This is a genomic window from Streptomyces sp. NPDC127098 (genome assembly GCF_042722465.1).
In the GTDB taxonomy this organism is placed as follows: Bacteria; Actinomycetota; Actinomycetes; order Streptomycetales; family Streptomycetaceae; genus Streptomyces; species Streptomyces millisiae.
The window spans coordinates 1-56,695 of record NZ_JBHXFJ010000030.1 but is presented as its reverse complement, the minus strand read 5'-3'; the positions used below and the strand labels follow the sequence as shown (position 1 = coordinate 56,695).

Below are 56,695 nucleotides of genomic sequence, written 5' to 3'. Positions count from 1 at the left end.
GCGCGGGCCGTCCCAGCCGTGGTCGCCCATCGTGTTGGCGTGTGCGCGGCCGCCCGCCGGCAGCTCGCCCTCGGCGATGCCGCGGGCGCCCGGGTCGATGTCCGTGACCAGCCAGTGCACGTACGTCCCCGCCGGCGCGTCCGGGTCCTCGCACAGCAGCGCCAGTTCCTGGGTGCCGGGCGGGGGTCTGGTCCAGCTCAGCGGGGGTGACACGTTGCCGCCGTCGGCCGAGAACCGGGGCGGGATGGGCGCCCGGTCGTCGAACGCGGGGCTCCGCAGGTGGAAGCCGTCCTGGGCGGGGTTCTCGTAGGTGTCCTCCATACCAGTCATGGGGCCGAGGTACCCGGGATCAGCGGAGGCATTCAGCCCGAAACTGCCGAAAAGGGGCGGATCACTTCGTCTCGACGAGACCGTCGATGGCCTGGTGGATGTGCTGCTTCAACGTCTCCGGCTCCGGCACGTGCTTGAAGACCATCAGACCCTGCTCCGAGGCGGACTGCACCCGCACCGTGCCGTAGCGCCAGATCCGCTCCCACAGGGAGGCCGAGAACGACACGTCGTTGACCCGGCTCAGCGGGATGCTGGTGCCGGCCTTGGAGAGGAAGCCCGAGCGCTTGTGCAGCCGCCGGCTGGTGAGGAAGTACAGCGTGGCGCGCCACTGCAGCAGCGGCACCAGCCACCGCCACAGGGCCAGGACCGCCGCGAGCCCGACGACCACCCAGGCGGCGATCCGCCCCCAGTCCTCGTCGGTGGGGAGCACGAACACCAGGGCGGCGGCCGCCGCGACGATGACGACCAGCTGCACGAACTCGCTGATCAGCGTGGTCCAGTGCTGCCGCGTCTCGTAGATCAGCACTTCGTCTTCGGCGAGGTAACGGTCCGCGATAGCCATGCCGCGATCCTGACACGCGGCACGGGGCCGCGGGCCGGCGGCCGCCCAGTTGATATGGCCTTGTCATCTTGACAGCGCGCCGAGGGTACCGCTCGCGGGACGGTCCGCGGCGTCCGTCGTAAGCTCCTGACATGTCTGGTGCCGTCCGACGCAAGCCCCGCGCCTACCATCCCGACCGGGTCCGCGACGCGCTGCTCGCCCAGGTCGAGTTGCTGCGGTCGGCCGTGCGGGAGCTGACCCCCGAGCGGCAGACCGAGCTCGCCATGCTGCTCGGGCACCTGGCTCGGCAGATCGACGCGCTGCCCAAGCTGCTCGCCGAGCCGGCGCCCGCCGCCACCCGCCCCGAGGTCGACGTCACCGACTGGGTCGCCGCCACCGTGCACGAGGAGCGGGACACCGCGGACGCCGACGTGATCAGCGCGGCCGCCGAGGAGATGGAGGCCGTGGTGGACACGGGCGTCCGCGAGGACGTGCTGATCCCGCACCACCTGGGCGCCATGCGCGCCGTGGACTTCACCGTCACCCGGATCGTCGAGCTGACCCTGCACAGCGACGACCTGACCCGGGCCACCGCCCGCCCCGTGCGGCTCGACCGGGGGGCGCTCGCCATCACCACCCGGGTGCTGGCCGACGCGCTCGCCGCCAAGGCGCCGGGCGCCTCCACCGAGGTCAGGATCCCGCCGTTCGCCGCCGTCCAGTGCCTGGCAGGACCCCGGCACACCCGCGGCACCCCGCCGAACGTGGTGGAGACCGACCCGGTGACCTGGCTGCGGCTCGCCACCGGGCGGGTCGGCTGGGAGGCGGCCGTCGCGAGCGGCCGGCTGCGGGCCGGCGGGGAGCGGGCCGGGGCGCTCGCCGGCGAACTGCCCGTGCTCGGCTGATCGCAGCCCGTCCGCCATCCCGTCCCACACCCGTTCCGTATGGGGCATGTCTCACAATCGCGGGGTTCTCGCGCCCCCCGGATCCTGGCCTAGACTCGACGTGTGCGTGGTGATGGACGACTCAGCCACGACCTTGACCCCGGAGAACGAGGCCCGAGGGACGCCTGTGGCGTCTTCGGCGTCTGGGCCCCGGGCGAGGAGGTCGCCAAGCTCACCTACTTCGGCCTTTACGCATTGCAGCACCGCGGGCAGGAGTCCGCGGGCATCGCGGTGAGCGACGGCTCCAAGATCCTGGTCTTCAAGGACATGGGGCTGGTCTCCCAGGTCTTCGACGAGACCTCCCTCAGTTCCCTCTCGGGCCATATCGCCGTGGGCCACACCCGGTACTCGACCACCGGGGCCCCGACCTGGGAGAACGCCCAGCCGACCTTCCGTGCCACCGGGCACGGCTCGATCGCGCTCGGTCACAACGGCAACCTGGTCAACACCGCCGAGCTCGCCGAGCTCGTGGCGGAGCTCCCCGACGACCGCGGGCCACGGAACCGCGTCGCGGTCACCAACGACACCGACCTGGTCACCGTGCTGCTCGCGGGCCAGCGTGCCGAGGACGGCACGCCGCTGACCGTCGAGCAGGCGGCCCCGCTGGTGCTGCCCAAGGTCAAGGGCGCCTACAGCTTCGTCTTCATGGACGAGGGCACCCTCTACGCGGCCCGCGACCCGCAGGGCTTCCGCCCGCTGGTCCTCGGCCGCCTGGAGCGCGGCTGGGTGGTCGCCTCGGAGACCGCGGCGCTGGACATCGTGGGCGCCTCGGTGGTCCGCGAGATCGAGCCCGGCGAGCTGGTCGCCATCGACGAGAACGGGCTCCGCGCTTCGCGATTCGCGGAAGCGAAGCCGCGGGGCTGCGTCTTCGAGTACGTGTACTTGGCGCGGCCCGACACCGACATCGCCGGGCGGAACGTGTACCTCTCCCGGGTGGAGATGGGCCGCCGGCTCGCCGCCGAGGCCCCGGCCGACGCCGACCTGGTGATATCGACGCCGGAGTCCGGCACCCCCGCGGCCATCGGGTACGCCGAGGCCAGCGGCATCCCCTACGGCTCGGGCCTGGTCAAGAACTCCTACGTCGGCCGGACCTTCATCCAGCCGAGCCAGACCATCAGACAGCTGGGCATCAGGCTGAAACTGAACCCGCTGAAGGAGGTCATCCGCGGCAAGCGCCTGGTCGTCGTCGACGACTCGATCGTCCGCGGCAACACCCAGCGGGCCCTGGTCAGAATGCTCCGCGAGGCCGGCGCCGCCGAGGTCCACGTGCGAATCAGCTCGCCGCCCATCAAGTGGCCGTGCTTCTTCGGCATCGACTTCGCGACCCGCGCCGAGCTCATCGCCAACGGTCTGTCGGTCGAGGAGATCGGCACCTCGCTCGGCGCCGACTCGCTGGCCTACATCTCGCTCGACGCGATGGTCGAGGCCACCACGATCGCCAAGCCGAACCTGTGCCGGGCCTGCTTCGACGGCACCTACCCCGTGGAGCTGCCCGACCCGGCGCTCCTCGGCAAGGACGTGCTCGAGCAGTCCGCCGACGCCGACCGGGAGCGGGCGGAGCGCGCGCGGCTCACGCTTCCGCTGCTGGCCACAGGCCCCGGCGCGGGCGACGCCCTGCGCCGTCCCTAAGCGGGGCGCGACGCCCCACCACACAGCAGTCAGAGAGATCCGATGACAGAGAACGCGTCCGGTGTCAGTGGTGTCAGCTACGCGGCGGCGGGAGTCGACATCGAGGCCGGGGAGACGGCCGTCGAGCTGATGCGCACCTGGGTCGCCAAGGCCCAGCGGCCGGAGAGCGTGGGCGCCATCGGCGGCTTCGCCGGGCTCTTCGACGCCTCGGCGCTCAAGGGCTACCGGCGCCCGCTGCTCGCCTCGGCGACCGACGGCGTCGGCACCAAGGTGGCCGTCGCCCAGCGGATGGACGTGCACGACACGATCGGCCGCGACCTGGTCGCCATGGTCGTGGACGACCTGGTGGTGTGCGGCGCCGAGCCGCTGTTCATGACCGACTACGTCTGCGTCGGCAAGGTCTACCCGGAGCGGGTCGCCGCCATCGTGAAGGGCGTCGCCGAGGGCTGCACGCTGGCCGGCTGCGCGCTGGTCGGCGGCGAGACCGCCGAGCACCCGGGGCTCCTCGGGGCCGAGGAGTACGACCTGGCGGGTGCCGGCACCGGCGTCGTCGAGGCGGACGCGCTGCTGGGCGCGGAGCGGGTCAGGGCGGGTGACGTCGTCGTCGCGCTCGCCTCGTCCGGCCTTCACTCCAACGGGTACTCACTGGTGCGGCACGTCTTCTTCGACCTGGCGGGCTGGTCCATCGAGCGCCATGTCCCCGAGTTCGGCCGGACGCTGGGGGAGGAGCTGCTCGAGCCGACCAGGATCTACTCGCTCGACTGCCTGGCGCTGGCCCGCGCCACCGAGGTGCACGCGTTCGCCCACATCACGGGCGGCGGCCTGGCGGCCAACGTGGCCCGGGTCATCCCCGAGGGGCTCGCGGCCGTGATCGACCGGGCCAGCTGGGCGCCGGCGCCCGTGTTCGACGTGGTCGGCGCGGCCGGCCGGGTGGCGCGCGGCGAGCTGGAGCGCACGCTCAACATGGGCGTCGGGATGGTGGCGGTGGTGCCCGAGGCGTCCGTCGACACGGCGCTGGCCATCCTCGCCGCGCGGGGCGTGCCGGCCTGGGTGGCCGGCCGGGTCGAGGCGCGGGGGAGCGGCGCGGACGCCGCCACGCTCACCGGGGACTACGCGCGGTAACCATGTCCGGGGCCGCAGGCGGCACGACACAACTGAGCCCGGTCCGGCGATACCGGACCGGGGCGGGGAGCGCGTTCTCCCGGGTGGCTCAGTTGGCTCGATCGCGGGTCGGCGACCGGCCGGGTGACCGGCGGTCGGAGGCGCTGGTCAGGCGCCGCGCCGTTTGGAGGAGTGACCGTTGGAGTACGGCTCTTCGCCGTCCTCCTCGTCATCCTCGTCGTTGTACATCTCCGCGTACCGTGCGTACAGGTCGTCTTCCAGCTCTTCGTCGTCCTCGACCCGCTCGCCGTTCGTCGGCGCCTGGTCAGGCTTTGATGCACCCGCACCCAGCTCTTCGGCCAGACGGGAAAGGTCCGTCCGGCCGCTGTTGTACTTCAGCTGGCGGGCGACCTTCGTCTGCTTGGCCTTGGCCCGGCCGCGCCCCATTGGCTCGACCCCCTCAACGACGGGACCCTGCGGCCCCGGAGTGTTGACATCCGTTCATGATTGAGAGCGGGCCCTCGGACGAGCGCCCGATCCATCGGCCTTCAACCGTACCTGCTTCCGCGGGCCTACGGTACGTCGTCCGCAGGACCCGGGTCGCCCGATCGTCGCCCGGTGACCTTCTCTTTGCTGGTCAGCGGCGATTTTACCTTCTTTCTCGACACACCCCGCATGAGGGGGGTGACATGTCTTACGCAAATGGCCGATCAGCGGCCGGCGGCCTGGGCCATTCGGTGTTCGGCCAGCCGGTCGGCCGCCACAGCAGGGGGGACGCCCTCGGCGCGGGCCCGTTCGAAGATCTCCAGCGTCGTCCCGTGGATCAGCGCGGCCTTTGCCTTCGCACGTGCGAAGTCGAAGCCGTGGAGCTCGTCGGCGACCTGGATCACGCCGCCGGAGTTCACCACATAGTCCGGCGCGTAGAGGACGCCGCGGTCGGCGAGGTCCTTCTCGACGCCGGGGTGGTCGAGCTGGTTGTTGGCCGCGCCGCAGACGATGCCGGCCGTCAGCAGCGGCACGGTCCGGTCGTTGAGCGCGCCGCCGAGGGCGCACGGGGCGTAGATGTCAAGCCCGGGGGTCCGGATCAGGGCATCGGCGTCGGCCACGGCGGTGACCCGCTCGGGGTGGGCGTCCAGGACGCGGCGCACGGCGGCCTGGTCGACATCGGTGATCACCACCCGGGCGCCGGCCTCGACCAGGTGGTCGACCAGCAGGTGGCCGACCTTGCCGACGCCGGCCACGCCGACGGTGCGGTCGGCCAGCTCGGGTGAGCCCCAGCGGTGCTCGGCCGAGGCACGCATGCCCTGGAAGACGCCGAAGGCGGTGAGCACCGACGAGTCCCCGGCGCCGCCCTGTTCTGGGGAGCGGCCCGTGGTCCAGCGGCACTCCCGGGCGATCACGTCCATGTCCTGGACGTAGGTGCCGACGTCGCAGGCGGTGACGTAGCGGCCGTTGAGGGAGGCGACGAAGCGGCCGTAGGCGAGCAGCAGTTCCTCGGTCTTCAGGTGCGCCGGATCGCCGATGATCACGGCCTTTCCGCCGCCGTGCGCGAGGCCGGCGAGCGCGTTCTTGTAGCTCATGCCCCGCGAGAGGTTGAGGGCGTCGCGGACTGCGGCCTCCTCGGGGCTCGGAGAGCCGGCGTAGGCGTGGAAGCGGGTGCCGCCCAGGGCCGGGCCGAGCGCGGTGGAGTGGATGGCGATCACGGCCCGGAGCCCGGTGGCCCGGTCCTGGCAGAGCATGACCTGCTCGTGGCCGCCCCGCTCGGAGGCGAAGAGGATGTCCAGGGCGCTCATGGCCCCCGGTGCTGCGGTGCTGCTGTCGACGCTGACAGCGGGACGTACGTCGGTCACGGTGGTGACTCCTGCGTATCGCGGTCTGGACGCCCTCCTGGCGGATCCGTCACGGAGGGCGGTGTCGTGTTCCCGATGGGATGAGACTACGGCCGTCGCCGAACGCCGGGTACCGGGGTCTCACGGGGGCTGACACGATCGGGGGCGACGATGGGTGGGGCGACCACGAGACGCGGGAGGCAGAGTGCCCAAGGTTCCCTACGCGGCGTATCTCCGGGTCTACGAGCCGCTGGCCGCCTTTCCCGAACCGGAGCGCTCGCACTGGGCCGGGTACGCGCGGCGGGAGCGGCTGCCCACCGCCCAGGACGAGGTGCGGGGGGCGCTGGCCGGCCTGGTGGCGCGGCCGGTGCGGGTGGCGCCGGCGGCGGAGAGCGCGGAGGCCTTCGTGGCCACGGTGGACGGGGTCGTCTGCGTCTGCCCGTGGCGGACCAGGCTGCGCGCGTGGCAGGCGCTGGGCGACGTGGGGCACTGGCTGATGCCGCAGTCGGTGGTGGACCTGGCGCTGCCGCCCGGGGCGCGGCGGAGCGCGGCCGAGGAGTACGACCGCTGGCGGGAGCGCAATCCGGACGCGCGGCCGTGGATCAGGTCGGCGCTGTGGCACGTCCCGGTCCGCTGGTTCGTGCTCTTCGCGGACGAGGAGCGGATCTTCCGGAAGGCCGGGGACGGCTCCGGGCCCGACGCGGGCGAGCCGGCCCTCGGCTACCGGACGCCGATGGTCCAGGCGCGGCGGCGGGTGGCGCGCGGGCTGCGCACCGTGCGGGAGGCGATGCCCGAGGGACCGATGGTGGAGGCGCTGACCGATGTGGGACGGTGGCTCGAGGAGTTCCACCCCCGGTCACTTGTCGAACTGGACTACGGCGGATTGATCTATACGATTCCCGAAGACCAGTTGGCGGCTGACCGCTCGGTGGCGGAGGTCACCGAGGGGCTGGCCGCGCTCGCCGCGGGCGACGTGGAGCGGGCGACCCGGCTTTACGAGGAGCTCACCGACCGTTGGCTGACGATCCGCGAGCGCCAGTTCGCCAACTGATCCGCTCCTTAGGTGGGACTAAAGCCCCAAGCGTGATGGATGGCACTGTAAGGAACTCTTGCCTTCAAGTAGTCTCCTCGTGTCAAAATAGGACAACGAGCTCGGCGGGGCTCCTTCCTGGGTGGTGCGATGACCGGCCAACACGGGGTGACTGATCGTAGAGATTGGGTAACTGTCCGTTATGGCATGTTCCAGTCGGCTTCCACCAAGGTTGAACACCTGAGAGGGCAATTCCATCGGTTTGGCCGACCCGGCTGGACGGATGGTGTAGTTGTAGTGCCGAGGACAAGCCGTTCGTCCTATAACCGACTCGACCCGCGCCTGTCATTTCGGGCAACGCGGGTCAAGGTGCAGAATTTAGAGGAAAGAACCGTGATGGTTCGGTTCTCCCGAGGAGGCCGCTCATGACCGCTCGCACCCCTGATGCCGAGCCGCTGCTGACCCCGGCTGAGGTTGCCTCGATGTTCCGCGTGGACCCGAAAACGGTCACACGCTGGGCAAAGGCGGGCAAGCTCACGTCTATCCGCACGCTCGGTGGGCACCGCCGCTACCGCGAAGCGGAGGTGCGCGCACTGCTCGCGGGCATCCCGCAGCAGCGCGGCGAGGCCTGAGCAAAGCAGCACGACCCAGGCTTCGGGGCCCCCACCCCGCCTGCTTGGCTCCAGATCGCGCCGGACTCCGCCGAGTCCGGCGCGATTTGCATGCCCGCCCCCGGGGGGTCCAAGTGCCGCTCGGGGCCCTGTGCAAGGGCGTGCAATTGCACATATTAAATTGGCGGGTTTCTCTACGGGGTCAGCCGAGCTCAGTGAGCGATCAAGTTCCGTGACTCCCGTCACACTTCGCATCCCTTGCCGGGCCCGCTGATCTTGCGGTAGTAGGGCCCCGCCGGGCGGCAGCGTCGCCGCACCACGCGTAGCTGTCTCCTACCCACCCTCCCTGCCCGGCTCACACCTCTCGGACATGCCACTCGCCGAGTCATGCAAAAAGCCCGGATCCCTGTGGGGATCCGGGCTTCCGGTTTTCAACGTGTGCGGTCCTGACGGGATTTGAACCCGCGGCCTCCACCTTGACAGGGTGGCGAGCACTCCAAACTGCTCCACAGGACCAGGTCGCGAGCGCGACTCTACCCCAGATGGCGGGCGCGGAGCCAATCGCGCCCGGCCGGCGCCCCGGTCACGGGACCAGGGCGTCGATCGCCTTCAGGATGCGCTTGTCCGAGATCGGATACGCCGTGCCGAGCGCGTGCGCGAAGTAGCTGACCCGCAGCTCCTCGATCATCCAGCGGATCTCGGCGGCCCGCTCCGGCACCGGCCGGCCCGGCGGGAACTGCTCCAGCAGCCAGGCGTGTTCGTCCCGCATCTCACGGACCTTCGCCATCCGCGCCCGGTCCCGCTCGGCGTGCTGCGGCAACTGCTGCAACCGCCGGTCCACGGCCGTCAGATAGCGCAGCAGGTCCGGCAGCCGGCGCGCGCCGTGCTCGGTCACGAAGCCGGGCGGCACCAGGCCCGCCAGCTGCTCCCGCACGTCCGCCAACGAGTCGGCGAGCACCGGGCTGGTGATCGAGCGCAGCCGCCGCTCGCAGGTGCCCCAGGCCAGCAGCACCTCGCGCACCCGCCCCAGGATCCGCAGCGTGAGGTCGGTGATGTCGGCCCGCACCGCGTCGAAGAGCTTGCGGAAGCCCTCCTCGTCCCAGGCGGGGCCGCCGTGCGCCGCGATCAACTGGTCCGCCGCCGCGCTCACGCAGTCGGCGAGCAGCGCCGGCACGCCCCCGTGCGGGGAACTGGCCAGCGCCAGCTTCGCCGCGTTGTCCAACTGCCGCTGCGCGAACTTGGCCGGATCCGACGGGAGGTTGAGCAGCACGAGCCGCCTGGTGCCGCGCGCCATCGCCCGGCGCTGCTCCTCCTCGCTGTCGAAGAGCCGCACGGCGACCGAGGAGCCCTCGTCCACCAGGGCCGGGTACGCCTTCACCGGCTGGCCGCCGCGCCGGGTCTCGAAGACCCGGTCGAGCGTGCCGATCGACCATGCGGTCAGCCCGACGCGGCTGGCGCCGCGCGGCTCGGCCGCCCCGCCGCCCGGCTGGCCGGCGAGGCCGGCCGTGGCCTGGGCCGGTCCGCTCGGCCCGGCGGCCCGAGCCTCGGTGGCGAACGCGCGGTCCAACGCCCGCTGCGCCAGCGGTCGCAGCCGCTGGGTGAGCGCCGCGAGGTCCTTGTCCTCCGCGTCGGCGGAGGCCCGGCGGCGCCGTTCGTCCACGCCACGGAAGGTGATCCGCAGATGGTCCGGGATCCGGCTCTCGTCGAAGTCCTCCGGGGTGACCCGGACGCCGGTCATCCTGGTCAGCTCGCGGGCCATCGCCACCCGCAGCGGCTCGTTGGTCGGCTCGGGGCCCACCTCGGTGAGGAAGCGCCGCGCCACGTCCGGTGCGGGCACACAGTGCCGCCTGATCGGCTTGGGCAGCGACCTGATCATCTCGGTCACCAACTGCTCGCGCAGGCCCGGGATCTGCCAGTCGAAGCCCTCGGGGGTGATCTGGTTGAGGACCTGGAGCGGCACGTGGACGGTCACGCCGTCCGCGTCGGCGCCCGGTTCGAACTGGTAGGTGACGCGCAGCGAGAGCCGGCCCTGCCGCCAGATGTCCGGGTAGTCGTCCTTGGTGACCCGCCCGGCCGACTCGTTGATGAGCATGGACTTCTCGAAGTTGAGCAGGTCCGGTTCCTCGCGGCGCTTCTTCTTCCACCAGGAGTCGAAGTGCGCCCCGGAGACCACGAACTCCGGCACCCGCTGGTCGTAGAAGTCGTACAGCGTCTCGTCGTCGACGAGGATGTCCCGCCGCCTGGCCCGGTGTTCGAGCTCCTCGACCTCCGCGAGCAGCTTGCGGTTCTCGTGGAAGAACTCGTGCGAGGTCCGCCAGTCGCCCTCCACCAGCGCGTTGCGGATGAACAGGTCACGGGAGGTCTCGGCGTCGATCCGGCCGTAGTTGACCTTGCGCTGGGCCACGATCGGCACGCCGTACAGCGTCACCCGCTCGTAGGCCATCACCGCCGCCTGCTTCTGCTCCCAGTGCGGCTCGCTGTAGGTGCGCTTCACCAGGTGGCCGGCGAGCGGCTCGATCCACTCCGGCTCGATGCGCGCGTTGACCCGCGCCCAGAGACGCGAGGTCTCCACCAGCTCGGCCGACATCACCCAGCGCGGCGGCTTCCTGAACAGCGCCGAGCCGGGGAAGATCGCGAACTTGGCGCCGCGCGCGCCCAGGTACTCGTGCTTCTCGGTGTCCTTCAGGCCCAGCTGCGACAACAGGCCGGCCAGCAGCGACTGGTGGACGCGCGCCGGGTCCGGCGCCTGGCCGCCCGCCGCCGGCTCGACGGCCTCGACGCCGAGCGAACGGCCGACCTGGCGCAGCTGCGCGTAGATGTCCTGCCACTCCCGTATCCGCAGGTAGTTGAGGAACTCGGTGCGGCACATGCGGCGGAACGCCGAGGAGGAGAGCGCGCGTTGTCGTTCGCGCACGTACTCCCAGAGGTTGAGCAGCGCCAGGAAGTCCGACTCCTCGGCCGGCCCCTCGCGGAACCGCTGGTGCTTGGCGTCCGCCTGCTGCTGCTTGTCGCTCGGCCGCTCCCGCGGGTCCTGGATGGAGAGCGCGGCGGCGATCACCATCACCTCGCGGGCGCAGCCGTTCCGCCCGGCCTCCAGAACCATCCTCGCCAGCCGGGGGTCGACCGGCAGCTGCGCCAGCTTGCGGCCCAGCTCGGTGAGCTTCGCGCCGGACAGCGCGCCCAGCTCCTCCAGCAGCTGCACGCCCGCCTTGATCGAGCGGTGGTCCGGCGGGTCGATGAAGGGGAAGCGCTCGATCTCGCCGAGGCCCGCCGCGTTCATCTGGAGGATCACGGAGGCGAGGTTGGTGCGCAGGATCTCGGCGTCGGTGAACTCCGGGCGGGAGAGGAAGTCCTCCTCGGCGTAGAGCCGGACGCAGATGCCGTCGCTGGTGCGGCCGCAGCGGCCCTTGCGCTGGTTGGCGCTGGCCTGCGAGACGGGCTCGATCGGCAGCCGCTGCACCTTGGTGCGGTGGCTGTAGCGGGAGATGCGGGCGGTGCCGGGGTCGATGACGTACTTGATGCCGGGCACCGTGAGCGAGGTCTCGGCGACGTTGGTGGCCAGCACGACCCGGCGGCCCGGGTGCGGCTGGAAGACGCGCTGCTGCTCGCCGTGCGAGAGGCGGGCGTAGAGCGGCAGCACCTCCGTGTGCGGCAGCCGCCGCTTCTCCAGCGCGTCCGCCGTGTCCCTGATCTCGCGCTCGCCGGAGAGGAAGACCAGGATGTCGCCGGGGCCCTCGGCCTGGAGCTCGTCGACGGCGTCGCAGATGGCGGTGATCTGGTCCCGGTCGGGCGCCTCGCTGTCCTCCTCCAGCAGGGGGCGGTAGCGGACCTCGACCGGATAGGTGCGGCCCGAGACCTCGACGATCGGGGCCGGCTCGCCGTTCGCCTGCCGGAAGTGGCGGGCGAAGCGCTCCGGGTCGATGGTGGCGGAGGTGATGACGACCTTGAGGTCGGGTCTCCTGGGCAGCAACTGCGCGAGGTAGCCGAGCAGGAAGTCGATGTTGAGGCTGCGCTCGTGCGCCTCGTCGATGATGATCGTGTCGTACTGGCGCAGCTCGCGGTCGTGCTGGATCTCGGCCAGCAGGATGCCGTCCGTCATCAGCTTGACCAGGGTGTCGTCCCTGGCCTGGTCGGTGAAGCGGACCTTGAAGCCGACGGACTCGCCGAGCGGGGTGCGCAGCTCGTCGGCGACCCGCTGGGCGACGGTGCGGGCGGCCAGCCGGCGCGGCTGGGTGTGGCCGATGAGGCCCCGGATGCCGCGGCCGAGCTCCAGGCAGATCTTGGGCAGCTGGGTGGTCTTGCCCGAGCCCGTCTCGCCGGCCACGATCACCACCTGGTGGTCGCGTATCGCGGCCAGGATCTCGTCCTTCTTCTGGCTCACCGGCAGCTGCTGCGGGTAGCCGATCGCGGGCACGGCGGCGCGCCGCGCGGCGACGTGCGCCTCGGCGGCGTCGACGGCCTCGGCGATCTCGGCCAGCACGGCCTGTTGGGCGGCCGGCTTGCGGATCCGGCGCGCGCCGTCGAGGCGGCGGCCGAGCCGGCGCTCGTCGCGCAGGGTCAGCTCGGGCAGCCGCGCGGCGAGGGCGGAGAGGGAGGAGGAGTGCGTAGACATACGCACCCCAGGGTCTCACCCCGGGCCGGCCGGCGGCGAGCCGTTATCGCCCGCCGGGCGCGGCGTCGCCGGCACCCCGGCACCGGCGCCTCCGAATATGCGGCATATGTGATGTTTCGGCATATCGTGGCCGGGTGACAGGGGCGACTCCGTGGACCCGGCTGACCCGGGTGCTCAGCGAGCGTTGGCGGGCCTTCCGCCGCACGCCCTACCTCCCCGCCGCGGTGGTGTCGCTGCTGGCCGCCGCCTCCGCCGCCGCGTTCGCCGGCTCCTACACCTACGCGCTGGCCAACCCGACCCCGCGCCATGTACCGGTCGCGGTCGTCGGCCCGCCGTCCTCCGGCACCGAGGCCCGCGCCTTCGTCGAGGAACTGGAGCACCGGCTCGGCGCCTCGTTGGAGCTCCACCGCTACGCCGACTATCCACAGGCTGTGGACGCCGTGGAGGCGCAGCGCGAGTTCGCGATCCTGCGCGGCCACCGGGACCAGGTCGAGATGGACGTGGCGAGCGCGGCCGGGGCCAGCGTCGCCGAGCTGCTGACCAAGGAGGGCCCGCCGGCGGCCAAGGCGGTCGGCGCGCGGATCACCATGCGGGACATCAAGCCCCTGCAGTCCGGCGACCCCCGGGGCCTGGCCGTCTTCTACATCACCATCGCCGCGGTGATCATCGGCTTCCTCGGCACCGTCCAGCTGGTCGTCAACGCCCCGACGCTGCGGCCGGCGGCGCGGCTGGCGTTCACCGCGGGCTACGCCGGGCTCGGCGGCTTCGCGATCGTGGTGGTCGTCGACTGGTGGCTCGGCGCGCTGGAGCTCCCGGTGTTCGGCTCGTGGGGGATCCTGACGCTGACCATGTTCACCGCCGGCATGGTCTACGCGATGTTCAACGCCCTCTTCGGCCGCTGGGCGCTGCTGCCGACCTGGGCGCTGATGGTGATGCTCGGCAACCCCTCGTCGGGCGGCGCCGTCTCCTGGCCGCTGCTGCCGACCGCCCTCGGCGTCATCGGCCGCTGGCTGCCACCCGGTGCCTCGGTCAACGCGCAGCACACCGCGATCTACTTCGCCGGCCACCAGCACCTCCAGCCCTACCTGGTGCTCGGCGGCTGGGCGCTGCTCTCCCTCGCCGTCTTCTGGGCCCTGCGCGACCGCCCGCCGGGCCGCCGGCGCACATGAAAAGACCCCCTCGGTGACACCGAAGGGGGTCCTGATCCTGCTCGACGAACGGTGGCTGGGGCCGGGGTCGAACCGGCGACCTTCCGCTTTTCAGGCGGACGCTCGTACCAACTGAGCTACCCAGCCGGAGCGGTCCTGACGGGATTTGAACCCGCGGCCTCCACCTTGACAGGGTGGCGAGCACTCCAAACTGCTCCACAGGACCCGGCTTGTCGCGATTCCCCCGAACGCCGGGGCGATGTCGCTGAAGCAGCGTATCACGCGGAAGACGGGCCCCTCATCGCGTTAGCCGCCGGTCAGGCCCGCCGGCGGTGGGGCGCCGCGGTCGGGCTCAGCAGCCGCCGCAGTTGTAGTAGGTGACGTCCCAGTGGTTGCCCTCGCGGGCGTAGATGTTGCCCGAGCCCGACTGGTACTGGGCGGCGCCGTCGCTCCGGTAGCCGATGAAGGCGAAGTTGTTGGTGATGTAGCCGTTGATACAGGTGTTCAGGCCGTAGTCGAGCTTGTAGCCGTTCCAGTGGCTGTAGGTGCCGCCGGCGTGGCCGGTCTCGGTGCCGCCGGTGATGTTGAGGGCGCAGCCGCTGGCCCGCCTGAGGGTCTGGGCGCCCTGGGCGGTGGCGAGGTTGAGCTGCTCGAACGAGGTGCAGGTGGGGTTGTTCCGATCGGAGCAGCCGCCGGACGAGGACCAGGTGATGCCGACCTCGCGGAACATCGAGGTGGCGGTGGAGTGGCTGATCTTGGTGACGAGGACGGAGACGTCGGACGCCTGGGCCTGGACGTGGGTCTGGGCCTGGGCCTGGGGCTGCGCCGCGGCCGCGGTGGCGGGGGCGGCGGTGAGCGCGGCGCCGGCGAGCGCGAGCGCGGCGAGAAGAGGGCGGATTCTCATGGCGGAAGGTCCTCCAGCTGGCCTGCCGTACGGAGAGCGGCGCGCGTGGTCTACGCGCGTCGTGGCGAGCATGTCATGCACGCGGCAATAGCGGAAGGGGGCCGTGAAGCGGCTACTCCGGGTCCGTCTCCTTGAGCTTGGCCCGCAGCTCCTCGACGGCCGGGTGCCCGATCTGGCCGCCGATCTCCACCGCCGTCCGCCGCGTGCGCCGGGCCGCGTCGACGTCGCCGGCGGCCAGCTGGGTGTCGCCGAGGTGGTTGAGGATCTCCGTCTCGCCGTAGCGGTCGCCGAAGCCCCGCACCAGGTCGAGGGCGCGGGCGAAGCAGCGGGCGGCCTCGGTGTACTGGGCGAGGTGGTGGTGGGCGTAGCCGAGGCTGTCCAAGGCGCCGGCCTCCGCGTGCCGTTCGCCGAGCTCCCGGTTGAGCTCCACGGCCTGGGCGCAGTGGTCGAGCGCCCGCCGGTGGTCGCCGAGCACGACGTACAGCCAGCCGACGTTGTTCAGCGCCATCGCCTGCCCGGGGCGGTGACCGGCCCGCCGGTAGAGCTCGAGCGCCCGGTCGTTGTGGTCGAGCGCGTCCCGCGGCCGGCCGAGCTGGTCGCAGACCCAGCCCAGGCCGCGCCTGGTGTCCGCTTCGCTGACGTCGTCGCCAAGCTCCCGGTACCGCGACAGAGCCTCGGTGAAGTGCCGGTGCCCGTCCTCGAGGCGCCCCATCTGGGTGTGGGCGCGGCCCAGGGAGCGGTGCGCGTCGGCCGCGCGGCCCTGATCGCCGAGCCGGCCGGCCGCGTCCAGCGCGATCCGCTGGGTGGCGGCCCAGTCGTGCCAGTGACCGCGGTAGTCGAAGAACGTCTCCAGCGCCCCGGCGAGCCGCCACGCCTCGGCCGGTGCGTCGGCGGCCACCGCCAGGTCGAGGGCGCCGAGCAGCACCGGGTGCTCCGCGGTGAACCAGTCGAGCGCCGCCTCGCGGTCCGCCGGCTCCACCACGGTGACCCCGGACGGCGCAGGACCGAGCCCGAGCGGCTCGGGGTGCGGGGCCAGTCGGCGGTCGGCGCCCTCGGCCGAGCGCAGGTAGTGCTCCACCAGGCGGCGGCGGGCGGCCCGCCGGTCGGCCTCCGGGTCGACGGCGTCCGCCAGCTCGCGGGCGTACGCGCGCAGCAGGTCGTGCGGGGCGTGGCGGTCGGGCGTCGGCCGGTCGACGAGGTGGACCCGGGTCAGCTCGGCCAGCAGCGGCCGCACCCGGTGCTCCGGCGCGCCGGCCAGGCTGGCGGCGGCCGGCAGCGACAGGTCGGGCCCCGGGTGGAGGCCGAGCAGCCGGAAGAGCCGGGCGGCGTCCTCGCTCAACGCCCGGTAGGACCAGGAGAAGACGGCGCGGACGTCGGTGGCGGTGTCGCCGCCGTCGAAGGCGTCGAGGCCGAGCCTGGCGTCGCGCAGCTCGGCGGCGAGCGCCCGCAGCGGCAGCCCGGGGTGGGTCGCGGCCCGGGCCGCGACGACGGCGAGCGCCAGCGGCAGCCCGCCGCAGACCGACACGATCTCGTCGACGGCCGACGGCTCGGCGGCCGTCCGCTCCGGGCCGAGGTGCCGGTCCAGCAGGCGCCGCGCCTCGTCCTCGGCGAGCAGCCCGAGCGGCAGCGCCCGCGCCCCGTCGGCGGCGATCAGTCCGGTGAGCCGGTCCCGGCTGGTCACGATGACGGTGCTGGCGCCGGAGCCCGGCAGGAGTGGCCGCACCTGGTCGGCGCCGGCCGCGTTGTCGAGGACGATCAGCATCCGGCGCCCGGCGATGAGCGACCGGTACCGCGCGGCCTGCGCCTCGGGCTCGGGCGGCAGCGCCAGCGGGTCGTCTCCCAGCGCGTCGAGGAAGCCGCGCACGGCGGCCGCCGGTGGGACGGGCTCCGCCGAGGGGTCGAAGCCGCGCAGGTTCACGTAGAGCTGCCCGTCGGGGTGGCGGTCGCGGTACCGGTGGCCCCAGCGCAGCGCCAGCCAGGTCTTGCCGACGCCGCCCACGCCGCTGATCGTCAGCAGGCGCGGGGAGCCGCCGGCGTCCCTGGCGTCCTCGGCCAACAGGCGGTCGAGCGCCGTGAGCTCCCGGTCCCGGCCGACGAACGTCGCGGGCGCGTGGGGGAGTTGACGCGGCACCCGGTCGGGCGCGGCGGTGGGCGACGAGGCCGCCTCCGGCTCGGGCCGTTCGGGCTCGTCGGGTTGCTCCGGCCGGTCGGCTTGGTCGGCGAGCCTGGCGCGGGCCGCGTGCCAGCGCTCCAGGTTGGCGTCGTCGCCGCAGGCCCGCACGAAGGCGGTCAGCAGGCGCGGCGTCGGCGGCGTCCCCCGGCGCAGCATCTCGGCGGCGGTGCTGCGCGGCAGCACCTCGCCCCGGCGTTCCGCCGCCCGCTCCAACTCCCGGAACGTCAGCCCGGAGCGCTGCCGGAGCGCGCGTAACGCGGCCGAGAACTCCGCGACGTCCCGCGGCTCGCGCCAACGGCCTTCCCCACCCTGCCCCATGGTGACCATGGTCGGGGACGCACGCCCCCGGTGGCAACGCGCCGGACGTCCGGACCCGGGCCGCTCACCCCGGCCACCCCGCTGACCTGCACGGACATCGAGCCGCTGTCCGGGACTGTCCGGGACGGCCGCCAACCGTTGCCCCGTGTCGACCGGCCCGGGCAGCGTGGTCGAGGCGACCGCGGCACCCACCGCCGCGCCGCCACCCACGGGACACGTAACGAGACGGGGGAGTCACACCATGAGTGACGAGGTCAAGCTCGCACCGGAAGAGGTCGACCGGGTGATGGGCATCATCGCCCAGGCCTACAGCGAGATGGAGGCCGTGGCGACCGGGATCGGCGGGCACAGCGCCAACGTCGGCTCCGCCTACCAGGGTTCGGGCACCCGCACCGCGGTGGCCACCTACGAGGACCTCGGGCGCGCCGGCCAGGCGCTGGCCACCGTCCTCGACGGGCTCTCGCAGGACCTCGGCCTGACCGCCAACACCGGACGCGAGACCGACGCCGACGCCGAGGGGGTTCTGAACCGGGTGCAGGTCACCAGCGTCGGGGACGCCGGCACCGGCGTGGACATGTCCGTCGCACGCGGCATGTGACCGCGCCACAGGACCAGCGGAAGGGGCACGAGGAAACGTGAACGGCTACGGGGACCTGATCCGCTTCAGCAACGAGAACCTGGAGGGCATCCAGTCCCAGACGCGGGGCCAGCAGCAGCAGTACACGGTCATCTGGGACAGCGTCCACCAGCAGCTGCTCGGGCTCGTCGAGCAGGGCCAGGTGGACGCCGCCATCGGCCAGGTGCTCGAGGAGCGCGACCAGCAGTTCCGGCGCGAGTCCACGGGCTTCGACGACAGCGTCGTCGCCCAGAACCAGGCCATCCACAACGTCCAGACCATCGGCAACGAGGGCGGCGCCGCCATGGTGCGGGCCGCGATGGGCGGCGGCCGCTGACCCGGGGCACCACGGCGGTGGCGCCCCAGCGGCGCGGCGGGGGCCGATGACCCGACTCCGCCACCGACCTGCTGCTCCTCGACGGGAACGACAGGGGGGCGGCCGCCCGCGCCCCGGCCGGTCAGTCCGCCCCGGCGAGGACCTCGCGCAGCCTGGCCGCGAACGCCTCCGGCTGGCCGGCGTAGCCGGACTCGGGGCCGAGGAAGCCGCCGTGGTGGCTCGGGAACACCGCCGCTCGGTGGCCGAGGAGTTCGGCCGTGGCCACCGCGGCGCGGCCGGTGAGGGTGGAGCGGGACTCCTCGCCGACCGCGATCACGATCCGCGTCGGCGCCGCGGTGAGCGCGGCGACGTCGGGTCGGTGGGCGCTGACCGCCGCGGAACGGTCGGAGAGCAGCGGGTCGTCGCGCGAGCCGTCGTCCTCGGTCGGCAACCCGAACGCGGCGGGATCCGGCGCCGGCTGCGCGAAGTAGTCGGCGGTGAACTCGCCCTGCCAGGAGGTCATCGCGACGAAGGCCGCCATGCCGGCGCCCCAGCCCCGCTCCTGGTACGCCTTCCCGACGGCGGCGCTGGCGCGCTGGACGGCCGGGGCGTCGGGAAGTACCGAGAACAGCGGCGGCTCGTGCGCCACCAGGGTCGTCACGTCGTCCGGGTACGCCGCGACGAGGGCGAGCGCGGTCACCGCGCCGCCGCTGCTCGCGAACATCTCGACCGGGCCCGCGCCGAGCGCCTCGACGAGCGCGTGCACGTCGGCGGCCTGGGTCGCCGGCACGTGGTCGAGCCGGCCGTCCCTGCGGACGCTCTCACCGAGGCCGCGTGGGTCGTAGGTGACGACGGTGCGCTCGGGGAAGAGCGAGGCCAGGGTGCGGAAGCCGCTGGAGTCCATGGGCTGGCCGATCATGACCAGCGGCGGACGCCCGTCGGCGGTCGGCAGTGGTCCGTGGACGTGGTGGGCGAGGTCGGCGTCGGGGGTCCGCAGTATCCGTGCGTTCATGACCGTGTCGACCCGCGCCGCGACGAGAACTCATCGCGGAGTCCGTGAGTACCCCCAACGGGATTCGAACCCGCGCTACCGCCTTGAAAGGGCGGCGTCCTAGGCCGCTAGACGATGGGGGCCGGATAGAACGAGGTGATCCTACTACGGGACCCCCACGGCCGCCCACGTTTCCCGGGGAGGGTGGGGGCGACGGACAATGGGCATGTGCTGGAGATGACGCGCGAGGAGTTCGAGGAACTGGTGAGCGAGGCGCTCGACCGGATACCGCCCGAGCTGACCAGGCTCATGGACAACGTCGCCGTCTTCGTGGAGGAGGAGCCGCCGGTCGGCAGCCCCGAGCTGCTCGGGCTCTACGAGGGCATCCCGCTCACCGAGCGCGGCGAGTGGTACGCGGGGGCGCTGCCGGACCGGATCTCCGTCTACATGGGTCCCACGCTGCGGCTGGCCGAGCGCGAGGGCGGCGACCGGGAGCTGGTGGTCGAGGAGGTCGAGATCACCGTGGTGCACGAGATCGCGCACCACTTCGGCATCGACGACGAGCGGCTGCACGCCCTCGGCTACGGCTGAGCCCGCTCGGTTTCCCCGCCGCCCGTCGCGTAGCGGGCGGTGAGCGTGGCGGCGCGGTCGCGGAGGGCGTCGCGCAGCCACCGCGGGGCCAGGGCTTCCGCGTCCGCGGCGAGCTGCCACAGCGCCCATTCGGCGTGTCTCGGGTCCTGGAAGGTCACCTCCAGCCGTAGCCAGCCGTCCGCGTCGGCCTCCTCGGTGCGGACGGCCAGCGCGGTGCCCGCGAGTTCCCGCCGCCGGGCCGGGTTCAGCCGGAGCAGCACGGTGACGAGGTCGCCGCCGGTCCTGAACCGCGTGCCGCGTTCCTGCCAGGCCCGATCCAGATCGACCCGCTCCGGGCGCTGTGCCGGTTCGTCGAGCTTCTCGGCGGCGAGGATCCGGGACAGCCGGTAGGTGCGGTCCGCGCCGGACCTGGTGGCCAGCAGGTAACCCTGGTCGCGCACCGTGACCAGGCCGACGGGGTCCACCGTGCGCCACGTCGGGCTCCGGTCCACGGCCGCGTAGTGGATGCGCAGCCTGTGTCCGGCGAACACCGCGCGCCGGACCTCGGCCACGACGGTGTCGGGCAGCTCCTCGGCGACCTGCCGACGCGACAGGAGGTCGGTCTCCGGGTCGATGAGCAGTCGCCTGGCCGCGCCGGCCGCGGTGGCCCGTTGGCTCTCCGGCAGCGCGTCGACCACCTTGCGCATGGCCGAGGCGAGCGCCGAGCCGAGGCCGAACGCCTGCGCGCCGCGCCGCGAGCCGGCGACCAGCAGGGCGAGCGCCTCGTCGTGGTTCAGTCCGGTGAGCTCGGTCTGGAAGCCGGGCAGCAACGCGAAGCCGCCGTGCCGGCCGCGTTCGGCGTAGACCGGGACGCCGGCCGCGGACAGCGCGTCGATGTCGCGCAGCACGGTGCGGGTGGACACCTCGAGCTCATGGGCCAGCGCGGTCGCGGACAGCCGGCCGTGCTGCCGCAGCAGCAACACCAGCGATACCAACCGGTCGGCGCGCATGCGAAAACCCTACGGGAATACGTGACACAGGATGTCGTGTATGCGTTGCGAGGCTTCTCGGCGGACGAAGATCCACCGCACAGGAGAGGTGCTTCCCATGGCACACACCATCGTCAACCCGGCCGACCTGCACGACCCGGTCCCGTTCGGCTACAGCCACACCGCCGCCGTCCCCGCGGGCACCGAACTGGTGCTCGTCGCCGGTCAGTACGGTTCGGGCCCGGACGGCGCGGTCGTCTCGAACGACTTCACCCAACAGGTGAAGCAGACGTTCCACAACCTCGGCGTCGCGCTCGCCGCCCACGGGCTCGACCTCGGCCATGTCGTCCAGCTCAGGACGTACGTCGTGAACCACGACGTCAGCAAGCTCGGGCCGATCGCCGAGGCCGTGCGGGAGGGCTGGGGCACGGAGCCGCCCACGCAGACCCTCGTCGGCGTCGCGAGCCTGGCCACGCCCGACGTGCTGTTCGAGGTGGAGGCCGTCGCCGCCCGACCCTGACCCCCGGGGGTGAGGAGGGACCGCCCGTCACCGGCGGGTGGTCCCCCACACGTGGGAATGCGATGGCGTGTCTTTCGTACCGGTGCGGGGGTTGAAGGGGGCGAACGTCATCACGCCCGTCACCGCCGAAAGGTTTCCCGACCGTGCGCCGTCTCGTCCCCGTCGCCACCCTGACCGCCGCGCTGGCGGCCGTGCTCGGCGGCTGCGTCACCGCCGACTCCGAGCGAAGCCACGAGCCCGCCGAGGTGGGGCACACCTCGTCGACCGACGACACCCGGCCCGACGGCGGCGCCGAGCCGGCCGAGGGTGCGCCGGCGGCCGGTGCGGAGCGGGACGACGCGCGGCCGGCCGAGGCGGAGTCCGATCCGGAGGAGCCCGACGCCGAGCCGGACGGCACGGGCAAGCGGCCGCCCGTCGACCCGGCCGGGCCGAGCGAGCGGGAGGCCGCCTCGCCCAGCCGGCCGTCCGGCGAGCGCGATCCGGAACCCGAGCCGGCGCCCGAGCCCCGGCCGGCCGACCCCACCACGCCGGACGAGCCGCCGACCGTCGAGCCGGAGCCCGAGCCCACCACCGAGGAGCCGCGGCCGGAGCCCGATCCTGAGCCCACGCCCGAGCCGTCCACCCCGCAGCCAGACCCGGAGCCCCCGACGCCGGGGGCGGGTGGCGGCGGCTGATCCGTTTGCGCGGCGGGCCGAGGCGTGCGTATGCTTGTAGATCGTTTGATCCCACTTGCCCGGCGCCCCAAGCAGCGCGCCGTGTGGCGCGTTCCTCGTCTAGCCGTGGCTGACCGCATCCAGGCGGTCCAGAGCACCTACGGAGCTAAGGCGCGTGCCGACCACCCGAACTCCGGAAGGTTCTCACCTCGCATGTCCGTGACCACGCCCGAAGCCCTGCTACCGCTGGACGACGAGCCCACGACCACCTTCGCCGACCTCGGCCTGCCGCAGGCCATCGTCCGCAAGCTCGCCGAGAACGGCGTCACCACCCCCTTCCCCATCCAGGCCGCCACCATTCCCGACGCGCTGATCGGCCGGGACGTCCTCGGCCGGGGCCGCACCGGCTCCGGCAAGACCCTCAGCTTCGGGCTGCCCACGCTGGCCAGGCTCGCCGAGGGCCGCACCCGCCCCAAGCACCCCCGCGCCGTGATCCTCACCCCGACCCGCGAGCTGGCCATGCAGGTCTCCGACGCGCTGGAGCCCTACGGTGACGTGCTCGGCCTGCGGCTCAAGGTCGTCTGCGGCGGCACCTCGATGGGCAACCAGATCTACGCCCTGGAGCGCGGCGTCGACATCCTGGTCGCCACCCCGGGACGGCTGCGCGACGTGATCAACCGCGGCGCCTGCTCGCTCGACGACGTCGAGATCGCGGTCCTCGACGAGGCCGACCAGATGGCCGACCTGGGCTTCCTGCCCGAGGTCACCGAGCTGCTCGACCAGGTGCCGCCCGGCGGGCAGCGGATGTTGTTCTCCGCCACCCTGGAACACGAGATCGACACCCTCGTCAAGCGGTACCTGGTGGAGCCGGTCAGCCACGAGGTGGACGCGGCGCAGGGCGCGGTGACGACCATGTCGCACCACGTGCTGATCGTGAAGCCGCGTGACAAGGCCCCGCTGACCGCCGCCATCGCGCAGCGCGAGGGCCGCACCATCGTCTTCGTCCGCACCCAGCTCGGCGCCGACCGGGTCGCCGGCCAGCTGCGCGAGGCGGGCGTGCGGGCCGACGCGCTGCACGGCGGCATGACGCAGGGCGCCCGCACCCGCACGCTGGCCGACTTCAAGGACGGCCGCAACAGCGTGCTGGTCGCCACTGACGTCGCCGCGCGGGGCATCCACGTCGACGGCATCGACCTGGTGCTCAACGTCGACCCGGCCGCCGACCACAAGGACTACCTGCACCGCTCAGGACGCACCGCGCGCGCCGGCCGCTCAGGCACCGTCGTCTCGCTGGCCCTGCCGCACCAGCGGCGCACCATCTTCCGGCTGATGGAGGACGCGGGCGTGGACGCCTCGCGGCACATCATCGGCCGCGGCGACCTCTTCGACGAGGACGTGGCCGAGATCATCGGCGCGCGCTCGCTGACCGAGGTGCAGGCCGAGGCGGCGATGGGCGCCGTCACGCACGCCGAGCGCGAGGTGGCCCGGCTGGGCCGCGAGCTGGAGCGCGCCAAGGAGCGGGCGACCGAGCTGCGGGACGAGGCCGAGCGGCTCACCGCGCGCGCCGCGCGGGAGCGCGGCGACGACCCGGCCGAGGCCATCGCGACGGCGGCCGAGGCGCGGGCCGAGGCCCTGGCCGAGGCGGAGCGTGAGGCCGAGCGCGAGGCCCGCCGCGCCGAGCGTGCGGCGCGCGCCGAGGCGGAGCGGGGCGAGCGGCGCGACCGGGACGACCGGCGTGGTGGCGGCGGCTTCCGCCGCGACGACCGCGACCGTGACCGGGACCGCGATCGGGACCGTGGCGAGCGGCGCCCCTACGGCCGTCGCGACGACGACCGCAGGTCCGGCGGCTTCCACCGCGATGACCGGCGTGGTGGCGGCTTCCACCGGGATGACCGGCGCGGTGGTGGTGGTGGTGGCTTCCGCCGCGACGACCGCGACCGCGACCGGGACCGTGGCGAGCGGGGTTCGTACGGCCGCCGCGACGGCTTCCGCCGCGACGACCGTCCCTCCTTCGAGCGCCGGGACGACCGCCCCTCCTTCGAGCGCCGCGACGACCGTCCCCGCTGGAAGCGGGACAGCTGACGCCCCGTCAGGGATTGATCAGCGGTTCGTAGCCGGCCCGCACGTCCGCCTCCGACGAGTCCACGTACTCGTCGGACGGCGGGCCGGTGTCGATCGTGTAGTACTCGTACTCCAGGACGTCGGGGCAACTGGCGCCACCGATCGAGACGTTGGACACGTCCACGCGTCGGCCGGTCCGCACCTCGTAGACGCGCACCGGGAACCGCCGCTCGTGGAACGTCACGTTCTGGTACCCGAGGACGCCGAAGTCGCTCTCGTACGGGCAGGTCTCGACCGAGCGGCCCTCCTCGAGTTCCCCGACGCAGATCACCAGCACCGCCTCGTCGGCGTTGTCGGCCAGCCAGGAGGACGGGAGGCCGTCCGCGTGCCCGCTGTTCCCGAAGAGCAGCGCGCGGTGCGGCCCACCGCCCCGGTAGGGGGCGGCGCCCCGGTACGGCTCGGGGTCGTCGCAGTAGGCGGGCTCCTCGTCCGGGTAGGCCACGCTGACGAGTTCGCGCAGCCGGTCGAGCTCGATCGCCGTCTCGGCCCGCTCGACCCCCTCCTCGGCCTCGGTGGCCAGCTCGTGGTCCGGGTACTGGTCGAGCAGCTGTCGGTAGCGCTCGCGCGCCTGACTCCACTCGTGGTCCGCCATCGCGTCGTCGCCGCAGCCGAGGATCGCCGCGGGCGCGATCCCCGGCACGATCTCGGCGGCGCGGTCCAGCACGTCGCCGCTGCCCGGCCGGTCGCCGAGCCAGTCGGTGATCTCCCGTGTCTCGCAGGCGTTCTCGACCGGCAGGCCGTCGAGGAACCCGTCGAGGACCGCCCCGACCGCGTCCTCCTGGCCGGGGAACTCCCCCAGGGCCGTGGCGAGATGGTCGAAGCCGGTCGCCAGGGCCGCGGTGTCGCCGGTGAGCGCCGTGTCCAACTCCGCCGTGGCCTCCGCGAGGACGAGTTCGGCCCGCCGGTCGCGCGCGCCCTCCCACCGTGCCCCGGGGTGGGCCTCGTACTCCTCCCACACCCCTTCGGCCCCCAGCCGATCGCTCCCGTCCAACCGCTCGGCGCGCAGCAGCAGCTCGCACGCCTCGGCGGCGTCCTCGGCTCGGGCCACCAGACGGGGGTCGGCCACCCGGTGGCCGGGCCACAGCCCGTCCAGGACGGAGAGCGCCAGGGCGCAGTCGCCGCCGCGGTGGGCCTCGGCCGCGTCGCGTTCGATCCCGGCGGCGTCGAGCCGCAGGGCGACGAGGGCCGCCAGCAGCGGGAGCGCGACTCCGGCGGCGACGAGCCGCTGCCCCCGCACCCGGCCCCGGCGCGCCCCGCGGGCCCTCCGCGCCAGGCGCCAGCCGTGCGCGGTCACGAAGAGCCACCACGTGACCGCCGCGGCCCGGAGCCACGCGGCCTCCGCGCCCGCGGCCAGCACGGTGACCAGGAGCAGCGTGACGGCCGCGCTGCCGAGGGCGAGCCGCCACCGTCGGAGCATCGCGTAACCCGCGCCGAGGAGTGAGGCGTTGGCGAGCGCGACGGCGAACGGGTCGCGGGCCGCCGGCCGCTTCGGAGCATCTGGTGCCGGGTCCATGGAACGTCTCCCCCGAACGAACAACCGCGGACGTGTCCGATTGTTCGCACCGGCGCCGGGAGGGGTCCCGAACGAGCGACGGGCCGGCGTCCCTTCCGGGCCCGGCCCCCGCCAGGGGGCTTATGCTGCTTCTCACGGGCCGTTAGCTCAATTGGCAGAGCAGCGGACTTTTAATCCGTTGGTTGTGGGTTCGAGTCCCACACGGCCTACTCGTCAGAGGGCTCACCGGCTCCTCGAAAGCCTTGAGTGTGCCGCCCCCTGGGGCTGGACGGGGTTGTGCCGATTCGGTAAACGAGACCCCGAGATCCGGTCGCGGGCCGGCCTGGGCGGGAAGGATCGGCCTGGGACGGAACCGGTCAGTCCATTCAACCCATGAGGCTGCATGTGCGTGACGAAATCTCGCAGGCACACGGCGTCGGCCGTCGTGGTCGCGCTGTTATGGATCAGTGCTTGTGTCTCGACGCCTCCCGACCCCGCCTCGCCGTCAGGCACTGAGAGGCCAGCACGGCCGGACGCGTCGGCGGGGACCGACCCTGGGGCCTCGCCGTCGGTGGCCGGCTCAACGGCATCCGGCGGCGACGCGGGAACGGCCGGCGTCACTTCGGGCGACCTGGGCGGAGACGCCGCACCGGACGCGGACTCGGGAGTCGACACCGGTACCACTCGGGGTGGCCAGAACGGGACGGGGGGTGAGGAGGTGGAGGGCGTCAGCGGCGAGGCGATGGGTGCCGATCCCGTACCTCCGGTGCCCTCCCCTCCGGTGGCGGACGAGCCCGGCGACGACTGGGATCCGTTGGCGGCGCCCGACAGCGACGGTGGCACCTCGGAAGGCGACGAGGATGCCGGGGCGAGCGCGGGACCGGGCGATCCCGACTCGTGCGAGGACGACGGCGCCGACGAGGGGACGCCGACGGCGTGCCCGTCGACGAGCCCCTCCCCTGACGCCTCGACTCCGGCGGGCGGTGGCGCACATCGGTGACTCGACGAGTGCACCGTCCGGGTCGGCCCAGGGTGCGGCCACCGCGCCCCCTCGGAGGGCGATCGGGTGGCCGGGGCGGCGGCCGGGTTCCTGAAGCGGCCGGACCCGCCGGAACGCTGAACGCGGTCGCCGCGTCCGGGTCACTGTTGGCGGCGCTTCTCTTCTACGCGGGCGCCCTGTACACCCATGCCTACTACGACCACTTCAGGGTGCGGGTGTTCTCTCTGGGGCTCGGCTTTTCGGAATTCGTCTTCAACAGCGCGTGGTTGATCACGCTGCCGGTCTTTCTCGCGCTCGCGGCGCTCGTGCTGTTGCCTCAACTCCCCGGTGCGCTGGCCTTTCTCGGGGTGCCGTCGCGCCTTGTGGAATCGGCGGGGCGGTTCGGGCGTGCCGTGGCTCGGCGGCATGCGCTGGTCGTCCTGGCCGCCGTCTGTCTGATGGCACTCTGGCCCTACCTGGGAGCGTTCAACTGGGTCCCGCCGCTCCTGGTGGTCGCGGGTCTGCTGCTCGGGCAGACGAGTGCTGCCCGGTCGGCGGGAAGAGCCGGACGGCCGGGGTCGTCGTACGCCGTGGCGACCGTGTTCCTGGTCTGGGCCGTGGCGCTCGCGGCCGGCCATCAGGGGCGAAGCGACGCTCGGGAGGCGGAGCGCCGCCTGGTGAACCGAACTGCCGCCGTCCTGCTGAGCACGGAGCGCCTCAGCATCGTCGGCCCCGGGCTCGTCGCCGAAGACCTCGGGCCCGCGGTCCGCTACCGCTACCGGTACACCGGCCTGCGGGTGCTCACCGTGCGGGAGAGCCGCTATTACCTGCTGCCGCTCGGGTGGCGGCACGCTGACGGGCCCACGTACGTCATCGATGACGACGACAGTATTCGCATCGAGCTCCGCCCTGGGACCCGGCCCTGACGTGCCTGGCCGTGAGCCCGCGATCGGACACCAGACAACTGGGGCCAAAGGTCTTGTGTGATCGATCACATGGGCCTAGGCTCCGCGAAGCAAGCGCTTACCAAACCGGAGCCGTCCAGGAGCCCCGCATGTCCTCACCGCCCTCCGCCCGCCCCCGCGCCGCCGTCGTCGGCACCGGTGGCATCGTCACCGGCGCTCACCTCCCGGCCCTCACCGCCCACGCCGACCGGGTCGACCTGGTCGCCGCGGTGGACGTCGACGCGGGCCGGCTCGACTCCTTCCGCGTCGCCGCGGCCGAGGCGGGCGCCCGCGACGTCACCGGCTACCAGGACCTCGGCGCGATGCTGGCGGCCGAGCGGCCGGACGTGGTGCTGATCGGCACCCCGCCCGCGCTGCACCACGCGCAGACCGTGGCGGCGTTGGAGGCCGGCGCCTGGGTGCTGTCCGAGAAGCCGCTGACCCTCTCGCTCGCCGAGTACGACGCGATCGCGGCGGCCGAGGAGGCCACCGGCAACTACGCGGCGGTGGTCTTCCAGCACCGCTACGGCTCGGGCGCCGTGCACGCCCGCGAGCTGATATCGAGCGGCGAGCTGGGCCGGCCGCTGGTGGCGCACTGCCAGACCACCTGGTACCGGGACACCGCCTACTACGCGGTGCCCTGGCGTGGCCGGTGGGAGAGCGAGGGCGGCGGCCCGACCATGGGCCACGGCATCCACCAGTACGACCTGCTGCTGCACCTGCTGGGCGAGTGGACCGAGATCCGCGCCATGGCGGGGCGCCTGGTGCACGACGTGGAGAGCGAGGACGTGTCCACCGCGCTGGTGCGGTTCGAAAGCGGCGCGCTGGCCACCGTCGTCAACAGCGTGCTCTCCCCTGACGAGGTCAGCCGGATCAGGATCGACTGCGCCGAGGCCACCGTCGAGCTGACCCACCTCTACGGCCACCGCAACGAGGACTGGGTCTACACGCCGCGCCCTGGCCTGGAGGACGAGGCGCGGGTCAAGCGCTGGCGCACCCCGGCGGCCGACGTGCCCAGCTCGCACGCCGCCCAGCTCGGCGCCCTCCTCGACGCCCGCGAGCGCGGCGAGCGGCCGCCGGGCAGCGGCCCCGCCGCGCGGGCCACCGTGGAGTTCGCCGCCGCGCTGTACAAGTCGGCGTTCACCGGCAAGCCCGTCCACGCCGGCGAGATCACCGCCGACGACCCCTTCTACCCGTCCATGCACGGCAACCACCCGGACTGGAGCCCCGCACGATGACGATCAAGGTCACCCACACCCTCGGCGAGCGGATCGTCGTCGGCCACGGCGACGTCGAACTGCTGCACTACGTCTACCGCCCCGACCCGGACGCCTTCGAGTCCCGCAAGCCCTACGTGCACCCGCTGCGCACGCTGGCCGGCAACCTCGCCTCCGGCTACCGGCCCAACGACCACCGCTGGCACAAGGGCCTGCAGATGACGGCCAGCCACCTCTCCGAGCAGAACTTCTGGGGCGGCAACAGCTACCTGAACCCCGAGGTCGGCTACCAGCGGGTCGAGGAGCGGGTCGGCTCGATGCGGCACGACGGCTTCGCCGCGCTGGACACCGCCGACGGCCGGTTCACCCTCACCGAGAACCTCACCTGGGTGAACAACGGCGGCGAGGAGTGGGCGCGCGAGGAGCGCTCCATCACCGTGCACTCGGTGGACCCGGCGGCCGGCGCCTACGCCATCGACTGGACGATAGACCTGACCAACGTCCGCGGCGAGCCGCTGCGCTTCGGCTCCCCGACCACGGCCGGCCGCGAGATGGCCGGCTACACCGGGCTCCAGTGGCGCGGCCCGCGCGACTTCACCGGCGGCCAGGTCATCACCCCGAAGGGCCCGGCCACCGACCAGGACACCATGGGCACCCCGGCCGCCCAGGCGCCGTGGCTCGGCTTCAGCGCCGTGCACGACGACGTGGACGCCTCGACCACCCTGGTCTTCGCGCACGCGCCCGAGAACCTCGACCCGGCGGGCGGCGCCATCCACGAGTCGCACTGGTTCGTCCGCTCCAACCCCATCCCGACGGTCGCGTTCTCCTGGGCCTTCTTCGAGGAGTTCGAACTCGCGCCCGGCGCCTCGTTCGCCTACCGCTACCGCACGGTCGTCGCGGACGGCACCTGGGACGCCGACCGGATCGCCGCCCACCTGGCGGGCCTGGCATGGTGAGCCTGCCCCACCCGCTGCCCGGCGCGGTGGGGCTCTCGCACCTCAGCGCGTACGACTGGGAGGCCGCCGACGGCGTCTGCGGCGGCAGCCCGCACCTGCACCTGGTGTGCACGGAGGCGTACGTGGTCACCGGCGGTGAGGGCGCGGTGCAGACGCTCAGCCCGGACGGCTACCGCGACATCCCGCTGCGGGCGGGGGCGGTCGCCTGGTTCACGCCGGGCACCGTGCACCGGATGGTGCAGGGCGGCGGGCTGCGGATCACCGTGCTGATGCAGAACAGCGGGCTGCCGGAGGCCGGGGACGCCGTCTTCACCTTCCCGGCCGAGGTGCTGGCCGACCCCGAGCGGTACGCGGCGGCCGCGGCCCTGCCGGCCGGCCCCGACGCCGAGGTCGCCGAGGCGGCCCGCCGGCGGCGCGACCTGGCGGTCGAGGGCTACCTGCCGCTGCGCGAGGCGCTGGCGGCCGGCGACAACGGGCCCTACCTGGAGTTCCAGCGCGCCGCCGCCCGGCTGGTCGCCGCGAGGGTGCCGGCCTGGCGGGAGCTGTGGCGGGCCGGGGCGCTGGCGACCGCCGAGCGCACCGGCGCGCAGCTGGCCGCGCTGGAGGCGGGCGACCCCGGCTACCTGGCCGAGGCCACCGCCTTCGACGCCGCGCCGAGCCGGGAGGGCGGGTACGGCATGTGCGGGCGCCGCGACGAGTACGCGCTGCCGGGCACCACGCTGCACGAACCGTCTGGCGACGGCCAGGCCGGCTGACGGCCGCGCCCGGACCGGCATCGCCGGCCCGGGCACCGGCCGGCGCCCTCGCGCTCCGCGCTGTTCGCGCGTCTGGTGCGTCGGCGTTCCGCGTCGTCCTGAGCCGTTGTGCTCCGCGTTGTTCCGCGCGTCTGGTGCGTCGGCGTTCCGCGTCGTCCTGAGCCCTCGCGCTCCGCGCTGTTCCGCGGCTCGCCGCTGCCCCGTGCCCCGTCCATCGCCGCGCCGCGCCGTCCGCCCTCCATCCCGCCGGGCCTCCGGCGCCGTCGGCGCCGCCCGCACCGCTCGCGCCGTCCGCACCGTCGGCGCGGCTCGCCGCTGCCCCGTGCCCCGTCCATCGCCGCGCCGTGCCGCGCCCTCCGTCCCGCCGGGCCGCCGGCGCCTCCCGCGCCGCCCGCAGCGCGGCTCGCGCCTCCGATGCCGCCCGCGCCTCCGGCGCGGCCCGCACCGCCCCCGCTCCGTTCCCCGGTGTCCCTTCTGGGCCCTGCCCCCGCCAGGGGGCTTATGCTGCTCTCCCGGTGGGCCGTTAGCTCAATTGGCAGAGCAGCGGACTTTTAATCCGTTGGTTGTGGGTTCGAGTCCCACACGGCCTACGAGCGCACCGGGGGCGGCAAGATCGACTCGCCGGCCGCCCCCGGTGCGGGCAGATTGGGAGCGTGCGGACGGGAACGCCCTGGTGGGCGGGTGGCGGGGCGTGGTACCCCTGGTTGCCCCTCGTGCTGCTCGTCGTCGGCACCGTGGCGGACCTCCTGACCCCGCCGCACCTGACCCTCACCCCGCTGTACGTGGCGGCCCCGATGCTGGCCGCCCCGGTGCTCTCGCTGCGGCTGACCGCGCTCTACGGCGTGCTGGCCACCGCCTCCGTCGGTATCCAGATGCTGGCGCGCGAGCCCAGCGTCGGCGAGGCGATCGTCAAGGTGACGACCGTCGCCACCATCTCCGCCCTCGCGGTGGTCGTCAACCGCATCGTGGCCCGCCGCGACCGGCGTCTCGCCTCGGCCAGGGAGGTCGCCGAGGCCGTGCAGCGGGCCGTGGTGCCGGAGCCGCCCGACCGGGCCGGGACGCTGCGGGTCGCCACCCGCTACCAGGCGGCGCAGCGCGACACGCTGATCGGCGGCGACCTCTACGCGGTGCGCGAGACGCCGTTCGGGGTGCGGCTGCTGGTGGGGGACGTGCGTGGCAAGGGCCTCGCCGCCACCGAGGCGGTCGCCGTCATCCTCGGTGCCTTCCGCGAGGTGGCCGACCGCGAGCCGGAGCTGGCCGAGGTCGCCGCCTACCTGGAGGCCGCGCTGGTGCGGGAGCGCGAGCAGCGGGCCCCGCTCGACCCGGTGGAGGGCTTCACCACCGCCGTGCTGGCCGAGGTGCCGAGGGAGCGGCCGGTCACGGTGCGGATCCTCAACCGGGGCCATCCGCAGCCCGTGCTGCTCACCCCGGACGGGGACGCGTGCTACCTGGAGTCCGAGCCGGCGCTGCCGCTCGGCCTCGGCGACCTGCTGCCCGCGCCCGCGGGCTCGGTGCGCAGCACGCCGTTCCCGCCCGGCTCGCACCTGCTGCTGTACACGGACGGGGTGAGCGAGGCCAGGGACGAGCACGGGGTCTTCTTCGACCCGGTCGAGGACCTGAACGGCCGCTCGTTCCCCGGCCCCGCGGTGCTGCTCGACCGGGTGGTGGCGGACGTGGTGAAGCACAGCACCCGGCTCAACGACGACATGGCGCTGCTCGCCCTGCACCACCCGGAGCCGCGCGGGACGCCTGGGGATCACGGTGCGTGAGTGAAAGGCACCGCTCCGCATAACAATTGACGAAACGTCAGGATGCGATTTGGAGCACAGTGGCATGAGAAACGGCTGGCTTTTCGCCCGTTTTGGGGACCTTGGCGCCTAAGGTCCCCGCCCCGCTCCGCATTTATTCCCGGGGGCTCTTGGAAATCCGGGCCCGGGTCTATTAACGTTCGATAACGCAGCGCGGTCGTCACCGCCGTCGCAAGAGACGGCACCGTGCTCTGTCGCCGAATCCGGCACGTGCACAACAACTGCACCAAAGGAACCGGGGAACCACTACTTGGGGTGAATCGGACAGTCGAGGGCAGAGCCCTGGCCCTTCGACCGACCGTAGGAGACCTTCCTGCTCCGAACCCGTCAGCTAACCCGGTAGGCGAAGGAAGGAAAGGAGAGCGCCTGCAGTGGCGTCGAATCGCTATGCCTCCGTTGCCTCCGGGACCTCCGTCGCGGACCGGCACCCGGACGACGACTCCGGAGCCCCGTACGGCACTTACGGCACCTACGACCTGATCGACGCCCAGCCCTCCCAGGGCGCCTTCGGCGCCTACGGCGAGTTCGACCCGAGTCGCGCCTACGACCCCACCGCCACCGGTGAGTTCGCCGCCGTCCGCGACGACAGGGACGGTGGCTGGTTCGGCGACTCCCCGACCGCGCACACCCCGGCCGGCCCGGTCGACGACACGACCGAGGCCGGCTTCGCCGCGTACGGCACCGAGGTCTACGGCCCCGAGCCCGTCGGCGGCGAGCCCTGGAACCCCAGCGAGGAGACGCTGGCCCCGGTCCGCGGCCGGCACCGGGTCTCCCGCCAGCGCGGCGGCACCATGGCCCGCAGCCGCGCCGTGCTCGGCGTCGGCGTCATCGCCGCCGTCGGCGCGGGCGGCATGGCCACCGCCAACGAGGGCGGCGCCTCCGTGCCCGGCGTGGACGCCGCGACCGACACCATGAGCAACATCCCGGTGGTCGGCGGCTTCCTCGCGAGCGAGGAGGAAGCGGCCCCCACCGCGAGCCCGTTCACCACCGCGGGCATGAGCGAGGACGCCGGCGAGGCGCTGCGGGCCCGCATCCTCCAGCAGGCCGACTTCCAGGAGGCCAACGCCGCCGCGCAGGCCAGGACCGCCGCCATCCAGGCCGCCGAGGTCCAGGCCGCGGACGCCGCGGCCGAGCTCGCCGAGCAGCAGCGGATCGCCGAGGAGGAGCGGCAGCGCGAGCTCGAGGAGGAGCGGCAGCGCCAGGAGGAGGAGCGCCGGCTCGCCGAGCTGCGCGCCAGCTACACCATCCCGGTGAAGAACTTCCGCCTCACCGCCAGCTACGGCCAGAGCGGCTCGATGTGGAGCTCCGGCTCCCACACAGGGCTGGACTTCGCCGCCCCGACCGGCACCCCGGTCAGCAACATCCACACGGGCACCGTCGTCGAGGCCGCCTGGGCCGGCTCCTACGGCTACCGCGTCATCATCGAGCAGGAGGACGGCACCGAGGTCTGGTACAACCACCTGTCCTCGATGAGCGTCAGCGCGGGCCAGGCGGTCAACACGGGCGACCAGATCGGTCTCGTCGGCGCCACCGGCAACGTCACCGGCGCCCACCTCCACCTCGAGGTCCGCCCCGGCGGCGGCGACCCGATCGACCCGCTCGCCTGGCTCCGCTCCATGGGCCAGTCGATCTGAGCCTCCCCGGTCATGCGGCCTACGCTGGCCGCATGACCACCTCTACTCCCCGCGTCGTGGGCGACCTCCGCGTCTCCCCCCTCTGCCTCGGCGGCAACGTCTTCGGCTGGACGGCGGACGAGACCGAATCGTTCGCCGTCCTCGACGCCTACGCCGAGGCCGGCGGCAACTTCCTCGACACCGCCGACTCCTACACCGCCTGGATCGAGGGCAACAGCGGCGGCGAGTCCGAGACCATCATCGGCCGCTGGCTGGCCAGCCGCGGCAACCGCGACGCGATCGTCGTCGCCACCAAGGTGGGCGCCCACCCGGACTTCAAGGGCCTGGCCGCGCCCACCATCAAGCGCGCCGCCGAGGCGTCACTGCGCCGCCTGGGCACCGACCACATCGACCTCTACTACACCCACTTCGACGACGAGTCGGTCGAGGTCTCCGAGATCGTCACCGCCCTCGACGACCTCGTCCGGGAGGGCAAGGTCCGCGAGATCGGCGCCTCCAACATCTCCCCGGCCCGCCTCGAAGCCTCCCTCGACTTCTCGCACCGCGAGAACAAGGCCCGCTACGTGGCGATCCAGCCGCACTACAACCTGGTCTCCCGCGACACCTACGAGGGCGACCTGGCCGCCGTCGCCGCCCGCCACGGCCTGGCCGCCATGCCCTACTTCGCCCTCGCCGCCGGCTTCCTCACCGGCAAGTACCGCCCCGACACCGACGTCGCCTCCGCCCGTGCCGGCCGCGCCGCCGAGTACCTGGCCACCGACCGCGGCCGCCGCGTCCTCGCCGCCCTCGACGAGGTGGCCGCCGCGCACTCCGCGGAGGTCCCCACCGTCGCCCTGGCCTGGCTCGCCGCCCAGCCCACCGTCGCCGCCCCCATCGCCAGCGCGCGCACCCTCTCCCAACTCCCGGCGCTCCTCGCCCTCGCCGACCTCACCCTCACCGACGCGGAGGTCACCAAGCTGACGGAGGCGTCCGAGGCGTGAACCGCCTCACCCTCCACGTCGCCGCCGTCGACCACCGGGTGGAGCTCCGCCCGCTGGTCGACGGCGCCGACCTGCTCGCCACTGCCTTCCCCGACGGACCGGGCATGGACCCCCGCCACCTCCCCACCCTGGCGGCCACCGCGGAGCCGCACGAGGCCCGCCTCGCCGAGGCCGAGTGCATGGAGATCTGCTGCGGCGCCCTCTACGTCACCATCACCCGCACTCCGACCGAGGTCCGCTGGCACGGCTGGCGCGACCCGGATCGCCCCGGCCTCTCCCTCCCCACCCTGCGCTTCCTCGCCACCCACTACGACGCCGAACTCGCCCGCGCGGTGGGCGACTTCTCCTGGGAGTGGCCGGCCCGCACCATAGCCCGCCACCTCGAACCCGCCCTCCGCGACGCCACCGCCTGGCTGACCCGCTGGGAGTGCGACACCCCCACCCTCGCCACTTCCCCGGCCACCCCCACCCAACTCGACCTCCTCTTCTTCCACCGCCCCACCGGCCACGCCGGCGCGCCCTGGCTCCAGTTCCGCCGCGCCCTCCCCTTGGCCGCGCCGGAGACGCTGTACGCCGACCTCACCACCACCGACCCCCGCGCCGGCGCCGAAGTCGTCGGCGGCTCGGCGGAGTTCGCCGAGCGGCTCGGCTACCCCTGGCTGTGGTGACGGGCGTCCCAGTGGATGGACCGATCTCAGCCGCGTAAACCGACAACGGGCCTCGCCGAAACCAGACTCCGGGGCACCGACCACCAGCAGGGTGCCCGTGCGCAACCACGAACCGGCCGACTACCACTGCCCGTTCTGCCACCTCGCCCCGGACCGGGAACCCGACGTGGTCTACCGCGACAAGCGGGTCTTCGCACTCATCTGCCCCCGCTGGTGGCCACGGAACGCAGGCCACCTGCTGATCATCCCCGTCGCTCACCACGAGAACCTCTACGACCTCCCCGCCGACCGCCGCGCCTACGCGGAGTAGCTGCGCGCCGAACTCACCGCCTAGGTGTATTGATCACGAGCGTTGTTGACACTCGTGATCAATACACCTAGCCGGCGGGCACGTATGGCGAGCTTCGACGCGGGGCGGACACAGCGCTGGTGGTCGAAGAGTTGGCCGATGGCCATGCGGTCGAACGGGTCGTGGTGATTGCTACCTTCGACGTCCGTAGGCCACTCGTCGGAGAACTCGGAGAAACGGGGAAACTCCTCATGCATGATGCCCGCGCCCTGCTGGAGATGGGGGAAGAGGCGGTTCGGCGGCTCGCGCGTCGTGGGTTCGCGTTGGATCCCTCCGCGGTGGAGGGGCTGTTGGCCCGCCGCAACGGGGCCATCCGGGCGGCGGACGAGCTGCGGGCCGAGGGCAAGCGGGTGGCGGCCGAGGTGCAGCAGGGGGCGAGGCGCGGGGAGGACGTCTCGAAGGCGAAGGAGCGGGCCCGGGAGATCAAGGAGCGGGTCCGGGAGGTGGAGGTTGAGCAGGAGGCGGCGGCGGAGGAGCTGCGGACGCTGCTGCTCGGGATTCCCAACCTGCCGGACGACCGGGTGCCCGACGGGGACACGGAGGAGTTCGCGGTCGAGGTCCGGCGGGTGGGGGAGCCGCCGGTGTTCTCGTTCGCGCCGAAGGACCACGTGGACCTCGGGGAGGCGGCCGGCATCCTGGACTTCGGCCGGGCCACCAAGCTGTCGGGGCCGCGCTTCGCCGTCTCGCGTGGTACCGGGGCCGCGTTGGAGCGGGCGCTCGGGGCGTTCTTCCTGGATCTGCACACCCGCCGGCACGGCTACGTGGAGCACGCGGTGCCGCTCCTGGTCACGCGGCGGACGATGACCGGTACGGGGCAGCTGCCGAAGTTCGAGGAGGACCTGTTCAGGACCGGCGTCGGTGACCGGGAGCTGTTCCTGGTCCCGACAGCCGAGGTGCCGCTGACCAACCTCTATGCCGACGAGATCATCCCGCCCGCCGAACTGCCGGTCGCGCTCACGGCGTTGACGCCGTGCTTCCGCTCGGAGGCCGGCTCCTACGGCCGCGACACCCGGGGGCTGATCCGGCAACACCAGTTCTCCAAGGTGGAGATGGTGCGGATCTGCGACCCCGAGCACGCGGACGAGGAGTTGGAGCGGATGCTCGGCCACGCCGAGGCCTGCCTGAGGGAACTCGGCCTCCCCTACCGGGTGATCGTCCTCCCGGCCGGCGACACCGGGTTCTCCGCCCAGTTCACCTACGACATCGAGGTCTGGTTCCCGAGCCAGGACACCTACCGCGAGATCTCGTCGGTGTCGAACTTCGGCACCTTCCAGGCGCGGCGCGCCAACATTCGCACCCGGGGCGCCGACGGGAAGCCCAGGCCGGTGGTCACGCTCAACGGCTCGGGCCTCCCGGTCGGCCGCACCCTGGCCGCGCTGCTGGAGAACGGGCAGCGGGCGGACGGTTCGATCGCGCTGCCCGAAGCGCTCGCGCCCTACCTGGGCTTCCGGGAGATCGCGGCGGACGGCACGCCGATCAGGGACTAACGCCGGTTCGGATAGGTGGCCGTCACCTCGACCTCCACCAGCCAGCCGGGGACGGCGAGCGAGGCGACCTCCATGGTGGCGCGGGCCGGGCGCGCGTCGTTGACCACGAGCGGCGGCTCGGGGGCCGAGGTGCCCATCGGGACGGGGATCACCTCCTCGGTCGCCAGGTCGACGTTGGCGAAGTACTGGCGGTAGGCCCGGTTCCAGCCGGCGTAGTCCGCGGTGGCCGCGCCGGGCGGCGCCATCAGGTAGCACTTCATCGTGACGACGTCCTCCGGGCGCAGGCCGGCCGCCGCCAGGTTGTCCACGATGTTGCGCAGCACGACCAGGGCCTGCGCCTCGGTGACCGTGACGCCCTGCGCGCCCTCGGTGAGGGACGGGTCGGTGTAGCGCTCGGGGGAGCCGGCGGGCGCCGACGGGTTGAGGGCGGTGGGGCCGAGGCCGCTGCTGGCGTAGGTGGCGACCTGGCCGCCCATGGCGACGCCGTTGGATATGGCCGGGTTGGTGTTGCCCTCGGGCAGCATGACCCGCACCTGGGTGGGGCGCGGCTGCCACCAGCCGTTCGCCTCGGCGAGGGTGGCGCCGCCGAGCACCAGGAGGCCGGTGGCGGTGAGCGCGGTCAGTTTCCGCGGGATCGCGATGGTCATGCGGACAGCACCCTCTCGTGGATCTCGGTGACGACCTTGCGGGCCGAGGTGAACGCGCCGTGCTGCCAGGCGATGGCGTGGCTGAGCCAGTCGCCGGCGAAGTAGACGTGCCCGGCGGGCTGGTTGAGCAGCCGGTACTCGGGTCCTGTCTGGGACGGCCAGCCGACCCAGCCGGCCTCGATGAACGGCGTGCGGTGCCAGGCCACGCTGAACGAACGGGCCAGCTCCGAGCGGTACTTCTCGCCGTGTACGCGGACGCCCCGGTCGAGGGCGCGCGCCAGCCGCTCCTCGTGCGGCAGCCGGCTGTAGGCGAGGGCGTTGTCGCCGAAGTTGTAGTAGCCGACGACGGTGCCGCGCCGGCCGTGGAAGCCGTGGGAGGGGTACCAGATGGTGGAGATGTCGAGGTCGGTGTTGGTGATGCCGCCGTAGACGTGCTCGTCCGACTCCCACCAGCGGCGCCGGTACTCCAGGCCGATCTTGCCGACCGGGGTCGGCGTGGCGTACCGGAGCGCCGCGGTCACGTCCGCGCCGAGGTTGTGCCGGACGCGGGCCATGACCATGGGCGGGATGGCGGCGACCACGAAGTCCGCGGTCTCGGTGCGCACCCGGCCCCGGCCGTCCCGCCAGGTCACCTCGGCGCCGTCGGCGCGGTCGGTGACGGCGGTGACCTCGGCGCCGTAGCTGACGCGGCGGCGGCCTATCGCCTCGGCGAGGGCGCGCGGTATCGCGTCCATGCCGCCGACCGGCTGGAACATGAGCATGGCCTGGTCGTAGCCGAACTCGAAGGAGAAGCGGGTGCCGATGCCGCTGGAGATCACGTCGGACATGGCCGGCACCGAGCCGAGCACGGTGCCCGCCTCGAGACCGGCGCCGGGCTCCACGGAGTAGCCGCGGCGGCTGCCGCCGGTGTAGGACCAGCCGTCGGCGCGGCCGCCGATGGCGCCGAAGTTCCGCAGGAAGGCGAGGAGTCGCTCCTTGTCGTCGGCGGTGAGTTCGGCGTCGAGCGCGCCCTGGTCGGTGGCCTTGGCGAGGAGTTCGGAGACGTAGCCGTAGACGTCGGCCTTGGCGGTGCGCCAGCGCACCGACTGCCCGGCCAGGGCGCCGGGGACGTTCGCGTGGTGGATGTAGGCGTTGGCGTTCTGGTTGGTGAACACCTGGAGCTCTACGCCGAGTTCGCGGCAGTAGTCGAGCGAGACGTGGGACTGCGGGAGCCGGGCGGGCCCGGCGTTCAGGTACTCGCCGTCGGAGAAGGTGGCGCGCTGGGTGCGGCCGTCGAGGTCGGTCTCGGTCGTGCCGCCGCGCACGGTCCAGTTGCGGCCGCCGGGGCGGTCCTTGGCCTCCAGGATGTGACAGTCGTACCCGGCCTTGCCCAACTCGTAGGCGGTGGCAAGGCCGGCGACGCCGGCGCCGAGGATCAGGACCTTCTTCGCGGCGCGGCCGGAGAGCGTGAAGTCGCCGGGCGACGGCGGGCGGTACGCCTCCGCGCGGGCGTCGGGGACGGGGGCGAGCCCGAGGGCGCCCATGGTGGAGTAGAGCACTCCGGCGCCGCCGGCGACGCCGACGGATCTCAGGAAGTCGCGGCGCGAAGCTGCCACTGCCATGTTGCCTCCTTTGGGGCGCGACGCGCGGCGAGCGGGCGCCCGGAGGCCAGGGCCGTGGCCGTGGCGGTGGGCGGGGGACCGGCCGGAGTCGCGGTGGTGCGTGAACGATCAGGCCGTACCGGGGTGATACGGACGTGACCGGCGTGCCCCACGAGGTTCCGTCAGCGCTGTTTCGGTCGAATGCCGGAGGCGTATCCGTGTTGCGCCGTGTTGCCTACCGAGAAGTACCGTGAACCGAACTGTTCACGCGCGAGATGTTGCGCGGGGATGACCGTTTCCGTTCGTCTTGTGACCGTTCGGTTCTGACGAGGTGTCGGCACGGCTGAGGAGGGTCAGGTCGGCACTGGTCGCGATGGCGAGGGTACGGCCCGAGGGGGAGAAGCCCGCGGTGCGCAGGGTGGCGTGGGTGGCGTGGTGGATGTGCCACCAGCAGCCGCCGGCCGGGCCGTGGCAGAGGCCGCCGTCCGTGGAGAGCAGCACGCGCTGGTGCGGCCAGTCCGGGCTGACGACGTCCAGGGTCCAGCCGTCGGCCGTGGTGGCGTGCAGCCCGCCGCCGTAGAGGCCCGCTATGCGGACCTGGAGGCCGGCGAGCGGGCCGAGCCCGGGGCAGGTGAGGAAGGGACCCGTGGGGTCGCAGACATCCGGGTCCGGGTCCCGGTCCCGGGCCAGCACGGTGCCGGTGGCGCCGTCCAGCACGCCGTGCCCGTCCTGCGAGACGATCATGACCAGGTCCCGGCCGGTCACCGGGTCGGCGGCGAAGCCGATGCCGAGCAGCCCGCCGATGCGGACGGCGGGACCGGGACGGAAGACCGGCCGCCAGGGAGCCGGCGCCGGGGCGACCGGCGCGGCCAGGAAACGCTCCCGGAGCTGCAGCTGGTGATCGGTGAACATCGCGCTCCATCCCAGCGGTGTGTGAGGGAGACGTTACGGTCCGTCGGTCCCCCGCGCCAGGGCCGTCCACGTCAAATCCGACCCCGGCCGTCAGCCGGACGTAAGCCGGCGACCGCTCACCGCAAACCGGCGTTCACCCGGGCGCCGCCTGGCTCGGCGACAGTCGGGGTATGAAGCTGAGGCTGCGGCCGGGAAGCGTCGCGCGGGCGGAGGACCTCCTCACCGCCTGCGTGCGGGAGTGCGCCGCGTACGTCGCCACCGGACCCGAGGACAGGAAGCTCGTCGCGGCCGTCGGCGCGCTGGTCGTGGAGCACGCCGCCCACGAGCCGTCGGCCAACCGCGCGTTCGACGCGCTGCTCACGGTGGGACGCCGGGCGCTGGACGCCGGCGAGGTGCGTCTCGCCCGCCGGGTCGCCGACTCGGCGGTGGCGCTGCGCAGCAGGTCAGGGGCAGCCTGGCGGCTGCGCGCCCGCGCGCTGGAAGCCGACGGCCGGGACCGCGAGGCGGCCGACGCCCATGAGCGGAGCCGCGCGCTGACCGGCGAGGCCGACCCGGAGCTGGTGACGCGCGGCGCGCGGACCATCGGCGTCGGCGACCTGCGCGGGCAGCTGGTGGGGCGCCGGGTGTGCGTGGTGGCCAACGGCGAAGGGCTCGCCGGCAGCGCCCTGGGCGGGGTGATCGACGGCTACGACGTGGTGGTGCGGGTGGACTCGTTCCAGACCGACGCCCCGTCCACCGGCGACCGCGTCGACGTGCACGCCGTCTCCTGCCGCAGCGGCGGCCCCGGCTGGCGGCGCCAGGCCCGCACCCGGCTGGTCTTCGGCGAGGAGCCGGCCCAGTGGCGGGAGGCGATCCGCCGCCGCCTGGTGCCGGGCGCGCAGGACTTCCTCGGCGACTGGTCGCTGAGCCGGCCGGTCCGCGACCCGGCGCTGATCGGCGAGTCGCGGTGGGCGGCCGAGGCCAGCACCGGCTTCGTCGTGGCGCGGCTCCTCGACCACCTCGACGTCTCCGCCCGGATCGACCTCGTCGGCTTCACCCTGCCGGGACAGCTGCGCGCCGAGGAACGCCAGTGGCTGCTGGCCCACGCCCGCGCCACGGACGGGCCTCGGGTGTCGCTGCGTTAGCGCTGCGCTGGCTGGGCGACGGTCTGGTGGCCCGGGTCGGAGGGGCTCGCGACGGACGTGGTGCCGAGGTGGTGGCGCGCCGGCGCGGCGCCGGCTACCGGGGAAGCGCCGCGCGCGTGCCACGCGATGGCCGCGCCCGGCCAGCGCGTGGTGGGCGCGGCCGCGCAGCCCTCAAGCCGGGACGCGGTACGCCGCACGCGCGCGGCAAGGCGGCCCCCCGCGGCGCCGCGCGTCGCCCGTGCATGGCCGATTCGTTCAAGAAACCGACCGCGGCGGCCCACTACCGTCGCCGCCATGAACAGCGCAGCCTGGGAATCCCGCCACCTCGGCGTCCGCGTCGGCCGACGCGCCGAGGACGTCTACGCCTACGCCTCGCAACCGGCCAACCTGCCCGAATGGGCCCACGGTCTCGGCGGCACCGGGACCGTCGAGCGGATCGAGGGACGCTGGGTGGCGACGTCCTCGCCCATGGGCCGGGTCGAGATCTCCTTCGCCCCGGACAACGACCTCGGCGTACTCGACCACGACGTCACGCTGCCCTCGGGCGAGACCGTCCACAACCCGGTCCGCGTGATCGCCGACGGCGCCGGGAGCGAGGTGGTGTTCACCCTTCGCCGGCGGCCCGGCATGAGCGACGCCGACTTCCGGCGGGACGCCGACACGGTCGCCGCCGACCTGAACCGGCTCAAGCGGATCGTGGAGTCGACCGGGGCGCCGCCTGCCCGGTGACCGGCCCGCTCAGGCCGCCCGCTCAGGCCGCCCGTTCGGCGGCCATGGCAGCCCTGGCCTCCTCCGCCGAGGCGACCGTCAGCGGGCCGGCCACGGCGCGCTGCCGCCACAGGCGGCCGAGCAGCGCCCGCTCCCTGGCGTGGAAGTCGAGCCCGGCCGCGCCCCGGTCGGCGCGCTCGCGCAGCAGCGCCAGCGTGGTGGCCGCCGCCTGGTACTCGGCGACGGCGCGGACACCCGCGGGACCGTACCGGCGGCGGGCCAGCCGGCGGGAGGCGGCGCGCGCGCCGAGCGAGCCGAGGGCGGCCGGCTCCTCGGGCGACAGCCAGCCGGCGCTCGCGTACACCGGCAACGTGCGCCGCACGAGGCGCAGCTGGCGGTCCCTGGCGGTGCTGGCCAGCCAGCACAGGGCGGCGAAGACCGGCACCATCACCAGCGCGTAGACCGCGGCGAAGCCGAGGAACGGCAGCGAGGTCGACGCGTTCCACACCGAGTGCAGCAGCATCGCGGCCGCGAGCCCGAGCAGCGGCAGCCCGAACCGCGGGGCGCGCCGGTCGGGCGCCAGCATCGCCGCGAAGCCGAAGCCGATGCCGGTCAGCGCGGTGAACACGGGGTGCGCGAACGGCGCCAGCACGATCCGCACCACGAACGTCACCACGGTCGCCGAGTCGAGCGCCGTCTCGGGGCCCCACTCCAGGTCCTGGTCGAAGGCGCTGCCCAGGTAGAGGATGTTCTCGGTGAACGCGAAGCCGGCCGCGCTCATGCCGGCGGTCACCAGGCCGGCCAGCACGCCGTTGAACGCCTCGGGCCGGTGCAGGAAGACGAGTAACACCGCGATCGCCTTGACCGTCTCCTCCACCACCGGCGCGATCACCGTCATCTCCAGGGTGTCCGCGTGTGACGGCGCCAGGGTGGCCGAGGAGCCGGTGAGCACCCGCACCAGCAGCCCGTTGGCGAACAGCGCGATGAGGGTGGCCACGCAGGCGCCCCAGCCGAAGGCGAACGCCAGCGTGCGCGGCGGCTTGGGCAGCACCGCGTCGATCCACCGGAAGGTGAGCACCAGCAGCGGCAGCGGCAGCAACGCGAGGGCGAAGCCGACCCCGAACCCGGCCCAGCCGGTCTCGCGCCCCACGAGCACCGCCGCGACCACGCCGCAGACGGCCAGCGGCCCCACGATGCCGGCCAGCGGGCGCAGACGGGGAGCACGGTCGCGTGGGGGGAGCGCAGGGGGCACCCCCTGACTGTACGTCCTGGCGCCGACACGCCAACAGGCCATTCGCCGGCCGGAGTCGGACGTCATCCGGCCGCCATCCGGCCGCCAGGCGGTCGCCGGACCGGCGTCAGTCCGCGTCAGTCCGGGCGGCGGAAGAGGAGGTCCCGCACCACGTGGCCCTTGGCCAGCCCCTGCCGCTCGAACCTGGTCAGCGGCCGCCCGCCCGCCCGGTCCGGCGCGAAGCCGCCGGACGACACGGCGTTGACGAGGGACGGGCTGGCGGACAACACCTCCAGCATCCGCTCGGCGTACGGCTCCCAGTCGGTGGCGCAGTGCAGCAGGCCGCCGGGGCGCAGCCGGGACGCGGCCAGCTCGACGAACTCCGGCTGGACGATGCGGCGCTTGTGGTGCCGCTTCTTGGGCCAGGGGTCGGGGAAGAAGACGCGGATCCCGGCCAGGGCGCCCGGGGCGATCATCTCGCGCAGCAGGATGATCGCGTCGCCGTTGGCCACCCGGACGTTGGTCAGCCCCTCGCGCTCGGCGAGCCGCAGCAGGTTGCCCTGGCCGGGAGTGTGCACGTCGACGGCCAGGATCCCGATCCCCGGGTCGGCGGCGGCCATCTCCACGGTCGCCTCGCCCATCCCGAAGCCGATCTCCAGCACCACGGGCAGGCCGCCGAAGAGCGCCGCGAGGTCGAGCCCGGCGTCCCCGTCGACCTCCACCCCCCAACGCCGCCACAGCCGCAGCAGGGCCTCGCGCTGCGCCGGGGTGACCCGGCTGCGGCGCGGCTGGAAGCTCCGGATCCGGCGCTCGTGCCGATCCCCCGCCGGATCGGCGGCCGGCCCGCCGCCGGAGGGAAACATCTTTGAGGAGTGCTTGTCGATCACAGTACGCCCGATTTTAGTGGGCTCGCCCGGCCGCCGGTTTCGCCGGCGGTGGATACCGGCGGCCGGCCGCCTGACGCCGGCCAGCGCTGGCGCCGGGGGCCGCCTCGCTGGGCGTCAATCCGCGTCGACCGGCTCCGGCACGGTGGAACGGCTCGCGCCCGGAGGGCCGGGCCGGGTGCGGGCGGGGCGGTGCGCGGCGGCGTACCGGCCGGCCGCACCCGGCCGGCGCTCACCGGCCGGCTACGCCGGCCAGCGCCGGCAGTGTCCGGTCGGCGATTTCCTGGCCGATCGGGAGGCACGCGGTGGCGGCGGGGGAGGGCGCGTTGAGCACGTGCACGGTGTGCGGGCGCTCGATGATGTGGAAGTCGTCGACGAGGCCGCCGTCCGGCCGCACCGCCTGGGCGCGGACGCCCGCCGGCGCCGGGAGCAGGTCGTCCTCCTCGATGCCCGGCAGCAGTCGCCGCACCGCCGCCGTGAAGGCCCGCTTGGAGAGCGAGCGGAGAAGCTCGCCCGCGCCGGCCCGCCAGTGGCGGGCGGCCATCCGCCACAGCCCCGGGTAGGCCAGCGCGTCCGCCAGCTCGGCCGGCCGGACCACGCCCCAGTCGTATCCCTCGCGGGCCAGCGCCAGCACCGCGTTGGGCCCGATGTGCACCTCGCCGTCCAGGCCGACCGTCAGGTGGACGCCGAGGAACGGGAACGCCGGGTCAGGCACCGGGTAGACCAGGCCCCGCACCAGGTGGGCCCGTTCGGGACGCAGCCGGTGGAACTCGCCGCGGAACGGCACGATCCGCAGCCCCGGGTCGTCGCCGGCCAGCCGGGCGATCCGGTCGCTGTGCAGGCCGGCGCAGTTCACCAGGGCACGGGCACGCAGCACCTCGCCGCGCGCCGTGCGGATCGCGACGCCGAGCCCGGGGCGCCGGTCGATCGCGACGACCTCGGCGCCCCGCCGCACGTCGACCAGCTCCGCCAACCGCCGTGCCACCGCGCCGAAGTCGCACTGCCCGGTGGTCAACACCCGCAGCGCCGCGACCCCGTGCACGCCCGGCTCGTACTCGGCCATCTGCGCCTGGCCCAACTCCCGCACCGGCACGCCGTTGCGCCTGGCCCGCTGGGCCAGCTCGTGCAGTCGCGGCAGCTCCGCCGGCGAGGTGGCGACGATCAGCTTGCCGGGCACCGCGTGTGGGATGCCGTGCTCGGCGCAGAACTTCTTCAACTCCGCCGCGCCCCGCACCGCGAGCCGCGCCTTGAGCGAGCCGGGGCGGTAGTAGACGCCGCTGTGGATCACCCCGCTGTTGCGGCCGCTCTGGTGCGTGGCGAGCCGCGGCTCCTTCTCCAGCACGGTGACGACGAGACCCGGCCGCGCGGCGCGCAGCGCGTGGGCGGTGGCGAGGCCGACGATGCCGCCCCCGACCACCACCACGTCACAGTCGTACGCCACCCCTCGCAGAGCCCGTGCCGCTGTCATGTGCGACATCATGCCGGAGCCGTGAGCAGCGGGCGCGCCAACTCCTGCAACTCCTTGACCGAGGGCTCGTGCTGGTAGGGGGCGAGACGGCTGAGCAGGTCCCGGACGTAGTCCGTGGTGCGCGCCGACGAGATGCGCCCCGCGACCTCCACGGCCCGGGCGCCGGCCGCGCAGGCCGCGTCCAGGTTGCCGGACTCCAGCTCGGCGACGGCCCCCACCACCAGGCGCAGGCCGTGCGAGCGGACGAACTCCTCGGTGGGCTCGGAGAGCGCCTGTTCGGTGAAGCGCCGCACCTGTCCCGGCACCTTGAGGTCGATGTAGCACTCGGCGGCGTCGGCGGCGAGCCGGTCGTAGGTGTAGAAGTCCAACCAGCTGGGATCGCCGTCCCCGTCGCGCGAGCGTTCGAGCCAGCCCTCGGCGGCCGACAGCGCCAGGCCACAGCCCGCCGCGTCCTTCGCCTTGGCCAGGGCCCGCGCCTCGACCGTGTGGAAGAAGCTCATGGTGCGGGCGGTGGCCAGCGAGCGGTTGCGCTCCAGGGCCGCCTGCGCCAGGTCGACGCCCTCCTCGGCGAAGCCGCGGTAGGTGGCCTGGAGCGACATCGACGCCAGCACGTAGCCGCCGAGCGGCACGTCCGCCGCGGCCCTGGCGAGCCGTAGCGCCTGGATGTAGTAGCGCTGGGCGGCCTCCTGCTGGCCGGTGTCGAACGCCATCCAGCCGGCGAGCCTGGTGAGTTCCGCGGTGGCGCGGAACAGGGACCGGCCCACGTCGTCGCTGTAGCTGCCGAGCAGCAGCGGCGCGGCGTCGGTGCGCAGACACTCCGGCACCATCGAGGAACGCCAGTCCCCGCCACCGTACTTGGAGTCCCAGCGTCTGGCCTCCTCGGCGGCCTCGCGGAGCTTGGACACGTCGGAGTGACCGACCCGCCCGAAGGTGCCCTCCTGGGGTGCCGGCGCCTCCCTGGCGACCGAGGCGTCCGCCGGGCTGATCAGCCAGCGCGAGACGGGCGTGGCGTAGGCGGTGACGGCGAACGAGCCGGCGAGGGACTGCCAGATGCCCTTGCCTGGCGTGACGTCGAGCCGGTACAGCTCGGTGGCGGACTCGACGGCGCTCGGCACGTCCCGTGGGAAGGCGAGACCCACCTCGGGCGCCGGATCGGTGTCCGCGAGGCCGATCTCGTGTAACGGCACCGGACGCCCCAGCTTGCTGCTGATGGCGGCGGCTATCAGATGGGGGGCTGAGCCCTGTGGCACCATGCCTTTGGTCACCCAGCGGGCGACGGACGTCTTGTCATATCGCAGCGTCAATCCCCGTTGGGCCCCGAGATCGTTGACCCTGCGGGCTAGACCCGCGTTGCTGATTCCCGCAAGAGCGAGAACTGCCCCTAGCTTCTCGTTCGGCCCGCGTGGCTCCCTGGACATGCGCGTACCCCTGACACACCAACGGCAGCCCCACGACCAGCGCGGGGCCTTTCCGTGCCTCCGCCAACCCAGCGTAGTTCGGTGCCTGCTGACCGTTAAGGGGGTGGATCCCGGATGGCGGATTTGTGACCGTACGCGCGTACGAGCGCTGACGCGCCAGTGGATTGTGCTCCGGGCATGTGGCCGTGCGCCCGGGTGTGCGCTCTGGGCAGTGCGGGGGGTCGGCGCTTCGATGTGTACCGCGTGGGTCGGCCCGCTGCCTCGAGGGCAGCACCTTGAAGGCGCAAGCGGGCCGGGGGAAGCCGCCGTCTCATTCCCCGCGGACGGCGGTCTGGTCCGGGAGGCGGACAGCGTCTCCCGGACCACAACATCTCCTGCCCAGGGGCGATCGCCTCATGAGCCGTTCCCCAGCCAGAGTTTGGCCAATAATCGTCGGTTGGCGACCGGTCGGCTGACCGGTCCGCGATCGGCCCCCGATCGGCCTCCGGCTCCCGGGCCGCCGGCCGCACCGGGCGTCGTCGCACGCCCCTTCGACAACCGGCGGATGTGATCAGGTGGTTCGCCATGTGCCGCGTCACATGGGGCGAACCACCGCCCCGGCATGCCCCGTTCCCGCCGGCCGCATGGCAGCATGGGCTCAACGACGGCGCGGTTTTTCAGTGTTCTTCCGTGGGGGAGGCGGCGATGCGGTGGTTGGTCGGGTGGTGTGGGGCGTCCGCCAGCGCTGCCCGTGACATCCAACCGCTGGGCGCGCAACTGCTGTGGGAGGGGCCCGACCCCCTCTGGGCGGTCGGCGACTGGCGCGCCGACGAGATCCGCCTGGTGTACGCCGACGGCGACACCCACCTCGCCGTCTTCGGCTACTGCGGCGCGGACGACGCCACCCTGCGCCGCTCCCTCGTCTCCGCGCGCGCCGGCGCACTCCGCCAGCTCACCACCTGGCCCGGCAGCTACACCGCCATCGCCCGGTTCGGCCGCCGCACCGTCATCCCGGCCGACCTCGCCGGCACCCGCCCCGTCTTCCACGCCGACTGGGCCGGCGGCTCCGCCTACGCCACCGCCGCCCTGCCGCTGGCCGACCTCACCGAGGCCCAGCTGGACGTCGCCCACCTCGCCGCGCTGCTCGCCGCCCCCGAGGCGCCGGAGGCGCTCGGCACCGGCACCCCCTACCGGGGCGTGCACCGGGTGCCGCAGGGGCACGCGCTGATGCTGCGCGAGGGCGGCAGCCACGACGTCGTCGGCTACGAGCCCACCGCGCCGCTGGTCGTCGCCGCGCCCCCGGTCGAGCGGGAGGCCGCCGTCTCCGGCGTCCGGGACGCGCTCGTCGAGGCCGTCCGCACCCGGCTCGCGGCACCCCGACACACGCCGGCGCGCGACGCGGGCCCGGTGCCCGGCATGGGCCCGGCCGACCGGCGCGCCGCGCGCTTCGGCCCCGAGCCCGCGCCGGGGGTCGGCGCCGACCTCTCGGGCGGCAGCGCCTCGGCGACCCTCGCGCTGCTCGCCGCCGGACTGCCGGGGATGCCCGGCACGGTCTTCGGCACCGGCGCCACCCAGGCCGGCGAGCGGCTGCTGGCCGTCACCTTCAACGACCTCACCGCGGGCGGCGGCGGCCCCGGCGGCATCGCGCGCGCCGCCGAACTCGAGCGGGCCCGCGCCATCGCCGAGAACCCCCGGCTGCACCACGTGGTGGTGGCGGCCGGCGACGAGGCCCTGCCCTACGCCGACCTGGAGAACGGGCCGCTCACCGACGAGCCGGGACCGGCCCTGATCACCGCCGCCCGGCACCGCCACCGGCTGTCCGCCGGCAGCGCCGACCACCTCGTCGGGCACGGCGCCCGGCAGGTCCTCGACGCACACCCGGCCCGCCTCGCCGACCTGCTGCTCGACCGCAGACGCCGCCACCTGCTGCGCCCGGCGACCGCGCTGGCCAAGGCCAGCGGCGGGGGCGGCCGCGCGATGCTGGTGCCGTTCACCCTCTACCGGGCGGCGCGGCGACTGGCCCGCACCCCCTATCCGGAGGGCCTCTCCTCGGCGGCGCTGGCGCTGCGCAACACCATCGAGGGCCCGGACGGCGACGCGCCGGACGCCGACGGCGCGCTCGGCGCCTCGCTGGCCGCGCTCGCCTGGTGCCGCCCGGGCCCGGCGGCGCGCTGGCTGACCGGTGAGGCGCTGGCCGAAGTATCGATTCGTCTCGAAGCCGCGGCCGCGCGGCCACGCTCGGCCTCCGCCAGCTCGCGCCCCGGCGAGCAGCGGGCGCGCGCCGTGCTGGCCAGACACGCCGCGGACCACCGGGTCTTCGAGCAGGCCGCCGAGGTCAGACACCAGCGACTGCACGCCCCCTTCTACGACAACCAGGTGGTGCGGGCCTGCCAGGCGTTGCCCGAGAGCCTGCGGGTGCAGCCGGGGGCGCGTGCGGACGTGCTGCGCGCCGTGCTGGAGGGCGCGGGCGTTCGCGAACTGCCGCCCGGCTGGGGCGCCACCACCCACGCCTCGCACACCGAATCCGTGCGAGCGGGACTTCGCGCCAACATCGGCGAGTTGGTGAACCTCTTCGACGCGCCCCTGCTCGCCGACGCGGGCCTGATCGAGGCCCGCGTCGTCCGCAAGGCGCTGCGCGCCGCCGCCCAGGGCGAGCGCCTCCCACTCGACGGCCTCGCCGAACTCGTCTCCACGGAGGTCTGGCTCCGCCGCCTCCTCACCCGCCGCGGCTCCTGCTGGACCGCCGAAGGCAACCACGACCCCCGCGCCGTCACCAGCGGCGTCACGCTCTGACGCGGCGACGCGAGGCGCTGGCGCGCGGCAGCGCCGTGACGCGGCCACTACGGCCCGCGAAGCCGGCCCGGCCGGCTTCGCCGGCTCGGTTCACTCGTTCCAGGTATCGCCGGCCGGCACACCCGGCGGGCCCACCGTCCAGGCGCCCCGGGCCTGCGGCCCGGCGCACGGCGTGTGCGGTTCGGGCGGCGCAACCGATCGGCCCTTCGGGCCTGCGGCCCGGGGCGTGACCCGTGCCGTCCGGGCCCCCACACCGATTGGCCCGGGGGCCCGGGCGGGCCCGCCGCCCGGCGCGCAGCCGTGACGGCCGAGCGCGGCCTCCTCCGGCCTGCGGCCCAGCGCGGCCGCGCCGACTAGGTACCGCAACCGATCGGCCCTTCGGGCCGGCGGCCCGGCACCGTGGCCCGTGCCGGCCGCGGTGCCGCACCGATTGGCTCGGCGGGCCCGCCGCCCGGCCTGTGCTGTCCAGGTGCCGTGGGGAACCGGCCCTTCGAGCCGGTAGGCCGGCAGGCCTACTCGCAGGTGATCTCGGAGTCGGCCCAGTCGGCCACGGTGGTGGCGCCGAGCCAGCCCTCGCCGTGGACGTCGAGGCGGAGGGTCTCCACGCCGGTCAGCGGCACGCTCATCCGCACCGCCTCGTCGCCGCCCGACACCACGTCGGACTCCCAGAGCATCCGGTCGTCCCCGTAGACGCTGAACACCGCCGCGCCGAGGCCCCCCGCCAGGTCGTCGACACCCACCAGCGCCTGGTACGTGACGCAGGCCAGGTTCAGGTCGATCGTCACCGAGGACCAGGCACCCACGGTGATCCCGTGCTCGTACGTCCGGCCGCCGATCGTCAGGCCGTCCCGCTGCCAGACGGGGCTGCTCCCCAGCAGCCGGACGGTCGGCGTCGTGTCGTCGCCGGAGACGTCGAACGCCAGGTGTCGCAGCTCGAACGGCTCCAACGGCTCGGGCGCCGGTGGGGGAGGCGCCGGTTCGGGCGTGGGCGAGGGGGACGGCTCGGGGGAGGGCGGCGGCGGTGGTGGCACCGGCTCGGGCGAGGGGGGTGGGGACGGGGATGGGGACGGGGACGGCTCGGGCGTCGGTTCGGGCAGCGGCAGCGGCTCTGGTTCGGCCACCGGCTCGGAAGTCGGCTCGGGGCGCGGCTCCGGCTCGGCCGGCGCCGCGTCGTCCGGCGCCGCCGCCTCCGGCGGGTCCTCCCCTTCGGAGCCCAGCAGCGCCATCGCCAGCACCGCCGCCACCGCCGAGACCACCACGCCCGACGCGATCCCGGCCTTCACCGGCGCGCCGAGACCCTCCGCCGCCGCGCCGCCCCCGGCCCCGCCGGCCGCGGCCGCCGAGCCGGCGGTCGCTCCGGCGCCGGCCGCGCCGAGCCACAGGGCGGCCCCCTTGAGCGAGGAGTCGGCCGCGAACCAGCCGATGACGGCGATCGGCAGCACCGCGCGGATGTGCGCGTTGACGTCCCGCACCTCGGACGCGGCCACCGCGCACCGCGCGCACTCCTCCAGGTGCTTCCGCAGCCCCCGCTCGGCCCGTGTCCGCAGGCCGCCCCTGGCGTAGGCGCCGAGCCGGTCGGCGAACCGCGCGCAGTCCCCGCCGTCCGTCAACGCCCGACTCACGTGCGCCTGGAGGTACGCCTGCTTGAGGCCCTCCCTGGCCCGGTGCGCGAGCACCGCCGTCGCGTTGGGCGTGAGACCGAGCAGCGGCGCCACGTCGCGCGGCGACGCGTCCTCGACGGCGGTGTGCCACAGCACCGTCTGCCAGCGCTCGGGCAGGCTGCGGAACGCCCGCACCGCCATGGACTCCTCCGCCTGGCGCATGGCCCGCACGTCCGCGCCGGACTCGTGTGTGGCCGGGCCGCCCGCCTGGACCGCGGCGGCGGACACCGCGAACGCGGCGAAGTCCTCGACGAGCTGCTCCCGCTTCGCCGTGCGCGCCCAGTCCGCCGCCACCCGCCGCACCGAGGTGAGGAGATAGGCCCGCACCGCCGTGTCGGGGCCCGCGCCCCGCCGCACCGCCTGGAGGGTGGCGGCGAACACCTCGTTGGTCAGGTCGTCCGCGGTGTCCGTGTCCCGGCAGCAGGTGCGCGCGTACCGGCGCACGGCGTCCGCATGGCGCCGGTACAACTCGTCGTACGCCCCCGGATCACCCCGACGCATCCCGTCGACGAGCGCGAGATCGGCCGACGCCGACGACTCCGCCTCCAGACGCGGACGCTGCCGTGGAACCTTGGAATCGTCGTCCTGCCCCTCAACGACCATGCGGCGAGCCCTCGTACTTACATTGGCGTCAGCGACAGCGCTCAGGTTGCCACAGGAAACGCGCCACCCAGCCGGAGTCGCCCGAGAACCACTCGTCCGAGGGTCATCTCCCCAACACGCGCTCCGCCCGCAGCCCTTGGAGGAGTATCTCCAGCAGCCGCTCACCGGCCGCCGACTGCCGCGCCGGGTCCTCGATGCGCGGCGGCGTGGTGGCTATCACCAACATCAGGTCCGACACCGTCACATCGGCCCGCAGCTCCCCGGCCGCCCGTGTCCGCTCCACCAACTGCCCCACGGCCGAGAGCAACTCCACCGTGCCTGCGCTCCCCGGCCGCGCCGCCGACGCCCCGCGCTGGTGCGGCACCCGCTCCCCGGCGCCCGCCTCGGACCCGCCGGCCGGCGCCCCGCCCGCCGGCGCCGTGCTCGCCGGCGCCGTGCTCGCCGTCAACAACTCGGGCGGCAACAGCCGCCCCGCCCCGCCCGCCGCCGACCGCTGCACGAACCCCGCCAGCGCCCCCCACGGCTCCTCGTCCCCGGCCAGCGCCTCCCGCGCCCTGGCCGTCAACCGCTGCGTCTCCTCCTCCGCGATGTATCTGACGAGCGCCTCCTTGTTGGGGAACCGCCGGTACACCGTGCCGACGCCCACCCGCGCCCGGCGGGCCACCTCCTCCATCGGCGCCCCGTAACCCTGCTCGCCGAACACGTCCCGCGCCGCGCTCAGCACATGCCGCAGATTGCGCTGCGCGTCCACCCGCAACGGCGCCGGCTTCCCCTCGGAGCTCCCCGCCTCCGCCGCCTCAGATCCCTGCATAGGCATATCGATTTCCCCCGGTCCGAGGGACGGAGTGACCGCCCCTAACTGTGAGTACGAACATAGTTGAGGGCACTGACACTGAGAAGGAGCAAGTGACCCCAAGAGCTCCCAAGAGCCCCCTACAGCGCCAAGACGCCCCATAAGCCGAAGAAGCCATACAAACGCCACGGTCGAGTGGCCGCGGATCAGGCGCGCCCCACGCCTCCCCGGCCCCCGCCCGCCCTCGATCGGAGCACCACCCCGTACCAACCTGTGGACAAAAGCGCGCCCCCGGGTGCCTCATGGACGGGTGACGAAGCAACCCACGCACATCGTCGTGATCGGTGGGGGCTATGTCGGTCTCTACACCGCGCATCGCCTCCAGCGCAGGCTCCGGCGCGAGCTGAGACGCGGCGACGTCGTGATCACCATGGTCAGCCCCGAGCCGTACATGACCTACCAGCCCTTCCTTCCCGAAGCGGCCGCCGGCTCCATCTCGCCACGACACGTCGTCGTTCCCCTGCGCCGCGTCCTCGCCCGCTGCCGCTTTGTCCCAGGAGAGGCAGTCGCCGTCGACCCCACGCGCCGCACCGTCACCGTGCGCACGCTCGCGACGCGCGAGTCCGACGGAGAACCACTCCGATTGACCTACGACGAACTCGTCGTCGCCCCCGGTTCCATCTCGCGCACACTTCCCGTGCCGGGGCTCGCCGAGCACGGCATCGGCTTCAAGACCGTCGAGGAGGCCATCGGGCTGCGCAACCACGTCCTCGAACAGCTCGACATCGCCTCCTCCACCCGCGACTCCGCGGTCCGCGACGCCGCCCTCACCTTCGTCTTCGTCGGAGGCGGCTACGCGGGCGTCGAGGCCCTCGCCGAGCTGGAGGACATGGGACGTTACGCGAGCCGTTACTACCACAACATCCGACCGGAGGAGCAGAAGTGGATCCTGGTGGAGGCAACGGAGAAGATCCTTCCCGAGGTGGGTGAGCAGATGGGCGCCTACGCCCTGCGCGAGCTGCGCGGACGCAACATCGACGTGCGCCTCTCCACCCGCCTCGAGTCCTGCGCCGACCGCGTGGCCACCCTCAGCGACGGCAGCCGCCACCCCACCCGCACCCTGGTCTGGACCGCCGGCGCCAAGCCCAATCCGGTGCTCCGCGAGTTCGGCCTCCCCCTCGACGAACGCGGCCGCGTCCGCTGCGCCGCCACCCTCCGCGTCGAAGGGGTCGACCACGTCTGGGCCGCCGGCGACGCCGCCGCCGTCCCCGACCTGACCGCCGAGCCCGCCGACCCGGCCGCCCGCTGCTCGCCCAACGCCCAGCACGCCGTCCGCCAGGCACGCCGGCTCGCCGAGAACCTCGTCGCAGGGCTGCGCGGCCGACCCCTCACCGACTACCGTCACCGCTACGCCGGATCCGTCGCCTCGCTCGGCCTGCACAAGGGCGTCGCGCGGGTCTACGGAAGGAAGCTCCGGGGCTACCCCGCCTGGTTCGTCCACCGCGTCTACCACCTCAGTCGCGTCCCCACGATCAACCGGAAGGCTCGCGTCCTCGCCGAGTGGACCCTCGCCGGGCTGTTCAAACGTGAGATCGTCTCCCTCGGCTCCCTGGAACACCCGAGGGCCGAGTTCGAGCTCGCCGCGGGCACCGGACGCCACCCCGAGGACACCTGACCCGCCTCGCGCATGTGACCATGGGTGTGCTCCCGCTCAGCGCCCTGTAGAGATCGACACCGCACCGACACCAACGAACGCACACGCACACCACGGAACGCACAGAGCAGAACGAATCGGATCGGAACGCTGTGAATTTGACGCGCTGGGGTATCCGGCTGCCCGGAGCACAGCGGCGCCACGCCCCCACCGGAACCGAGCCCGGCTCCACCGGCGGCGTACCGGCCGCCCGCGGCGAGCAGCAGAGCACCGCCCCCCACGGCAGACCGGGGTACGCCGGCCACGGCGTCGACGCCCTCGCCGTCCACGAGCTGCTCGGCCAGGTGCCGGCCCCCGTGGCCGTCGTCCAGGGCGGCGACCACCGCGTCGCCTACGTCAACGAGGCATACGCCGCCCACTTCGGCCGCCGCACCCCCGGCGCGCCCGCCCGCGACTCCCTCACCGAGCTCGTCGAGCTCGGCCTGCTCCCCCTCATGGACCAGGTCAGGCGCAGCGGCACCCCGCGCACCCTCAAGTCACGCCGCGTCCCGGGACCGAGCCGCGACAGCTACTTCACCTTCACCTGCACCCCCGTCCAGCTCGCCACCCCCGAGGGGCCGGCCGCCCGCGGCGTGCTCGTCTTCGCCTCCGACGTCACCGACCAGGTCGTCTCGGCCGAGCGGCTGCGCGAGAGCGAGGCCCAGCAGCGCGCCGCCGCCGTCACCCTCCAACGCAGCCTCCTCCCGCAGGAGCTCGAGCAGCCGGACGACCTCCGCGTCGCCGCCACCTACCAGCCGGGCGGCATCGACGCGGCCGTCGGCGGCGACTGGTACGACGTGATCACCCTGGGCGCCGGCCGCACCGCCGTCGTGATCGGCGACGTCATGGGCCGGGGCATGCGCGCCGCGGCGATCATGGGGCAGCTGCGCACCGCCGTGCGCGCCTACGCGCGACTGGACCTCCCGCCGCACGAGGTGCTGCAACTCCTCGACGGACTGGCCGCCGACATCGACCCGAGCCAGATCGCCACCTGCGTCTACGCCGTCTACGACCCCAACGAGGGCACGCTCAGCTACGCCTCCGCCGGCCACCTGCCGATCCTCATCCAGGAGCCGGACGGCTCCATCACCCGGGTCACCGAGCCGACCGGGCCACCGCTCGGCACCGGCGGCTGGATCCACAGCTCGGGCACCGTCCCCTTCGGCCCCGGCGCCACCGCCGTCCTCTACACCGACGGCCTCGTCGAGCGCAGGGACGCCGACATCGACGAGGGGATCGACGCCCTGGAGCGCGCCCTGACGGGCACCGGCAGCGGCGGCGGCCCCGACATCATCTGCGGCCGGCTGCTCCGCGCCCTCGGCATCACCGAGGAACACGACGACGACGTGGCCGTCCTCGTCCTCGGCTGCCCCGAGCGGCACGGCGAGGAGGCCGACCTCTTCAGAGGCGCCGCCCTCGACCTGCTCGGCGGTGTCGAGGCGGCCCCGCGCGCCCGCGCCTTCGCCGACGGGGTGCTGGCCAGCTGGCGCTTCCCCGAGGAGCTCCGCGAACTGGGCGTGTTGGCGGCCAGCGAGCTGGTCGCCAACTCCCTCAAGCACGGCCGCGCCCCGATGGGCCTGCGGCTGCGCCGCACCGACCGCCGGCTGATCGTCGAGGTGACGGACGGGGACGAGCACCTGCCGCGCCGCCAACAGGCCGCGCCCGCCGACGAGGCGGGGCGCGGGATCGCCGTGGTGGCGACGATCGCGGCCGAGTGGGGCGCCCGCCGACTGCCCGAGGGCGGCAAGGCGGTGTGGGCCGAGTTCGCGCTCCCCGAGGCGAGTTGACCTCAAGTTGACGCCGTTGAGGTGAGGGCGTAACGTTGCCCAAGCGCTCGTAAAGGGCGCAATCCACTTCTTTGAACGCTCTGCCCGCGAGGGTCTGTTTTGGGTTGCCTGAAACAGCTTCTCCGGGGCCGGATTTGGAATCCGGCGGGAGATGGTTCTAAAGTAGTGAACACCGAAGGGAAGCCCGGAGGGGCCCGAAAGG

General features: G+C 73.7%; 46 protein-coding genes, 6 tRNA genes and 1 riboswitch (1 of these 53 cut by a window edge). Of the genes, 29 read left to right on the top strand and 23 right to left on the bottom strand.

Annotated features, from left to right (window positions below):
- Together ACFWI8_RS19975 and ACFWI8_RS19970 are read right to left on the bottom strand one after the other, a co-directional pair.
- Positions 1-330 carry the 5' portion of a YbhB/YbcL family Raf kinase inhibitor-like protein gene (locus tag ACFWI8_RS19975; RefSeq protein ID WP_387093129.1) on the bottom strand. It extends 159 nt beyond the left edge of the window, so only the first 330 of its 489 coding nucleotides appear in the window; it begins with the start codon at positions 328-330; the stop codon falls past the left edge of the window.
- A gap of 61 nt (positions 331-391) precedes the next feature.
- Entirely contained in the window at positions 392-892 is a 501-nt protein-coding gene (locus ACFWI8_RS19970) for a PH domain-containing protein (RefSeq protein ID WP_387093126.1), read from the bottom strand.
- A 131-nt stretch (positions 893-1,023) separates the two neighbouring features.
- Between ACFWI8_RS19970 and ACFWI8_RS19965 the strand changes: the two genes are divergently transcribed.
- The 3 genes from ACFWI8_RS19965 to purM all read left to right on the top strand — a co-directional run bounded on the left by ACFWI8_RS19965 (position 1,024) and on the right by purM (position 4,563).
- Positions 1,024-1,773, top strand: coding sequence for a sterol carrier family protein (locus ACFWI8_RS19965; protein ID WP_387093123.1), 750 nt, complete (start codon positions 1,024-1,026; stop codon positions 1,771-1,773).
- Positions 1,774-1,875: 102 nt separating this feature from the next.
- A complete protein-coding gene (gene purF / locus ACFWI8_RS19960; protein ID WP_387093120.1) occupies positions 1,876-3,441 on the top strand; it encodes an amidophosphoribosyltransferase in 1,566 nt (521 codons plus the stop codon).
- Positions 3,442-3,483: 42 nt separating this feature from the next.
- A complete protein-coding gene (gene purM / locus ACFWI8_RS19955) occupies positions 3,484-4,563 on the top strand; it encodes a phosphoribosylformylglycinamidine cyclo-ligase (protein WP_387093117.1) in 1,080 nt (359 codons plus the stop codon).
- A 147-nt stretch (positions 4,564-4,710) separates the two neighbouring features.
- Here the strand turns inward: purM and ACFWI8_RS19950 are convergent, their stop codons facing one another.
- Both ACFWI8_RS19950 and ACFWI8_RS19945 read right to left on the bottom strand, forming a co-directional pair.
- Positions 4,711-4,989: a DUF3073 domain-containing protein gene (locus tag ACFWI8_RS19950; protein WP_311601472.1), complete on the bottom strand. Its 279-nt coding sequence runs from the start codon at positions 4,987-4,989 to the stop codon at positions 4,711-4,713.
- A gap of 263 nt (positions 4,990-5,252) precedes the next feature.
- Positions 5,253-6,335, bottom strand: coding sequence for a Leu/Phe/Val dehydrogenase (locus ACFWI8_RS19945; RefSeq protein WP_387093218.1), 1,083 nt, complete (start codon positions 6,333-6,335; stop codon positions 5,253-5,255).
- A 241-nt stretch (positions 6,336-6,576) separates the two neighbouring features.
- Here ACFWI8_RS19945 and ACFWI8_RS19940 point away from each other — a divergent pair, with 241 nt between their 5' ends.
- Both ACFWI8_RS19940 and bldC read left to right on the top strand, forming a co-directional pair.
- Entirely contained in the window at positions 6,577-7,422 is an 846-nt protein-coding gene (locus tag ACFWI8_RS19940; protein WP_387093114.1) for a hypothetical protein, read from the top strand.
- 404 nt (positions 7,423-7,826) lie between these two features.
- Positions 7,827-8,033 carry a developmental transcriptional regulator BldC gene (gene bldC, locus ACFWI8_RS19935; protein ID WP_132819558.1) on the top strand — a complete coding sequence of 69 codons (207 nt, stop codon included), beginning with the start codon at positions 7,827-7,829 and terminating at the stop codon, positions 8,031-8,033.
- 420 nt (positions 8,034-8,453) lie between these two features.
- Here the strand turns inward: bldC and ACFWI8_RS19930 are convergent.
- Both ACFWI8_RS19930 and hrpA read right to left on the bottom strand, forming a co-directional pair.
- A tRNA-Asp gene (locus ACFWI8_RS19930) sits at positions 8,454-8,528 on the bottom strand.
- A gap of 67 nt (positions 8,529-8,595) precedes the next feature.
- Positions 8,596-12,624 (bottom strand): ATP-dependent RNA helicase HrpA, encoded by a 4,029-nt coding sequence (hrpA, locus tag ACFWI8_RS19925; RefSeq protein WP_387093111.1) that lies wholly within the window; start codon positions 12,622-12,624, stop codon positions 8,596-8,598.
- A gap of 134 nt (positions 12,625-12,758) precedes the next feature.
- On the opposite strand from hrpA, the gene ACFWI8_RS19920 reads away from it, so the two are divergent.
- Positions 12,759-13,793: an ABC transporter permease gene (locus ACFWI8_RS19920; protein ID WP_387093108.1), complete on the top strand. Its 1,035-nt coding sequence runs from the start codon at positions 12,759-12,761 to the stop codon at positions 13,791-13,793.
- A gap of 52 nt (positions 13,794-13,845) precedes the next feature.
- On the opposite strand, the gene ACFWI8_RS19915 is transcribed toward ACFWI8_RS19920, so the two are convergent.
- The 4 genes from ACFWI8_RS19915 to ACFWI8_RS19900 form a co-directional block, all read right to left on the bottom strand.
- Positions 13,846-13,919: transfer RNA gene (locus ACFWI8_RS19915), tRNA-Phe, on the bottom strand.
- Positions 13,920-13,923: 4 nt separating this feature from the next.
- Positions 13,924-13,998: transfer RNA gene (locus tag ACFWI8_RS19910), tRNA-Asp, on the bottom strand.
- A 126-nt stretch (positions 13,999-14,124) separates the two neighbouring features.
- Positions 14,125-14,676 carry a hypothetical protein gene (locus tag ACFWI8_RS19905; RefSeq protein WP_387093106.1) on the bottom strand — a complete coding sequence of 184 codons (552 nt, stop codon included), beginning with the start codon at positions 14,674-14,676 and terminating at the stop codon, positions 14,125-14,127.
- 112 nt (positions 14,677-14,788) lie between these two features.
- The gene (locus ACFWI8_RS19900) at positions 14,789-17,167 is read right to left on the bottom strand and encodes an ATP-binding protein (protein WP_387093103.1); all 2,379 of its coding nucleotides are present in this window, start codon (positions 17,165-17,167) and stop codon (positions 14,789-14,791) included.
- A 241-nt stretch (positions 17,168-17,408) separates the two neighbouring features.
- Here ACFWI8_RS19900 and ACFWI8_RS19895 point away from each other — a divergent pair, with 241 nt between their 5' ends.
- The gene (locus tag ACFWI8_RS19895) at positions 17,409-17,765 is read left to right on the top strand and encodes a WXG100 family type VII secretion target (RefSeq protein WP_387093100.1); all 357 of its coding nucleotides are present in this window, start codon (positions 17,409-17,411) and stop codon (positions 17,763-17,765) included.
- A gap of 37 nt (positions 17,766-17,802) precedes the next feature.
- Complete coding sequence (locus ACFWI8_RS19890) at positions 17,803-18,120, top strand: hypothetical protein (protein ID WP_387093097.1); 318 nt, start codon at positions 17,803-17,805, stop codon at positions 18,118-18,120.
- A 121-nt stretch (positions 18,121-18,241) separates the two neighbouring features.
- Here ACFWI8_RS19890 and ACFWI8_RS19885 read toward each other — a convergent pair whose 3' ends face one another.
- Both ACFWI8_RS19885 and ACFWI8_RS19880 read right to left on the bottom strand, forming a co-directional pair.
- On the bottom strand, positions 18,242-19,111 hold the full coding sequence (locus tag ACFWI8_RS19885; protein ID WP_387093094.1) for an alpha/beta fold hydrolase: 870 nt from the start codon (positions 19,109-19,111) through the stop codon (positions 18,242-18,244).
- Between the two features lie 49 nt (positions 19,112-19,160).
- Positions 19,161-19,233: transfer RNA gene (locus ACFWI8_RS19880), tRNA-Glu, on the bottom strand.
- A 94-nt stretch (positions 19,234-19,327) separates the two neighbouring features.
- Here ACFWI8_RS19880 and ACFWI8_RS19875 point away from each other — a divergent pair.
- A complete protein-coding gene (locus ACFWI8_RS19875) occupies positions 19,328-19,681 on the top strand; it encodes a metallopeptidase family protein (protein WP_387093215.1) in 354 nt (117 codons plus the stop codon).
- Here ACFWI8_RS19875 and ACFWI8_RS19870 read toward each other — a convergent pair.
- Complete coding sequence (locus ACFWI8_RS19870) at positions 19,672-20,670, bottom strand: helix-turn-helix transcriptional regulator (RefSeq protein ID WP_387093092.1); 999 nt, start codon at positions 20,668-20,670, stop codon at positions 19,672-19,674. The two genes, ACFWI8_RS19875 and ACFWI8_RS19870, sit on opposite strands and share 10 nt — an antisense overlap.
- A gap of 97 nt (positions 20,671-20,767) precedes the next feature.
- On the opposite strand from ACFWI8_RS19870, the gene ACFWI8_RS19865 reads away from it, so the two are divergent.
- The 3 genes from ACFWI8_RS19865 to ACFWI8_RS19855 all read left to right on the top strand — a co-directional run bounded on the left by ACFWI8_RS19865 (position 20,768) and on the right by ACFWI8_RS19855 (position 23,904).
- Positions 20,768-21,169, top strand: coding sequence for a RidA family protein (locus ACFWI8_RS19865; protein ID WP_387093089.1), 402 nt, complete (start codon positions 20,768-20,770; stop codon positions 21,167-21,169).
- Between the two features lie 143 nt (positions 21,170-21,312).
- The gene (locus ACFWI8_RS19860) at positions 21,313-21,843 is read left to right on the top strand and encodes a hypothetical protein (RefSeq protein ID WP_387093086.1); all 531 of its coding nucleotides are present in this window, start codon (positions 21,313-21,315) and stop codon (positions 21,841-21,843) included.
- Positions 21,844-22,035: 192 nt separating this feature from the next.
- Positions 22,036-23,904, top strand: a complete 1,869-nt coding sequence (locus tag ACFWI8_RS19855) for a DEAD/DEAH box helicase (RefSeq protein ID WP_387093083.1) — start codon at positions 22,036-22,038, stop codon at positions 23,902-23,904.
- A gap of 7 nt (positions 23,905-23,911) precedes the next feature.
- Here ACFWI8_RS19855 and ACFWI8_RS19850 read toward each other — a convergent pair whose 3' ends face one another.
- Positions 23,912-25,456, bottom strand: coding sequence for a hypothetical protein (locus ACFWI8_RS19850; RefSeq protein ID WP_387093080.1), 1,545 nt, complete (start codon positions 25,454-25,456; stop codon positions 23,912-23,914).
- Positions 25,457-25,592: 136 nt separating this feature from the next.
- Between ACFWI8_RS19850 and ACFWI8_RS19845 the strand changes: the two genes are divergently transcribed.
- The 12 genes from ACFWI8_RS19845 to serS all read left to right on the top strand — a co-directional run bounded on the left by ACFWI8_RS19845 (position 25,593) and on the right by serS (position 37,212).
- A tRNA-Lys gene (locus ACFWI8_RS19845) sits at positions 25,593-25,665 on the top strand.
- Between the two features lie 916 nt (positions 25,666-26,581).
- A complete protein-coding gene (locus ACFWI8_RS19840) occupies positions 26,582-27,340 on the top strand; it encodes a hypothetical protein (RefSeq protein WP_387093077.1) in 759 nt (252 codons plus the stop codon).
- 128 nt (positions 27,341-27,468) lie between these two features.
- Positions 27,469-28,596: a Gfo/Idh/MocA family protein gene (locus ACFWI8_RS19835; protein ID WP_387093075.1), complete on the top strand. Its 1,128-nt coding sequence runs from the start codon at positions 27,469-27,471 to the stop codon at positions 28,594-28,596.
- On the top strand, positions 28,593-29,531 hold the full coding sequence (locus tag ACFWI8_RS19830) for a PmoA family protein (RefSeq protein ID WP_387093072.1): 939 nt from the start codon (positions 28,593-28,595) through the stop codon (positions 29,529-29,531). Before ACFWI8_RS19835 ends, ACFWI8_RS19830 begins: the two co-directional genes overlap by 4 nt.
- A complete protein-coding gene (locus ACFWI8_RS19825) occupies positions 29,525-30,286 on the top strand; it encodes a cupin (RefSeq protein WP_387093069.1) in 762 nt (253 codons plus the stop codon). Before ACFWI8_RS19830 ends, ACFWI8_RS19825 begins: the two co-directional genes overlap by 7 nt.
- A 517-nt stretch (positions 30,287-30,803) precedes the next feature.
- Positions 30,804-30,876 (top strand) — tRNA-Lys (locus tag ACFWI8_RS19820).
- 63 nt (positions 30,877-30,939) lie between these two features.
- A complete protein-coding gene (locus tag ACFWI8_RS19815; RefSeq protein ID WP_387093066.1) occupies positions 30,940-32,055 on the top strand; it encodes a PP2C family protein-serine/threonine phosphatase in 1,116 nt (371 codons plus the stop codon).
- A gap of 224 nt (positions 32,056-32,279) precedes the next feature.
- Positions 32,280-32,457, top strand: a riboswitch (cyclic di-AMP (ydaO/yuaA leader).
- A gap of 113 nt (positions 32,458-32,570) precedes the next feature.
- Positions 32,571-33,728 (top strand): M23 family metallopeptidase, encoded by a 1,158-nt coding sequence (locus ACFWI8_RS19810; RefSeq protein ID WP_387093212.1) that lies wholly within the window; start codon positions 32,571-32,573, stop codon positions 33,726-33,728.
- 32 nt (positions 33,729-33,760) lie between these two features.
- Complete coding sequence (locus ACFWI8_RS19805) at positions 33,761-34,708, top strand: aldo/keto reductase (RefSeq protein WP_387093063.1); 948 nt, start codon at positions 33,761-33,763, stop codon at positions 34,706-34,708.
- Positions 34,705-35,376: a hypothetical protein gene (locus tag ACFWI8_RS19800; protein ID WP_387093060.1), complete on the top strand. Its 672-nt coding sequence runs from the start codon at positions 34,705-34,707 to the stop codon at positions 35,374-35,376. The genes ACFWI8_RS19805 and ACFWI8_RS19800 overlap by 4 nt, the downstream gene beginning before the upstream one ends.
- A gap of 97 nt (positions 35,377-35,473) precedes the next feature.
- Positions 35,474-35,686: an HIT family protein gene (locus ACFWI8_RS19795; protein WP_387093057.1), complete on the top strand. Its 213-nt coding sequence runs from the start codon at positions 35,474-35,476 to the stop codon at positions 35,684-35,686.
- A gap of 230 nt (positions 35,687-35,916) precedes the next feature.
- Complete coding sequence (gene serS / locus ACFWI8_RS19790; RefSeq protein WP_387093054.1) at positions 35,917-37,212, top strand: serine--tRNA ligase; 1,296 nt, start codon at positions 35,917-35,919, stop codon at positions 37,210-37,212.
- Here serS and ACFWI8_RS19785 read toward each other — a convergent pair.
- From ACFWI8_RS19785 to ACFWI8_RS19775, 3 genes are all read right to left on the bottom strand, one after another.
- Positions 37,209-37,859 (bottom strand): Rid family hydrolase, encoded by a 651-nt coding sequence (locus ACFWI8_RS19785; protein WP_387093051.1) that lies wholly within the window; start codon positions 37,857-37,859, stop codon positions 37,209-37,211. The genes serS and ACFWI8_RS19785 overlap by 4 nt on opposite strands.
- Positions 37,856-39,460 carry a flavin monoamine oxidase family protein gene (locus tag ACFWI8_RS19780; RefSeq protein WP_387093048.1) on the bottom strand — a complete coding sequence of 535 codons (1,605 nt, stop codon included), beginning with the start codon at positions 39,458-39,460 and terminating at the stop codon, positions 37,856-37,858. Before ACFWI8_RS19780 ends, ACFWI8_RS19785 begins: the two co-directional genes overlap by 4 nt.
- A 243-nt stretch (positions 39,461-39,703) precedes the next feature.
- Positions 39,704-40,351, bottom strand: a complete 648-nt coding sequence (locus ACFWI8_RS19775) for a hypothetical protein (RefSeq protein ID WP_387093045.1) — start codon at positions 40,349-40,351, stop codon at positions 39,704-39,706.
- A gap of 170 nt (positions 40,352-40,521) precedes the next feature.
- Between ACFWI8_RS19775 and ACFWI8_RS19770 the strand changes: the two genes are divergently transcribed.
- Both ACFWI8_RS19770 and ACFWI8_RS19765 read left to right on the top strand, forming a co-directional pair.
- A complete protein-coding gene (locus tag ACFWI8_RS19770; RefSeq protein WP_387093042.1) occupies positions 40,522-41,475 on the top strand; it encodes a hypothetical protein in 954 nt (317 codons plus the stop codon).
- 294 nt (positions 41,476-41,769) lie between these two features.
- On the top strand, positions 41,770-42,204 hold the full coding sequence (locus ACFWI8_RS19765) for an SRPBCC family protein (protein ID WP_387093040.1): 435 nt from the start codon (positions 41,770-41,772) through the stop codon (positions 42,202-42,204).
- Positions 42,205-42,226: 22 nt separating this feature from the next.
- On the opposite strand, the gene ACFWI8_RS19760 is transcribed toward ACFWI8_RS19765, so the two are convergent.
- The 4 genes from ACFWI8_RS19760 to ACFWI8_RS19745 all read right to left on the bottom strand — a co-directional run bounded on the left by ACFWI8_RS19760 (position 42,227) and on the right by ACFWI8_RS19745 (position 47,184).
- Entirely contained in the window at positions 42,227-43,435 is a 1,209-nt protein-coding gene (locus ACFWI8_RS19760) for a PrsW family intramembrane metalloprotease (protein ID WP_387093037.1), read from the bottom strand.
- A gap of 116 nt (positions 43,436-43,551) precedes the next feature.
- A complete protein-coding gene (gene trmB / locus ACFWI8_RS19755; protein ID WP_387093210.1) occupies positions 43,552-44,277 on the bottom strand; it encodes a tRNA (guanosine(46)-N7)-methyltransferase TrmB in 726 nt (241 codons plus the stop codon).
- A 253-nt stretch (positions 44,278-44,530) separates the two neighbouring features.
- The gene (lhgO, locus tag ACFWI8_RS19750) at positions 44,531-45,766 is read right to left on the bottom strand and encodes an L-2-hydroxyglutarate oxidase (protein WP_387093034.1); all 1,236 of its coding nucleotides are present in this window, start codon (positions 45,764-45,766) and stop codon (positions 44,531-44,533) included.
- Between the two features lie 8 nt (positions 45,767-45,774).
- A complete protein-coding gene (locus tag ACFWI8_RS19745) occupies positions 45,775-47,184 on the bottom strand; it encodes an MFS transporter (protein WP_387093032.1) in 1,410 nt (469 codons plus the stop codon).
- Between the two features lie 684 nt (positions 47,185-47,868).
- Between ACFWI8_RS19745 and ACFWI8_RS19740 the strand changes: the two genes are divergently transcribed.
- Entirely contained in the window at positions 47,869-49,956 is a 2,088-nt protein-coding gene (locus ACFWI8_RS19740) for an asparagine synthase-related protein (RefSeq protein ID WP_387093029.1), read from the top strand.
- A 512-nt stretch (positions 49,957-50,468) separates the two neighbouring features.
- Here the strand turns inward: ACFWI8_RS19740 and ACFWI8_RS19735 are convergent.
- Together ACFWI8_RS19735 and ACFWI8_RS19730 are read right to left on the bottom strand one after the other, a co-directional pair.
- A complete protein-coding gene (locus ACFWI8_RS19735) occupies positions 50,469-52,220 on the bottom strand; it encodes a sigma-70 family RNA polymerase sigma factor (RefSeq protein ID WP_387093027.1) in 1,752 nt (583 codons plus the stop codon).
- 103 nt (positions 52,221-52,323) lie between these two features.
- Positions 52,324-53,031, bottom strand: a complete 708-nt coding sequence (locus tag ACFWI8_RS19730; RefSeq protein WP_387093024.1) for a TetR/AcrR family transcriptional regulator — start codon at positions 53,029-53,031, stop codon at positions 52,324-52,326.
- 292 nt (positions 53,032-53,323) lie between these two features.
- Here ACFWI8_RS19730 and ACFWI8_RS19725 point away from each other — a divergent pair, with 292 nt between their 5' ends.
- A complete protein-coding gene (locus ACFWI8_RS19725; protein ID WP_387093021.1) occupies positions 53,324-54,688 on the top strand; it encodes an NAD(P)/FAD-dependent oxidoreductase in 1,365 nt (454 codons plus the stop codon).
- Positions 54,689-54,819: 131 nt separating this feature from the next.
- A complete protein-coding gene (locus tag ACFWI8_RS19720) occupies positions 54,820-56,493 on the top strand; it encodes a SpoIIE family protein phosphatase (protein ID WP_387093018.1) in 1,674 nt (557 codons plus the stop codon).
- Positions 56,494-56,695: the final 202 nt, after the last annotated feature.

Excerpts from the sequence above, each read along its gene's own strand:
- ACFWI8_RS19970 (WP_387093126.1), bottom strand. The coding sequence starts at position 892 with ATGGCTATCGCGGACCGTTACCTCGCCGAAGACGAAGTGCTGATCTAC.
- ACFWI8_RS19965 (WP_387093123.1), top strand. The coding sequence starts at position 1,024 with ATGTCTGGTGCCGTCCGACGCAAGCCCCGCGCCTACCATCCCGACCGG.
- purM (WP_387093117.1), top strand. The coding sequence starts at position 3,484 with ATGACAGAGAACGCGTCCGGTGTCAGTGGTGTCAGCTACGCGGCGGCG.
- ACFWI8_RS19950 (WP_311601472.1), bottom strand. The coding sequence starts at position 4,989 with ATGGGGCGCGGCCGGGCCAAGGCCAAGCAGACGAAGGTCGCCCGCCAG.
- ACFWI8_RS19945 (WP_387093218.1), bottom strand. The coding sequence starts at position 6,335 with ATGAGCGCCCTGGACATCCTCTTCGCCTCCGAGCGGGGCGGCCACGAG.
- bldC (WP_132819558.1), top strand. The coding sequence starts at position 7,827 with ATGACCGCTCGCACCCCTGATGCCGAGCCGCTGCTGACCCCGGCTGAG.
- hrpA (WP_387093111.1), bottom strand. The coding sequence starts at position 12,624 with ATGTCTACGCACTCCTCCTCCCTCTCCGCCCTCGCCGCGCGGCTGCCC.
- ACFWI8_RS19905 (WP_387093106.1), bottom strand. The coding sequence starts at position 14,676 with ATGAGAATCCGCCCTCTTCTCGCCGCGCTCGCGCTCGCCGGCGCCGCG.
- ACFWI8_RS19900 (WP_387093103.1), bottom strand. The coding sequence starts at position 17,167 with ATGGGGCAGGGTGGGGAAGGCCGTTGGCGCGAGCCGCGGGACGTCGCG.
- ACFWI8_RS19895 (WP_387093100.1), top strand. The coding sequence starts at position 17,409 with ATGAGTGACGAGGTCAAGCTCGCACCGGAAGAGGTCGACCGGGTGATG.
- ACFWI8_RS19885 (WP_387093094.1), bottom strand. The coding sequence starts at position 19,111 with ATGAACGCACGGATACTGCGGACCCCCGACGCCGACCTCGCCCACCAC.
- ACFWI8_RS19875 (WP_387093215.1), top strand. The coding sequence starts at position 19,328 with ATGACGCGCGAGGAGTTCGAGGAACTGGTGAGCGAGGCGCTCGACCGG.
- ACFWI8_RS19870 (WP_387093092.1), bottom strand. The coding sequence starts at position 20,670 with ATGCGCGCCGACCGGTTGGTATCGCTGGTGTTGCTGCTGCGGCAGCAC.
- ACFWI8_RS19865 (WP_387093089.1), top strand. The coding sequence starts at position 20,768 with ATGGCACACACCATCGTCAACCCGGCCGACCTGCACGACCCGGTCCCG.
- ACFWI8_RS19855 (WP_387093083.1), top strand. The coding sequence starts at position 22,036 with ATGTCCGTGACCACGCCCGAAGCCCTGCTACCGCTGGACGACGAGCCC.
- ACFWI8_RS19850 (WP_387093080.1), bottom strand. The coding sequence starts at position 25,456 with ATGGACCCGGCACCAGATGCTCCGAAGCGGCCGGCGGCCCGCGACCCG.
- ACFWI8_RS19835 (WP_387093075.1), top strand. The coding sequence starts at position 27,469 with ATGTCCTCACCGCCCTCCGCCCGCCCCCGCGCCGCCGTCGTCGGCACC.
- ACFWI8_RS19830 (WP_387093072.1), top strand. The coding sequence starts at position 28,593 with ATGACGATCAAGGTCACCCACACCCTCGGCGAGCGGATCGTCGTCGGC.
- ACFWI8_RS19825 (WP_387093069.1), top strand. The coding sequence starts at position 29,525 with ATGGTGAGCCTGCCCCACCCGCTGCCCGGCGCGGTGGGGCTCTCGCAC.
- ACFWI8_RS19805 (WP_387093063.1), top strand. The coding sequence starts at position 33,761 with ATGACCACCTCTACTCCCCGCGTCGTGGGCGACCTCCGCGTCTCCCCC.
- serS (WP_387093054.1), top strand. The coding sequence starts at position 35,917 with ATGCATGATGCCCGCGCCCTGCTGGAGATGGGGGAAGAGGCGGTTCGG.
- ACFWI8_RS19785 (WP_387093051.1), bottom strand. The coding sequence starts at position 37,859 with ATGACCATCGCGATCCCGCGGAAACTGACCGCGCTCACCGCCACCGGC.
- ACFWI8_RS19780 (WP_387093048.1), bottom strand. The coding sequence starts at position 39,460 with ATGGCAGTGGCAGCTTCGCGCCGCGACTTCCTGAGATCCGTCGGCGTC.
- ACFWI8_RS19775 (WP_387093045.1), bottom strand. The coding sequence starts at position 40,351 with ATGTTCACCGATCACCAGCTGCAGCTCCGGGAGCGTTTCCTGGCCGCG.
- ACFWI8_RS19770 (WP_387093042.1), top strand. The coding sequence starts at position 40,522 with ATGAAGCTGAGGCTGCGGCCGGGAAGCGTCGCGCGGGCGGAGGACCTC.
- ACFWI8_RS19765 (WP_387093040.1), top strand. The coding sequence starts at position 41,770 with ATGAACAGCGCAGCCTGGGAATCCCGCCACCTCGGCGTCCGCGTCGGC.
- trmB (WP_387093210.1), bottom strand. The coding sequence starts at position 44,277 with ATGTTTCCCTCCGGCGGCGGGCCGGCCGCCGATCCGGCGGGGGATCGG.
- lhgO (WP_387093034.1), bottom strand. The coding sequence starts at position 45,766 with ATGACAGCGGCACGGGCTCTGCGAGGGGTGGCGTACGACTGTGACGTG.
- ACFWI8_RS19745 (WP_387093032.1), bottom strand. The coding sequence starts at position 47,184 with ATGTCCAGGGAGCCACGCGGGCCGAACGAGAAGCTAGGGGCAGTTCTC.
- ACFWI8_RS19740 (WP_387093029.1), top strand. The coding sequence starts at position 47,869 with ATGCGGTGGTTGGTCGGGTGGTGTGGGGCGTCCGCCAGCGCTGCCCGT.
- ACFWI8_RS19735 (WP_387093027.1), bottom strand. The coding sequence starts at position 52,220 with ATGGTCGTTGAGGGGCAGGACGACGATTCCAAGGTTCCACGGCAGCGT.
- ACFWI8_RS19730 (WP_387093024.1), bottom strand. The coding sequence starts at position 53,031 with ATGCAGGGATCTGAGGCGGCGGAGGCGGGGAGCTCCGAGGGGAAGCCG.